This is a genomic window from Pseudomonas sp. AM8, from assembly GCF_036346475.1.
Classification (GTDB): Bacteria; Pseudomonadota; Gammaproteobacteria; order Pseudomonadales; family Pseudomonadaceae; genus Aquipseudomonas; species Aquipseudomonas marginalis.
Map to the genome: position 1 here is coordinate 56,459 of NZ_JAOTNX010000006.1, position 55,932 is coordinate 112,390.

General features: G+C 61.2%; 55 protein-coding genes (2 of these 55 only partly in view). 25 read left to right on the plus strand and 30 right to left on the minus strand.

What is annotated here, in order from left to right:
- The 3 genes in view from V3W40_RS15930 to coxB are tightly spaced (at most 58 nt apart) and all read right to left on the minus strand, a layout consistent with a single transcriptional unit that may run on beyond the window.
- Positions 1-517, minus strand: the 5' portion of a protein-coding gene (locus V3W40_RS15930; RefSeq protein WP_065926844.1) for a cytochrome c oxidase assembly protein. 35 nt of this gene lie to the left of the window's left edge; only the first 517 of its 552 coding nucleotides appear in the window; its start codon is at positions 515-517; its stop codon lies beyond the left edge, outside the window.
- 21 nt (positions 518-538) lie between these two features.
- On the minus strand, positions 539-2,128 hold the full coding sequence (ctaD, locus tag V3W40_RS15935) for a cytochrome c oxidase subunit I (RefSeq protein WP_024072609.1): 1,590 nt from the start codon (positions 2,126-2,128) through the stop codon (positions 539-541).
- Between the two features lie 58 nt (positions 2,129-2,186).
- Positions 2,187-3,314: a cytochrome c oxidase subunit II gene (gene coxB, locus V3W40_RS15940; protein ID WP_065926843.1), complete on the minus strand. Its 1,128-nt coding sequence runs from the start codon at positions 3,312-3,314 to the stop codon at positions 2,187-2,189.
- A 367-nt stretch (positions 3,315-3,681) separates the two neighbouring features.
- Here coxB and V3W40_RS15945 point away from each other — a divergent pair, with 367 nt between their 5' ends.
- Positions 3,682-4,329: a hypothetical protein gene (locus V3W40_RS15945; RefSeq protein WP_065926842.1), complete on the plus strand. Its 648-nt coding sequence runs from the start codon at positions 3,682-3,684 to the stop codon at positions 4,327-4,329.
- A gap of 68 nt (positions 4,330-4,397) precedes the next feature.
- Here the strand turns inward: V3W40_RS15945 and V3W40_RS15950 are convergent, their stop codons facing one another.
- From V3W40_RS15950 to V3W40_RS15975, 6 genes are all read right to left on the minus strand, one after another.
- A complete protein-coding gene (locus V3W40_RS15950) occupies positions 4,398-5,945 on the minus strand; it encodes a SulP family inorganic anion transporter (RefSeq protein ID WP_330215314.1) in 1,548 nt (515 codons plus the stop codon).
- 84 nt (positions 5,946-6,029) lie between these two features.
- A complete protein-coding gene (locus V3W40_RS15955; protein WP_027608119.1) occupies positions 6,030-6,761 on the minus strand; it encodes a carbonic anhydrase in 732 nt (243 codons plus the stop codon).
- A gap of 226 nt (positions 6,762-6,987) precedes the next feature.
- On the minus strand, positions 6,988-8,046 hold the full coding sequence (locus V3W40_RS15960; protein ID WP_065926840.1) for a PA0069 family radical SAM protein: 1,059 nt from the start codon (positions 8,044-8,046) through the stop codon (positions 6,988-6,990).
- Between the two features lie 70 nt (positions 8,047-8,116).
- On the minus strand, positions 8,117-9,415 hold the full coding sequence (locus tag V3W40_RS15965; protein WP_027608121.1) for a cytochrome c: 1,299 nt from the start codon (positions 9,413-9,415) through the stop codon (positions 8,117-8,119).
- Between the two features lie 12 nt (positions 9,416-9,427).
- Positions 9,428-11,212, minus strand: a complete 1,785-nt coding sequence (locus tag V3W40_RS15970; protein ID WP_065946460.1) for a GMC family oxidoreductase — start codon at positions 11,210-11,212, stop codon at positions 9,428-9,430.
- 2 nt (positions 11,213-11,214) lie between these two features.
- A complete protein-coding gene (locus V3W40_RS15975) occupies positions 11,215-11,967 on the minus strand; it encodes a gluconate 2-dehydrogenase subunit 3 family protein (protein WP_027608123.1) in 753 nt (250 codons plus the stop codon).
- Positions 11,968-12,241: 274 nt separating this feature from the next.
- Here V3W40_RS15975 and V3W40_RS15980 point away from each other — a divergent pair, with 274 nt between their 5' ends.
- Positions 12,242-12,898, plus strand: coding sequence for a phosphatase domain-containing protein (locus tag V3W40_RS15980; RefSeq protein WP_330215315.1), 657 nt, complete (start codon positions 12,242-12,244; stop codon positions 12,896-12,898).
- Between the two features lie 115 nt (positions 12,899-13,013).
- Here V3W40_RS15980 and V3W40_RS15985 read toward each other — a convergent pair whose 3' ends face one another.
- On the minus strand, positions 13,014-13,286 hold the full coding sequence (locus V3W40_RS15985; RefSeq protein WP_027608125.1) for a YheV family putative zinc ribbon protein: 273 nt from the start codon (positions 13,284-13,286) through the stop codon (positions 13,014-13,016).
- Positions 13,283-15,334 carry an oligopeptidase A gene (gene prlC / locus V3W40_RS15990; RefSeq protein ID WP_065926837.1) on the minus strand — a complete coding sequence of 684 codons (2,052 nt, stop codon included), beginning with the start codon at positions 15,332-15,334 and terminating at the stop codon, positions 13,283-13,285. Before prlC ends, V3W40_RS15985 begins: the two co-directional genes overlap by 4 nt.
- Before the next feature lie 102 nt (positions 15,335-15,436).
- Between prlC and V3W40_RS15995 the strand changes: the two genes are divergently transcribed.
- Positions 15,437-15,979 (plus strand): gamma carbonic anhydrase family protein, encoded by a 543-nt coding sequence (locus V3W40_RS15995; RefSeq protein WP_027608127.1) that lies wholly within the window; start codon positions 15,437-15,439, stop codon positions 15,977-15,979.
- On the plus strand, positions 15,976-16,635 hold the full coding sequence (locus V3W40_RS16000) for an HAD family hydrolase (RefSeq protein WP_137211764.1): 660 nt from the start codon (positions 15,976-15,978) through the stop codon (positions 16,633-16,635). The genes V3W40_RS15995 and V3W40_RS16000 overlap by 4 nt, the downstream gene beginning before the upstream one ends.
- Positions 16,636-16,695: 60 nt before the next feature.
- On the opposite strand, the gene V3W40_RS16005 is transcribed toward V3W40_RS16000, so the two are convergent.
- The gene (locus tag V3W40_RS16005; RefSeq protein WP_065946458.1) at positions 16,696-17,739 is read right to left on the minus strand and encodes an aminopeptidase; all 1,044 of its coding nucleotides are present in this window, start codon (positions 17,737-17,739) and stop codon (positions 16,696-16,698) included.
- Positions 17,740-17,849: 110 nt separating this feature from the next.
- Here V3W40_RS16005 and V3W40_RS16010 point away from each other — a divergent pair, with 110 nt between their 5' ends.
- A complete protein-coding gene (locus V3W40_RS16010; protein ID WP_065926833.1) occupies positions 17,850-18,272 on the plus strand; it encodes a PA0061/PA0062 family lipoprotein in 423 nt (140 codons plus the stop codon).
- Here the strand turns inward: V3W40_RS16010 and V3W40_RS16015 are convergent, their stop codons facing one another.
- Together V3W40_RS16015 and V3W40_RS16020 are read right to left on the minus strand one after the other, a co-directional pair.
- Positions 18,273-18,512 carry a DUF1161 domain-containing protein gene (locus V3W40_RS16015; protein WP_017734725.1) on the minus strand — a complete coding sequence of 80 codons (240 nt, stop codon included), beginning with the start codon at positions 18,510-18,512 and terminating at the stop codon, positions 18,273-18,275.
- A gap of 145 nt (positions 18,513-18,657) precedes the next feature.
- On the minus strand, positions 18,658-19,089 hold the full coding sequence (locus V3W40_RS16020; RefSeq protein WP_065926832.1) for an OsmC family protein: 432 nt from the start codon (positions 19,087-19,089) through the stop codon (positions 18,658-18,660).
- A 215-nt stretch (positions 19,090-19,304) separates the two neighbouring features.
- On the opposite strand from V3W40_RS16020, the gene V3W40_RS16025 reads away from it, so the two are divergent.
- Entirely contained in the window at positions 19,305-20,306 is a 1,002-nt protein-coding gene (locus V3W40_RS16025; RefSeq protein ID WP_330215316.1) for an LLM class flavin-dependent oxidoreductase, read from the plus strand.
- A 60-nt stretch (positions 20,307-20,366) separates the two neighbouring features.
- Here the strand turns inward: V3W40_RS16025 and V3W40_RS16030 are convergent, their stop codons facing one another.
- Entirely contained in the window at positions 20,367-20,591 is a 225-nt protein-coding gene (locus tag V3W40_RS16030) for a DUF1161 domain-containing protein (protein WP_005783407.1), read from the minus strand.
- 115 nt (positions 20,592-20,706) lie between these two features.
- Positions 20,707-20,922, minus strand: a complete 216-nt coding sequence (locus tag V3W40_RS16035) for a dodecin (RefSeq protein ID WP_027608132.1) — start codon at positions 20,920-20,922, stop codon at positions 20,707-20,709.
- Positions 20,923-21,078: 156 nt separating this feature from the next.
- Between V3W40_RS16035 and V3W40_RS16040 the strand changes: the two genes are divergently transcribed.
- Entirely contained in the window at positions 21,079-21,405 is a 327-nt protein-coding gene (locus V3W40_RS16040) for a DUF883 family protein (protein ID WP_003170746.1), read from the plus strand.
- 8 nt (positions 21,406-21,413) lie between these two features.
- Here the strand turns inward: V3W40_RS16040 and V3W40_RS16045 are convergent, their stop codons facing one another.
- Positions 21,414-22,310 carry a LysR family transcriptional regulator gene (locus V3W40_RS16045; protein WP_065926831.1) on the minus strand — a complete coding sequence of 299 codons (897 nt, stop codon included), beginning with the start codon at positions 22,308-22,310 and terminating at the stop codon, positions 21,414-21,416.
- A 111-nt stretch (positions 22,311-22,421) separates the two neighbouring features.
- Here V3W40_RS16045 and trpB point away from each other — a divergent pair, with 111 nt between their 5' ends.
- The 4 genes from trpB to V3W40_RS16065 all read left to right on the plus strand — a co-directional run bounded on the left by trpB (position 22,422) and on the right by V3W40_RS16065 (position 26,849).
- Positions 22,422-23,648, plus strand: a complete 1,227-nt coding sequence (gene trpB, locus V3W40_RS16050) for a tryptophan synthase subunit beta (RefSeq protein ID WP_027608134.1) — start codon at positions 22,422-22,424, stop codon at positions 23,646-23,648.
- Entirely contained in the window at positions 23,649-24,458 is an 810-nt protein-coding gene (gene trpA / locus V3W40_RS16055) for a tryptophan synthase subunit alpha (RefSeq protein WP_065926830.1), read from the plus strand.
- 135 nt (positions 24,459-24,593) lie between these two features.
- Entirely contained in the window at positions 24,594-25,034 is a 441-nt protein-coding gene (locus V3W40_RS16060) for an anti-virulence regulator CigR family protein (RefSeq protein ID WP_027608136.1), read from the plus strand.
- Between the two features lie 162 nt (positions 25,035-25,196).
- The gene (locus tag V3W40_RS16065; protein ID WP_330215317.1) at positions 25,197-26,849 is read left to right on the plus strand and encodes an FAD-dependent oxidoreductase; all 1,653 of its coding nucleotides are present in this window, start codon (positions 25,197-25,199) and stop codon (positions 26,847-26,849) included.
- A 36-nt stretch (positions 26,850-26,885) separates the two neighbouring features.
- Here the strand turns inward: V3W40_RS16065 and V3W40_RS16070 are convergent, their stop codons facing one another.
- The 6 genes from V3W40_RS16070 to V3W40_RS16095 all read right to left on the minus strand — a co-directional run bounded on the left by V3W40_RS16070 (position 26,886) and on the right by V3W40_RS16095 (position 32,581).
- A complete protein-coding gene (locus tag V3W40_RS16070; RefSeq protein WP_330215318.1) occupies positions 26,886-28,196 on the minus strand; it encodes an MFS transporter in 1,311 nt (436 codons plus the stop codon).
- Positions 28,197-28,311: 115 nt separating this feature from the next.
- On the minus strand, positions 28,312-29,460 hold the full coding sequence (gene dgoD, locus V3W40_RS16075) for a galactonate dehydratase (protein WP_003170741.1): 1,149 nt from the start codon (positions 29,458-29,460) through the stop codon (positions 28,312-28,314).
- Between the two features lie 47 nt (positions 29,461-29,507).
- A complete protein-coding gene (locus V3W40_RS16080; RefSeq protein WP_053127387.1) occupies positions 29,508-30,128 on the minus strand; it encodes a 2-dehydro-3-deoxy-6-phosphogalactonate aldolase in 621 nt (206 codons plus the stop codon).
- A 1-nt stretch (position 30,129) separates the two neighbouring features.
- Positions 30,130-31,095 (minus strand): 2-dehydro-3-deoxygalactonokinase, encoded by a 966-nt coding sequence (locus V3W40_RS16085; protein WP_065926828.1) that lies wholly within the window; start codon positions 31,093-31,095, stop codon positions 30,130-30,132.
- 177 nt (positions 31,096-31,272) lie between these two features.
- Positions 31,273-31,599, minus strand: coding sequence for a DOPA 4,5-dioxygenase family protein (locus V3W40_RS16090; RefSeq protein WP_027608141.1), 327 nt, complete (start codon positions 31,597-31,599; stop codon positions 31,273-31,275).
- A gap of 31 nt (positions 31,600-31,630) precedes the next feature.
- Entirely contained in the window at positions 31,631-32,581 is a 951-nt protein-coding gene (locus tag V3W40_RS16095; RefSeq protein WP_137211759.1) for a choline sulfate utilization transcriptional regulator, read from the minus strand.
- Between the two features lie 103 nt (positions 32,582-32,684).
- On the opposite strand from V3W40_RS16095, the gene betC reads away from it, so the two are divergent.
- The 3 genes from betC to V3W40_RS16110 all read left to right on the plus strand — a co-directional run bounded on the left by betC (position 32,685) and on the right by V3W40_RS16110 (position 36,858).
- Positions 32,685-34,199: a choline-sulfatase gene (gene betC / locus V3W40_RS16100; protein WP_330215319.1), complete on the plus strand. Its 1,515-nt coding sequence runs from the start codon at positions 32,685-32,687 to the stop codon at positions 34,197-34,199.
- A gap of 16 nt (positions 34,200-34,215) precedes the next feature.
- Positions 34,216-35,130: a choline ABC transporter substrate-binding protein gene (choX, locus tag V3W40_RS16105; RefSeq protein WP_065926825.1), complete on the plus strand. Its 915-nt coding sequence runs from the start codon at positions 34,216-34,218 to the stop codon at positions 35,128-35,130.
- Positions 35,131-35,289: 159 nt separating this feature from the next.
- On the plus strand, positions 35,290-36,858 hold the full coding sequence (locus tag V3W40_RS16110; protein WP_065926824.1) for a SulP family inorganic anion transporter: 1,569 nt from the start codon (positions 35,290-35,292) through the stop codon (positions 36,856-36,858).
- On the opposite strand, the gene aroE is transcribed toward V3W40_RS16110, so the two are convergent.
- Positions 36,859-37,680, minus strand: coding sequence for a shikimate dehydrogenase (aroE, locus tag V3W40_RS16115; protein WP_065946452.1), 822 nt, complete (start codon positions 37,678-37,680; stop codon positions 36,859-36,861).
- A complete protein-coding gene (gene hemF / locus V3W40_RS16120) occupies positions 37,680-38,612 on the minus strand; it encodes an oxygen-dependent coproporphyrinogen oxidase (protein ID WP_065926822.1) in 933 nt (310 codons plus the stop codon). Before hemF ends, aroE begins: the two co-directional genes overlap by 1 nt.
- Positions 38,613-38,800: 188 nt before the next feature.
- On the opposite strand from hemF, the gene V3W40_RS16125 reads away from it, so the two are divergent.
- Complete coding sequence (locus V3W40_RS16125) at positions 38,801-39,778, plus strand: quinone oxidoreductase family protein (RefSeq protein WP_065926821.1); 978 nt, start codon at positions 38,801-38,803, stop codon at positions 39,776-39,778.
- A 59-nt stretch (positions 39,779-39,837) separates the two neighbouring features.
- On the opposite strand, the gene V3W40_RS16130 is transcribed toward V3W40_RS16125, so the two are convergent.
- Together V3W40_RS16130 and dprA are read right to left on the minus strand one after the other, a co-directional pair.
- Positions 39,838-40,395 carry an L-threonylcarbamoyladenylate synthase gene (locus V3W40_RS16130; protein WP_330215320.1) on the minus strand — a complete coding sequence of 186 codons (558 nt, stop codon included), beginning with the start codon at positions 40,393-40,395 and terminating at the stop codon, positions 39,838-39,840.
- A gap of 75 nt (positions 40,396-40,470) precedes the next feature.
- Positions 40,471-41,574, minus strand: a complete 1,104-nt coding sequence (gene dprA, locus V3W40_RS16135; RefSeq protein ID WP_137211755.1) for a DNA-processing protein DprA — start codon at positions 41,572-41,574, stop codon at positions 40,471-40,473.
- Positions 41,575-41,828: 254 nt separating this feature from the next.
- On the opposite strand from dprA, the gene def reads away from it, so the two are divergent.
- From def to V3W40_RS16160, 5 genes are all read left to right on the plus strand, one after another.
- Positions 41,829-42,335 carry a peptide deformylase gene (gene def / locus V3W40_RS16140; RefSeq protein WP_005783383.1) on the plus strand — a complete coding sequence of 169 codons (507 nt, stop codon included), beginning with the start codon at positions 41,829-41,831 and terminating at the stop codon, positions 42,333-42,335.
- A 69-nt stretch (positions 42,336-42,404) separates the two neighbouring features.
- Positions 42,405-43,358, plus strand: coding sequence for a methionyl-tRNA formyltransferase (gene fmt / locus V3W40_RS16145; RefSeq protein WP_330215321.1), 954 nt, complete (start codon positions 42,405-42,407; stop codon positions 43,356-43,358).
- Positions 43,355-44,665 carry a 16S rRNA (cytosine(967)-C(5))-methyltransferase RsmB gene (gene rsmB, locus V3W40_RS16150; protein WP_065946449.1) on the plus strand — a complete coding sequence of 437 codons (1,311 nt, stop codon included), beginning with the start codon at positions 43,355-43,357 and terminating at the stop codon, positions 44,663-44,665. Before fmt ends, rsmB begins: the two co-directional genes overlap by 4 nt.
- Positions 44,666-44,687: 22 nt before the next feature.
- Positions 44,688-46,061, plus strand: coding sequence for a Trk system potassium transporter TrkA (gene trkA, locus V3W40_RS16155; RefSeq protein ID WP_027608153.1), 1,374 nt, complete (start codon positions 44,688-44,690; stop codon positions 46,059-46,061).
- A gap of 18 nt (positions 46,062-46,079) precedes the next feature.
- Positions 46,080-46,391 carry a tetratricopeptide repeat protein gene (locus V3W40_RS16160; protein WP_065926817.1) on the plus strand — a complete coding sequence of 104 codons (312 nt, stop codon included), beginning with the start codon at positions 46,080-46,082 and terminating at the stop codon, positions 46,389-46,391.
- 116 nt (positions 46,392-46,507) lie between these two features.
- Here the strand turns inward: V3W40_RS16160 and V3W40_RS16165 are convergent, their stop codons facing one another.
- Positions 46,508-47,395 carry a lysophospholipid acyltransferase gene (locus V3W40_RS16165; RefSeq protein WP_330215322.1) on the minus strand — a complete coding sequence of 296 codons (888 nt, stop codon included), beginning with the start codon at positions 47,393-47,395 and terminating at the stop codon, positions 46,508-46,510.
- A gap of 40 nt (positions 47,396-47,435) precedes the next feature.
- A complete protein-coding gene (locus V3W40_RS16170) occupies positions 47,436-47,993 on the minus strand; it encodes a DNA-3-methyladenine glycosylase I (RefSeq protein ID WP_092488128.1) in 558 nt (185 codons plus the stop codon).
- 81 nt (positions 47,994-48,074) lie between these two features.
- Between V3W40_RS16170 and glyQ the strand changes: the two genes are divergently transcribed.
- The 4 genes from glyQ (at position 48,075) to V3W40_RS16190 (ending at position 52,471) form a co-directional block, all read left to right on the plus strand.
- Complete coding sequence (glyQ, locus tag V3W40_RS16175; RefSeq protein WP_003187265.1) at positions 48,075-49,028, plus strand: glycine--tRNA ligase subunit alpha; 954 nt, start codon at positions 48,075-48,077, stop codon at positions 49,026-49,028.
- A complete protein-coding gene (glyS, locus tag V3W40_RS16180) occupies positions 49,025-51,079 on the plus strand; it encodes a glycine--tRNA ligase subunit beta (RefSeq protein ID WP_141156367.1) in 2,055 nt (684 codons plus the stop codon). The genes glyQ and glyS overlap by 4 nt, the downstream gene beginning before the upstream one ends.
- 2 nt (positions 51,080-51,081) lie before the next feature.
- Positions 51,082-51,618, plus strand: coding sequence for a D-glycero-beta-D-manno-heptose 1,7-bisphosphate 7-phosphatase (gene gmhB, locus V3W40_RS16185; protein WP_162494271.1), 537 nt, complete (start codon positions 51,082-51,084; stop codon positions 51,616-51,618).
- Positions 51,619-51,700: 82 nt separating this feature from the next.
- Entirely contained in the window at positions 51,701-52,471 is a 771-nt protein-coding gene (locus V3W40_RS16190) for a lysophospholipid acyltransferase family protein (protein ID WP_065926814.1), read from the plus strand.
- A gap of 179 nt (positions 52,472-52,650) precedes the next feature.
- On the opposite strand, the gene V3W40_RS16195 is transcribed toward V3W40_RS16190, so the two are convergent.
- Positions 52,651-54,933, minus strand: coding sequence for a CHASE2 domain-containing protein (locus tag V3W40_RS16195; protein WP_330215323.1), 2,283 nt, complete (start codon positions 54,931-54,933; stop codon positions 52,651-52,653).
- Positions 54,934-55,381: 448 nt separating this feature from the next.
- Between V3W40_RS16195 and V3W40_RS16200 the strand changes: the two genes are divergently transcribed.
- Positions 55,382-55,932: the 5' portion of a response regulator transcription factor gene (locus V3W40_RS16200; RefSeq protein WP_027608161.1), read on the plus strand. Its footprint extends 175 nt past the window's final position; 551 of the gene's 726 nt are visible here — the first part of the coding sequence; it begins with the start codon at positions 55,382-55,384; its stop codon lies beyond the right edge, outside the window.

Below are 55,932 nucleotides of genomic sequence, written 5' to 3' on the forward strand. Positions count from 1 at the left end.
GCGCAGTGATATCAAACAGCGTGTACGCCAGGGTCAAATGCTTCACATCCTTGGGCATGTCACGGTCGACAATAAAACGCACTGGCATCTCGATGCGTTGGCCTGGCTGCAGCACTTGCTGGGTGAAGCAAAAGCATTCGGTCTTGTGGAAATACATCGCCGCTTCGGCGGGGGAAATGCTCGGCACCGCCTGGGCGGTCATCGGCTTGTCAGTGGGGTTGTAGGCCACGAACAGCATCTCGGTGACGGCACCGGGGTTGACCACCACCTCGTCAGCCTTGGAATGAAACTCCCAGACCATGTCGATGGCATTGGTGGACAGGAACTGCACCCGTACCTGGCGCGTGAGGTCGACGACCTGCTCGCCTTCGTACTGCCCGGCCGTCTTGCCGTTGATGCCGAACGCCTTGCACATCACGTCGTAGATCGGCACCAGGGCAAAGCCGAAGGCGAACATCGCTACCACCAGGATCAGCAGGCGGGTAACCAGGCGCTTGAGGGGCACGGAGTCAGCCATGACCACCTCCGCTTACCCTGTTCATTTGACCTCCGGTGGCGTGGTGAAGGTGTGGTACGGCGCGGGCGAGGGCACGCTCCACTCCAGGCCTTCGGCGCCATCCCACGGCTTGGCCGGCGCGGGCGGGCCGCCACGGATGCACTTGATCACGATAAACAGGAAGAAGATCTGCGTGGCGCCAAACATGAACGCGCCAATCGACGAGACCATATTGAAGTCGGCGAACTGCAGGTTGTAGTCCGGCACCCGACGCGGCATACCGGCCAGTCCCACGAAGTGCATCGGGAAGAACGCCATGTTCATGCCCACGAAAGACAACCAGAAATGCAGCTTGCCCAGGGTTTCGTCGTACATGTGGCCGGTCCATTTCGGCAGCCAGTAGTAGGCCGAGGCGAAGATGCCGAAGATCGCACCAGGCACCAGTACGTAATGGAAGTGCGCCACCACGAAGTAGGTGTCGTGATACTGGAAGTCCGCCGGGGCAATCGCCAGCATCAATCCGGAGAAGCCGCCGATGGTGAACAGGATCACGAAGGCCACGGCAAACAGCATCGGCGTCTCGAAGGTCAGGGAGCCTTGCCACATGGTGCTGACCCAGTTGAACACCTTCACGCCTGTGGGCACCGCAATCAGCAACGTGGCGTACATGAAGAACAACTCGCCGACCAACGGAATGCCCACCACGAACATATGGTGCGCCCACACGATAAACGAGAGGAACGCGATGCTCGCCGTGGCGTAGACCATCGACGTATAGCCGAACAACGGCTTGCGCGAGAAGGTCGGGATAATCGAACTGACGGCGCCAAACGCCGGCAGGATCATGATGTACACCTCGGGGTGGCCGAAGAACCAGAACACATGCTGGAACAGCACCGGATCACCGCCACCGGCCGCGCTGAAGAAGCTGGTGCCGAAGTGGATGTCCATCAACATCATGGTCACGCAGCCGGCCAGCACCGGCATCACCGCGATCAGCAGGAATGCAGTGATCAGCCAGGTCCAGACGAACAGCGGCATTTTCATCAAGGTCATGCCGGGCGCACGCAGGTTGAGGATGGTGGCAACCACGTTGATCGCACCCATGATCGAGCTGATGCCCATCAAGTGGATGGCGAAGATGAAGAACGTCACGCTTTCCGGTGCGTAGGTGGTGGAGAGCGGGGCGTAGAACGTCCAGCCGAAATTCGGCCCGCCACCGGGCGTGAACAGGGTCGAGACCAGCAGCAGGAACGCCGCCGGCAGCAGCCAGAAGCTGAAGTTGTTCATGCGCGGCAAGGCCATGTCCGGCGCGCCGATCATCAGCGGAATCATCCAGTTGGCCAGGCCGACAAACGCCGGCATTACCGCCCCGAACACCATGATCAGGCCGTGCATGGTGGTCATCTGGTTGAAAAACGCCGGCTCGACGATCTGCAGGCCAGGCTGGAACAGCTCGGCACGGATCACCATGGCGAACGAGCCGCCGAGCAGGAACATGGTGAACGCGAACCACAGGTACATCGTGCCGATGTCCTTATGGTTGGTGGTCAGCACCCAGCGCATCAAGCCTTTGGCGGGGCCGTGGGCATGGTCACCGGCGTGGCCATGGTCATCGATCACAGCGCTCATGGCCGTTCTCCTGCAAGCGAGTGGGCGGGGCGGTTCGGGGCATACGCAATGAATGAAGTCATTTGCTTTCCGCCTGCTTGATGGCCAGCACGTCTTTAGGCGTGACCATGTCGCCTTTGTTGTTACCCCAGGCGTTGCGCTCGTAGGTCACCACGGCGGCGATATCCACTTCCGAGAGCTGCTTGCCGAATGCGGCCATCGCCGTACCGGGCTTGCCGTGGTAGACGAGGCTCAGGTGACCTTCCTTGGGCCCGGTGGCGATTTTCGAACCCTTGAGGGCCGGGAACATCGGTGGCAAGCCCTGGCCTTCGGCCTGGTGACAGGCCACGCAGGTGGTGTGATAGACCTTGTCACCACGGGCCACCAGCTCTTCAAGTGTCCACTCCTTGGAGGTCAGTTCCTTGAGCTTGGCGGCCTCTGCCTTACGCTCGCCGAGCCAGGTGTCGTAGTCGGCCTTGGACTTGACCTCGACCACGATGGGCATGAAACCGTGGTCCTTGCCGCACAGTTCGGCGCACTGGCCACGGTAGATGCCGGGCTTCTCGACGCGGGTCCAGGCCTCGTTGACGAACCCCGGGATGGCGTCACGCTTGACCGCAAAGGCCGGCACCCACCAGGAGTGGATCACGTCGGCGGCGGTCACCAGGAAGCGCACCTTGGCGCCCACCGGCAGCACCAGCGGCTGGTCGACTTCCAGCAGGTAATGTTCGCCCTTGGTGGCCTGGTTATGGATCTGCTCGGCGGGCGTGGCCAGGTTGCTGAAGAACTCCACGTCCTGGCCCAGGTATTTGTAATGCCACTTCCACTGATAGCCGGTGACCTGGATATCGATATCCGACTCGGTGCTGTCGTAGATATTGATCAGGGTCTTGGTCGCCGGAATGGCCATCGCGACCAGGATCAGCAAGGGCACCACGGTCCAGAGGATTTCCACGGTGGTGCTTTCGTGGAATTTGGCCGCAACCTGGCCCGTAGAGCGGCGATGAAGGATCATCGACCAGAACATCGCGCCAAAAACGACAATGCCGATCACTACACAGATCCAGAAAATGGTCATGTGCAGGTCGAACACAGCGTGACTGACTTCAGTTGCCCCTGGCGCCATATTCGTTGTCCAGGCGGCGTGCGCCTGGCCGAATACCGACCACAACAGGAGGCCCATCCAAACATGTGGATGTCGCGTCATTGCGGGTTCCCCTTATCGTTCTTGTTATCCCGCCGGTTTGCACCTGCGTCGAAGGGAGCGGCTTCCATACTGCTTACAACCGCTTAGCCTTACCTGCTTATGCAGTCTGGCGTCATCAGCTAATCGCGTACAAACCCGAGTATAGACACGCTCTGCAACCCCGCAATGTGTAGGGGCAAATGAGCAAAAATGAGTGGCCAGGCCTAATAAAACCGGCTGCGGAATCGTTTATCCGACCAACGATGGCAATTCGATATAACGCCTGTGCATAACCATGAAATAATTATGACAAATGCGTCTTAGGCGCTCGTATAAACGAGCTACCTTATGCTGTCCCTATTCCTACGCCTGCTTCACTGGAGCCTTCATGAACACCGCCGCATTGCGCGAGCAGATTTCCCGTGCCCATCAACACGAATCCAGCACTGGCCAGTTGGCCAAGCAGCTGGAAGAGCAATTGCCGCACCTGCATTCGGCCATTTCCCTGGCTGATGGCGATCGCAACATTGTCATGACCCGTTTCGTCACGGCCTACATCGATCTCGTGCCGGACCTGCTGGACGCCGCCAACGACGTGGCCCGCGAGGCCGGCATCGAAAGCCAGATCAAGCCAGTGCTGAAAATCGCCGAGCATTTCTTCCTGCAGCCCCCCGCGATCCTGGCCGGCCATGAAGGGCTCGACGGTCTGCTGGACGAGGCTTACCTGGCCCATCGCCTGGTGGAAGAGGTCAACGATTTGTATATCAAACACTTTGGCCGGCCACTGATTCCAGCAGATACCACCGTGGCCAACGTGATTGCCCATCAGTTGATCGGTGAAGCATTCGCCAACCAGCTGGATGAAGCCGTTCATCATGCGGTGGATGAAATGCTCAACGAAGACAGCTTTGCACTGGAGTCTGTCGAAGCGTATCGCGAACAGCTGAAAAGCCCGGCAACGGAAGCCGCGTGGAAGCGCTGGCCGTGCCTGTCCCGCCAGCTGGGGGTTGAGTTGGCGTTGGATCAGCCGGCTTAAATCCTAAATGACACAGAGAATGAATGTGGGAGGGGGCAAGCCCCCTCCCACATGTTGATCCCACTCCCTCAGCCGACTGAGGGCGCCGAGCCGATCCCTGTCGTCATCCTGACCCGGCCTTCGAGCCTGCGCTTCAACCCACGCGCCTCGATCACCAGCCTCGAGCCCTTGGCCGCATTCGCCCGGTCCCATTCCTCCAGCAACTCCAGGCAGGAATGGTCGATATAACTCAGGTTACTCAGCGGTACGTGCACAGTCGTGCCCGGAGGCACCGTCGCCAGCACCCGGGTCAACGCCGGCACTTTCAGGAAAGTCGCCGCACCGGTCAAACGCAGCTCCATTTCCCCCTCCGGGGGCAGGTCGATCAGACTGACTTTCAGGCGCGAGGCCTTGAGCGCCAGCTTGACCAGTGTGAGCCCGAAGCCCACCAGCACACCGGTCAGCAGGTCGGTGAAAATGATCGCCAACGCCGTGGCCGCGTAGGTAAACATCGGCATACGCCCATAACGACCGAGGGCCTTGAAGGCCTTGATGTCCACCAGCTTGATCCCGGTGTACACCAACACACCCGCCAGGCTTGCCACAGGAATGCTTTGCAGCACGCTCGACAGCAACAGTACGAACCCCAACAGCCATACGCCATGGAACATGGCTGACAACCGCGTGGTGGCACCGGCCTGCACGTTGGCCGAGCTGCGCACGATCACACCGGTCATCGGCAGGGCACCCACCAGGCCGCACAACATGTTGCCCACGCCTTGGGCGGACAATTCCTTATCGAAATCGGAACGCTGGCCGCTGTGCATGCGGTCGACCGCTGCCGCAGAGAGCAAGGTTTCGGCACTGGCGATAAACGCCACCGCAAACGCAGCGATCAACAACTGAGGGTCAGCCAGGTTCAACAGGTCGCTGGGACGCAGCCAATCGATGGCGTCGGCGAGGTTCTCCGGGACTTCCACACGCTTGACCTGCAACGCCAGCACCAGGCTGGCCACCGTTGCCAGGCCCACGCCCAACAGGGCTCCGGGCACGAAACGCAGGGTTTGCGGACGGAATTTATCCCACAGGTACATCACCAGCATCGTCGACAAACCGAGCAAGCCGGCCTGCCAACCCAGGCCGCCGCCCAAGGTAGGAATCGCCTCCGCCAGCGCGGCGGGGAAGCCCGTCAGGTTATCCAGCCCTGAGGGCTTGGGCGCACCGTCGAGCATCACATGGATCTGCGATAGCACAATCAATACGCCGATCCCCGCCAGCATCCCGTACACCACCGCCGGCGCCGTGACGCGGAACCAGCAACCCAGGCGCAGGCGCCCGGCCACCAGCTGCAGGAAGCCGGCCAGCAGCAGGATCGGCCCGAGCATCAGCATCCCATGCTGGCGCACCAGCTCGAACACCAAGACCGCCAGACCCGCTGCCGGGCCGCTGACCTGCAGCGGCGAGCCCGCCAACCAGCCCACCACCAGGCCACCGATAATCCCGGTGATCAGGCCCTTGGCCGGCGGCATGCCGGACGCGATGGCGATCCCCATGCACAGGGGCAGGGCGACCAGAAACACAACCACGGAGGCGAGCAGCTCCCGTGGCAATACAGCTTTCAATTGAGCAGCACGCATGATGGCTCTCCCGAGGTATTCGCCGGGCGCGGCAAAGCCTGGCTGCATCCATGGCAGCCACCGCTTTACCCGGCAGGGAAGTGTTTAGAAGCGCGCTTTAGGCGTCGCGGAAGGAATCGGCCCTTCGCCGCTTAACGGTCGGAATGCCGACTGATCAGCATCGTAGGCTCGAATTTCACTGGTCTCGATGTTGTAGATCCAGCCGTGAATAAACAGCTGACCGTTGGCCATGCGCGACGCCACCGAAGGATGGGTACGCAAATGCTGCAGTTGGGCGATGACGTTTTCTTCGGTGAGCACTTTCATGCTCTCGCCTTCGTTGGCACAGTCGCAATTGTCCTCGACCATGGACTTGGCGACTTCGGCGTGCCGCAGCCAGGCCCTTACCGTTGGCATCTTCTCCAGGCTGGCGGGGTTGAGGACCGCGCGCATGGCGCCACAATCGGAGTGCCCGCACACGATGATGTGCTGCACGCCCAGGGCCAGTACCGCGTATTCGATGGCAGTGGAGACACCGCCGTTCATCTGCCCATAAGGCGGCACGACGTTACCGACGTTGCGGGTCACGAACAGGTCGCCGGGAGAGCTTTGGGTAATCAGCTCAGGCACGATGCGCGAGTCGGCGCAGGTAATGAACATCGCCCGCGGGCTCTGGGCCGTGGCGAGTTTCTTGAAGAGTTCTTCCTGCTGAGGGAAGACGTCGTGATGGAAATGCAAGAAGCCGTCAACGATATGTTTTAGCGCTGCATCGGCAGACTCTGCCACCTGAGGGGCTGAAGCCGACGCAGCCAACGGCTGTTTATCCTTGTCACTCATGATTCATCCTCTTGATTAATGCAGGGGAGTTTTCAGGTCAGTTCGACGCCAGGCCAGTGAAATAGTTGTAAAAGCCACAAACCAGGCTGCCGACTCATCAGTCACTCGCTGAACAAGGTAACCACCGAAACTTAACTCAAACTGAATGAACCGCTCTAGATCGCGGGTTTCAGTGATGTCAAAACGCGACTATTCCTACAGGAATGGTGCATTCTGCCTTTTCAGTCTACAACAATGCCATCTGTCTGCCCGGTGGGCAGAACGCCGTGCAATCCAGATTGAAGCCTTCTCTGCGATCGAGCCCCAGGCGTTTGATCGCCTTGCTGAAGCGCTGGGCCAGCAGGTCGGCAAACGGCCCCTCGCCCCGCATGCGGACGCCGAACCGACTGTCGTAGACCTCACCACCGCGCACCTGGCGCACCAGGCTCATCACATGGGCCGCACGCTGCGGGTAATGCGCCGCCAGCCACTCCTCGAACAGCGGCGCCACCTCCAGCGGCAGGCGCAACATCATGTACGCCGCACTCTGCGCACCGGCGGCATGGGCTTCGGTAAGCAGGCTTTCCAACTCGCTGTCGTTGATCATCGGGATCATCGGCGAGCACAGCACGCCCACCGGGATGCCCGCCTCGCGCATCACCCGTATGGCCCGCAACCGTGCCTTGGGCGCGGCGGTGCGCGGCTCCAGGATGCGCTTGAGCTCATCATCCAGGCTGGTGAGACTGATCATCACCGCCACAAGGCGTTGCCTGGCCAGCTCCGCCAGCAGGTCCAGGTCGCGCAGGATCAACGAGCCCTTGGTGATGATGGTGACCGGGTGCCGATAGCGCAGCAGCACTTCGAGGGTTTGCCGGGTGATCCTGTACTCACGCTCGATAGGCTGGTACGGGTCGGTGTTGGAACCCAGGTTGATCGGTGCACACACATAGCCCGGCTTCGACAACTGCTGTTCCAGCACGTCGGCCGCATTGCTCTTGGCGATCAGCCTGGTTTCGAAATCCAGCCCCGGTGACATGTCCCAATAGGCATGACTGGGCCGTGCATAACAGTAAATGCAGCCATGTTCGCAGCCACGATAGGGATTGATGGAGCGGTCGAACGGCAGGTCCGGAGAGTTGTTGCGGGTGATGATGGTCTTGGCCGTTTCGATGCGCACTTCGGTGCCCTGGGTCGGCGGCACTTCCTGGTACCAGCCGTCGTCCTCCGCCACGCTGACGGTGGGCGCAAAGCGGTTATGCAGGTTGGTGGCCGTGCCCCGACCACGGGGCGGCAGCGGAGTAGACATGAAAGCGCCTCGATACTGTTTTTATATACAGTATCGAGGCGCGAGGTTCCTGACCAGTGCCGTCTGGCGGTCAGTGCTTTTGTGTGACCTGCCCCAGGTCATCGCCCGAGGTGGTGCGCATGTCGTTCTTGCGCAGGTCGGCCACGTCACTGGCTTTCACTGCGGCACCCTGGTTACCCCAACTGCCACGGATGAAACTGACCACATCCGCCACTTCCTGGTCCGACAGGCGCCAGGCGAACGCCGGCATGGTAAAGGTCGACGGCGCCGTGTGAGTGGCCGGCAACGTGCCGCCGTTCAACACGATGTTGATCAACGACGTGGCGTCCGCAGTCTGCACCACCGGGTTGCCCGCCAACGCCGGGAACACCCGCGTGTAACCATGGCCATCGGTACGGTGGCAGGCCGCGCAGTTGTCGATGTACACCGAGGCGCCGGGCTTGCTGTCATCGCCCTTCCACAGCGCCTCGGCCACCTGCTTGTCATACTGGTGCGGCTGGTCCTGCGGGTCCACCGCCGGCAGGCTCTTGAGGTAACGGGCGATAGCGGTCAGGTCGTCCTGGGACATGTACTGCATGCTATGCACGACCACGTCGCTCATACCGCCAAATACCGCGCTGCGATCACTGCGACCGGTCTTGAGGAATTGCACCAGCTGCGCCTCGCTCCAACTGCCGAGGCCGTCCTTGTGGTCACCGCGCAGGCTCTTGGCGATCCAGCCTTCCAGTGGCGCGCTGCCGGACAGGAAGGCCTTGCCGTCAGTCGCGCTCAGGGCTTTTTCCTGCATGGTCAGGGCGCGTGGTGTATGGCACGCGCCACAGTGGCCAAGGCCTTCCACCAGGTAGGCGCCACGGCTGATCACCGGGTCGGCGTCAGCCACGACAGGCTTATCCACCACCTCAGGGGCAAACATCCAGCGCCACGCCGCCAGCGGCCAACGCATGCTCAACGGCCACGGAATGTCGCTGTCCTTGTTCACCTGGGCGACCGGTTCCACGCCCTTCATGAAGTACGCATACAACGCCTGCATATCGCTTTCGCTGACACGCGCATAGGACGGGTAGGGCATCGCCGGGTAAAGCGTACTACCACTCTTGGCGACACCGTGACGCACGGCCTTGTCGAAGTCCTCGAAGCTGTAGTCGCCCAGGCCGGTCTTGTCCGGGGTGATGTTGGTGGAATAGATCACACCGATGGGGGTTTCCATCGGCAGGCCACCGGCGAACGGTTTGCCGCCCTTGGCGGTGTGGCAGGCCACGCAGTCGCCGGCGCGGGCCAGGTATTCGCCCTGCTTGATCAGGTCGGTTTCGGCGGCACTGATCGAGCAGCTGCTGAGCAGGGCAAACGTCGCGATAACAAATGCTTTCATGGTCATCGCTCCTTATGCCTGAACCAGCGGGCCGGGGTTTTTCAGGTACTGCTCGCGGATCGCCCGGGCCGACCAGTAGGTCAATGCCGCCACCAGGCCTGTAGGGTTGTAGCCCAAGCCCTGTGGGAAAGCGGATGCGCCGGGAACAAACACGTTGTGCACATCCCAGCACTGCAAGTAGCGGTTCAGCGCACTGGTCTTCGGGTCGGTCCCCATGATCGCGCCACCGTTGAGGTGGGTGGTCTGGTAGGACGCGGTGTTGAAGTGCTCACCGACTTTTTTGCCCAGCACGGCTATCGCCTTGGGGTTCATCGCTTCGGCGACCTTGCCCATTTTCTCAACCATGAAGCGGTTCATCTTGATGTCGTTTTCCTGCCAGTCGAACGTCATGCGCAGCAACGGCAGGCCGTAGGCATCACGGTAGACAGGGTCCAGATCCAGGTAGTTACCCCGGTAGGATTGATGGGCACCGTGAGCATCCATCGACACCTGGTGGGTGTAGTAATCGGCGGTGGCGCGCTTCCAGGCACTGCCCCAGGCCGGAGTGCCGGGCGGGTTGGACGTACCGGCAATCGGCCGGCTGCCGGCCTGGTTGACCCACATCGGCGAACCGCCCACAAAGCCATGGGGCCCGTGATCGAAGTTGTCGGCGTTGAAGTCATCGATGGCCACGCCATTGCCGCCGGCACCGATAAAGTTGTTGGTATGGGTGTCCTTGTCGAAGAACGCCTTGATGGTGGCCATGTTCTGGTAGGCAAAGTTCCTGCCCACCACACCCTCATTGGTCATCGGGTCGTAAGGCTTGCCGATGCCCGACAGCAGCATAAGCCGCACGTTGTGGAACTGGAACGCGCCGAGGATCACCAGGTCTGCCGGTTGTTCACACTCTCGGCCCTGGGCGTCGATGTAGGTCACGCCGGTGGCCTTGCTCTTGGTGCTGTCCAGATTGACCTTGAGCACGTGGGAGTTGGGCCGCAGCTCGAAATTCGGCACCTGGCGCAGCGCCGGCAGGATGTTCACGTTCGGCGAGGCCTTGGAGTACATGTAGCACACGTAGCCGCTGCAAAAACCGCAGAAGTTGCACGGGCCCATCTGCGCGCCGTAGGGGTTGGTGTAAGGTCCCGAGGTATTGGCTGACGGCAGGTTGTAGGGCTTGTACCCGACGCTGGCGGCGGCTTTCTGAAACAGCTGTGCGGAGACTGTGTTCTTTTGCGCTTCCAACGGAAACGGGTTGGAACGGTCCGGCGCATAGGGGTTGCCGCCACGACCTTCGCCCACCACCTGGCCTTTCACGGTCCAGGCCTGGCCTGAGGTGCCGAAGACTTTTTCCGCATAGTCGAAAAACGGCTCCAGCTCTTCGTAGCTCACGCCGAAGTCCTGGATGGTCATGTCCTTGGGAATGAAATGCTTGCCGTAGCGTTCCTCGTAATGGCTGCGCATGCGCAGTTCAATCGGATCGACACGGAAATGCACGCCCGACCAGTGCAAGCCCGCACCGCCCACGCCGTTACCCGGCAAAAACGCGCCGAGCTGACGGTTAGGCAAGGCAACGTCATTCACGCTATGGCGAATCGTCACCGTCTCCTTGGAGATGTCCTGGAAGAGTTTTTTACGCACGCTGTAGGTCAGTTCGTCGATGACCTGGGGATAGTTGCCGTCCGGGTAAGTGTCCTGCATCGGGCCGCGCTCCAGCGCTACCACGTTCAGCCCGGCTTCCGTCAGCTCCTTGGCCATGATCGCGCCGGTCCAGCCGAAGCCGACAATCACCGCATCCACTTTCTTCATGATGGTCGCCACGTTTATGCCCTCTCGCCGCGGATGGATACTGCCGGGAAGGGGTACTGCTCGTTGCGTTCCACCCAGTCCATGAAATCGGCGCGGGCGCCGGGGAAGCCAATCATGGTCCAGCCGACCATGCCTTTGTTGCCACCATGGATCGGGTCGCAGAAGAAGCCTTCCTTGGTGTTTTGCAGCAGCAGGTTGAAGAACATCTTCGGCGGCACCGCGTCAAAATGTGCCGTAACCTCACTGCCGCCCGCCTCCAGGCGCCGCAACATATCGTCTCGGGTAGCGCTGTCTTGCGCAGCAAAAACTTTGCCGTTGAACGCCTTCGACCAGGCATCCGTCGCGGCAATACCCAGGCGATAGATGTCCTTGGGCACCAACTTGCTCTGCCAGCCCATCTCCGGTGGCGCATCGGCATTAAACGGGCCTTGCATGAACCACAGGGCACCGCTGGCGTAAGGCGTGTTCATCTGCCGGTCGATGTACTCCGGCGCGCCAGCTTCCAGGGCGCCGGGGCCTTGGGCATCGGCCGGGATCAGACGCTCGACGGCAGCGTTGATAAACGCCCATTCCTCGGCAGTGAAATAGCTTGGCTCGTAGGCTTTTTCGCTGGCCGCAGGCTTGGCTGGCGCAGCCTCGACCGGCGCAGGCGTCGCCATCAGCATCGAACCGCCAAGGCCGGTGCTGGCAACCGTGACCACCGGGATCAAGGTCAAGGATTTGCGTAGAAAGTCACGCCGGGGGTTGTCTTGATCTTGATCAGACATGGTGGCACCTCATCATGTGGTCACGGGGTTATCAGCCGCTTCTAGGGAGTGGCTTGGCGTTGTCGGGCGGCGATCTGGATCCAGGTGATCCAGGGAGATAGAGCGCAGCGCGCAAACAATAGTTACAAATGATAGCAGCCTAAGCATCGAGAGAATCGCTTCAGCGACTAAAGATTGAGGATTCACGATTCTTTGACGCACACCTCACACCTCCTTGACCCGCCGTGACCGACTCTGGGCGCCATCAACCACTCCCTATAGGGTGACGTCGCCCATGTACAAGCATCATTGGTTGCCGGCCCTGGGTCTGGCGTTCATGGCACTGTTCACCACAGCTTTTGCGCGGGCCGATGACGCTACGTCCCTGCGTTCTCCAGAATGGGCGCAGCCAGTGGGCGACCGCTACAACCTGCATCAAATGACGCCCACGCTCTATCGCAGCGCATTGCCGGATAGCAATGCAGCGCCGTTGCTGGAACAGCTCAAGATCGGCACCGTGATCAACTTCCTTCCCGAGTCCGATAGCAACTGGCTGAAGGCGCCAGGCATCCGTCAGGTTCAGTTGAGTTATCGCACCAACCATGTGGATGACTCTGACGTGCTGGCGGCACTCAGGGCGATCAAGGAAGCGGAAGCTGACGGCCCGGTGCTGATGCATTGCAAGCACGGCTCTGACCGCACCGGCCTGATGGCGGCGATGTATCGCGTGGTGATCCAGGGATGGAGCAAGGAGGATGCGCTGAACGAGATGACCCTGGGCGGTTTCGGCACCAGTAACGGCTTCAAGGACGGCGTTCGCTACATGATGAGGGCCGATATCGACAAGTTGCGCACAGCCTTGGCGAATGGCGATTGCAGCACCAGCGCGTTTGCCTTGTGTTCAATGAATGGCTGGCTCAATACATCAAGCCAGAAGGAGAAACCATTGTAGGAGCGAGGGTGCTCGCGAAGAACGTTAACGATGACGCAGGCCTTCTGGAGGAACGCGGCGCTCTCTGATTCTTCGCGAGCAAGCTCGCTCCTACAGGGGGGGTTGTGCGGTTTCTTCAGTCTTTCTTCAGCTTGGGATTAGGGAAGAACTGCACCGCCTGCACCTTCGGGTCCGGCGCTTTCAACGCCGATGTATTGACCCGCGTGCCCAATTCCTTGGGCACCGACAGACCTTGATCATTCAGCGTATCGGTGTACCCGCAGGCCACGCACTCACGATGCGGCACGCTGTCCTCGGTCCACATCTTCAACTTGTCCGGTTCGCTGCACGCCGGGCAGACCGCCCCGGCGATAAATTGCTTTTTGGTAATCACAGGCCCTTCACTCATGCTGCTGCGTCCTCACTCAGGCCGCTGTGGCGCAAGAGTGCGTCAATCGACGGGGCACGTCCGCGGAAGTCGACGAACAGCACCATCGGCGCCTGGGAGCCGCCGCGCGCCAGGATCGCCTCACGGAATGCACGGCCGGTCTCTGCGTTGAGCACGCCGTCTTCTTCGAATTTGGAGAAGGCATCCGCCGACAGCACTTCGGCCCATTTGTAGCTGTAGTAGCCCGCGGCATAACCGCCAGCGAAGATGTGCGCAAAGCTGTTGGGGAAACGGTTGTAGGCCGGAGGACGCATCACCGACACCTCATCGCGCACGCCTTCGAGCACCTGGGCCACGCTGCGGCCATCGCCATGGGTGGCATGCAATTCGAAATCGAACAGCGAGAACTCCAACTGGCGCACCATCATCAGGCCGGACTGGAAGTTCTTCGCCGCGAGCATTTTTTCCAGCAGGTCCTGGGGCAGTGGCTCGCCGCTTTCATAATGACCGGAGATCAGCGCCAGGCCTTCGGGCTCCCAGCACCAGTTCTCCATGAACTGGCTTGGCAACTCCACCGCATCCCACGCCACGCCATTGATACCGGAGACGCCGGCATGCTCGACGCGGGTCAGCAGGTGATGCAGGCCATGGCCGAATTCGTGGAACAGGGTGGTCACTTCATCGTGGGTCAGCAGGGCAGGCTTACCGCTGTCGGCCGGGGTGAAGTTGCACACCAGGTTCGCCACCGGGCTTTGCAGCACACCGTCGATGGTGCGACGACGGTCGCGCGCGCCGTCCATCCAGGCACCGCCACGCTTGTTGGCGCGGGCGTACAGGTCGAAGAAAAAACGCCCGACGTGCTGGCCGTTTTCCTTGATTTCAAACAGGCGAACATCCGGGTGCCAGGTGTCGAAGCCTTTTTGCTCGGCAATCTCGATGCCGTACAAACGCTGCACGATGGCGAACAGGCCGCCCAGCACCTTGTCGATCGGGAAGTAGGCGCGCAGGGCTTCCTGGGACACGCTGTAGCGCTGCTCACGCAGCTTTTCGCCGTAGAAACCGCTGTCCCAGCTTTGCAGGTCGGCGCAGCCTTGTTCGGCGGCGTAGGCCTTGAGCTGTTGCAGGTCCTGGGCAGCGAACGGCTTGCTGCGCTTGGCCAGGTCCCGCAGGAAGCTCAGCACCTGGTCGCTGGACTCGGCCATCTTGGTGGCCAGGCTCAGCTCGGAGAACGAGGCGTAACCCAAAAGCTTGGCCAGTTCCTGACGCAGGTCGAGGATCTGTTCCATCACCGGGCCGTTATCGTTCTGACCGGCATTCGGGCCCTGGTCTGACGCACGGGTGCAGTAGGCCGCGTAGATTTCTTCGCGCAGGGCGCGGTCCTGGGCGTAGGTCATGACCGCGTAGTAGCTTGGAAACTCCAGTGTGATCAGCCAACCGTCGAGGCCTTTGGCCTGCGCGGCAGCGGCCATCTGCGCCTTGGCCGAATCGGTCAGGCCGGCGAGGGTGGCTTCCTCGGTGACGTGCTTGGTCCACGCCTGGGTGGCGTCCAGCAGTTGGTTGGAGAATTTGCTGCCCAGCTCGGAAAGCTTGCTCTGCACTTCGGCATAACGTTTTTGCTGCTCAGGCGGCAAGTCGATACCCGAGAGGCGGAAGTCGCGCAGGGAGTGTTCAAGAATAGTTTTTTGCGCCACGTCGAAACCGGCGGCTTCCGGGCTGTTGGCCAGGGCTTCGAAGGCTTGGAACAGCGCGCGGTTCTGGCCCATCTCGGTGGAGTAGGCACTCAACGCCGGCAGGCACGCCTCGTAGGCTTCGCGCAGCTCGGCGCTGTTGCACACGGCGTTGAGGTGACTGACCGGGCTCCAGGCGGCGCCCAGGCGATCATTCAATTCGTCCATGGCCAGCACCAGGCCGGCCCATGTCGGATTTTTACCCTGGCTTTGCAGGATGCCTTCGATGGCAACACGGTTGTCGGCGAGGATCTGTTCGATGGCCGGTTGCACGTGCTCGGCACGGATCGCCGAGAACGGCGGCAGGTCGTAGGACTGCAGAAGAGGATTGTTCGCGCTCACGGTTGGCACCTTGGCTGAAGAAACATGTAAGAACAAAGATGGGGCCATCTTAATTACAATCAACGCCCACCGCAGCTATCAGCACATAAGAGAGAGGCTATCGTGACCCTTCGCACCTATCAGAACCACACGCCAACCCTGGGCGCCGGGGCTTTTGTCGATATTTCGGCGGTGGTGATCGGCGATGTCGAAATCGGCACCGACAGCTCGGTCTGGCCGCTGACCGTGATTCGCGGCGACATGCACCGCATCCGTATCGGCGCGCGCACCAGCGTGCAGGACGGCTGCGTGCTGCACATTACCCATGCCGGACCGTTCAATCCTGACGGTTTCCCGCTGCTGATCGGCGATGACGTGACCATCGCCCACAAGGTCATGCTGCATGGCTGCACGGTGGGCAACCGGATTTTGATCGGCATGGGCAGCATCGTGATGGACGGCGCCGTGGTAGAAGACGACGTCATCATCGGCGCCGGCAGCCTGGTGCCACCGGGCAAGAAACTCGACAGTGGTTTTTTGTATGTGGGCAGCCCGGTTAAACAAATCCGCCCGCTGACTGACAAGGAACGCGCCTTTTTCACCTACAGCGCCGCCAACTACGTGAAGCTCAAAGACCTGCACCTGGCTGAAGGATTCGACCAATGACCCTCCCTTACCAAACCGTCCTGTTCGACCTGGATGGCACCCTCACCGACCCACGCGAGGGCATCACCCGCTCGATCCAGTACGCCCTTGGCAAACTGGGCATCGACGAACCCGACCTGACCCAACTCGAACACTTCATCGGCCCGCCGTTGCTGCAAGCCTTCATGCAGTTCTACGACTTCGATGAGGCCAAGGCCTGGGAGGCGGTGAATTTCTACCGCGAGCGCTTCAAGGTCACCGGGCTGTATGAAAACCGCGTATTCGAGGGCGTGATGCCGCTGCTCGAAGACCTGGACAAACAGGGCCGCCAGTTGTACGTCGCCACATCCAAGCCCTGGGTGTTTGCCCGCGAGATCGCGCGGCATTTCGATTTTGCCAGGCACTTCAAAGTGATCTACGGCAGTGAACTGGACGGGACACGCACCAACAAGGTTGAGTTGATTGCGCATGTGCTCCGCGAAGAAGACCTGGATCCGGCCACTACCTTGATGATCGGTGATCGTAAGCACGACCTGATCGGGGCGCGCAGCAATGGCGTGGATTCGGCGGCTGTCGGTTATGGGTTTGGCAGTTTCGAAGAGTTGAACGCCGAAGCGCCGACCTGGCATTTCGAGACGTTGGCGCAGATGCATCAGGCGTTTTTGATGCGGCCCTGAGGCCGCCATCGGGGGCAAGCCTCCTCCCACATTGGGAGCGGCTTGCCCGACGATGAGGCTCTACCGATCAGTACCTTCCAACCGCCTCAACGCAGCCTTGCGCTGCCCCACCGGCAACTCGCCCATCTTCTCCACTGCGGCGTAAAACTTGCGCCAATCCCCGCCTTCCTGCCTGAACAACGCCGCAAACGCCGGCACCCACCGGTCATACAGCCCGAACGGCAACAACCGCGCATTGTTCATCGGCAGGTTCATCCAGGCGTCATAACGCTTGTCCCCGCCCCATTGGCTATCGCGCATCTGCCGGTACTCACGGCGCAACGCCTCGAATTCGGCCGCCTTGGCCTGGCGCATCGCCTCGACGGACAGCGGTTGCACGTAGAGTTTTTCCAGGCGCTTACGTGTATCGAGGATCAACTGGGTAAATTGGTCCCGCTGCTGCCGCGTCGAGCTGCCAAGCGGCGCCAGGCCCTGGGCCGCGCGCCACTGGCGGGTGCCTTCCTGCTCGACGAAGCTGGCAAACGACTCGTTGAATTCGGTGTCATCCTTCACGTAGAACCGCTGGTGCGCCAGCTCATGGAAAATCAGCGTGGCCAGGCGTTCGTCGCCCCAGTTCATCATCGAATTCATGATCGGGTCGTTGAACCAACCCAGGGTGGAATAGGCTTCGACGCCACCTATCGATACGTCCATGCCTTGCTGGCGCAACAACGCCGCCTCACCCCGTGCCGCGCCCTGGCTGTAATAGCCGCGATAGGCCACGCAACCGGCAATGGGGAAGCAATGGGTTTGAGGCGCCAGGGAAAATTCCTGCGTGGCGAAGACATTCCAGACCACATAAGGTCGGCCGATATCGGCATACAGCCGGTAACTTTGGTTGTCAGGCAGATTCAGGTGTTCGCTGGCGAAGGTTCGAGCTTTCTGTGCTTGAGCCAGATGATCACGCAGCCCCTGCGGCCGCGACGGATCGGCGATGACCTCGGCAACCGGCTCCCGGGCTCGCAACAGCTGCCACTGACCACCTGCCAATTGGCTGTAGTAACTGACGCTGGAACAGCCACTGAGCAGCACGACTATCAACCCTGGAAGAAAACGCCTGACCATGCCCCGACCGCTCCTGGGTGATGTGTTCGCCAGACTATCGCGCCTGAAGGGGATTTTTCCACGGCGTGGCGTGTTTATACTCAAAGCTCTCCTTGCGTTGAGTACCTGCCATGCGCCAGCTCCTGCTTCCCGTCGTCGCCCTGTTGCTCAGCGCCTGCGCTTCGACCCCCCTGCCGCCGGTCGATCCGCATCAGGCCTGGGTCGATTTCGCTACGCCAACGCCGGGAGCCAAGCTGGTGATGGCGCAGCGCCTGGATGGTAAGAACCTGCCGGACGGACGCTACTTCCAGGTTTCACCGGGCAGTCACGAGTTGATGGTGCGCTTTGATTTCGAGGTGCCGACCGGCGGCAGCCTCAATGGCTTTGGGCAAACGGCCGACCGCACCTGTTTCATCACTCTGCAGTACGACCATTTCGAGGCTGGCCAACGTTATCGCCTGGAAGGGCGCTCATTGGCCTTCACGCCGAATATCCGGCTGTATAACGCCGCTCGCCAATTGCTGGCGGAAGAACGCAGCGTCAACTGTCTCTGATCAATCGTTGTTCTTCTGATAGATGATGGCTTTGGTACCGTTCTCACAGCTGCCGACGACCATGGCGACGTCGTGCTTGTCAGCCTCTTCCTTGCTGACAATTTCCAAGGTGTAGGACGGAACCGCGTTCGCCTGGATCTTGACCTCAATCTCTTTCCTGAGCTCTTCGCAGTCTTTTGGTGCGGCCACAGCCGATGTGGCCAACACACCGCAAATGATCGCCAAAGCAAAACGTTTCATGTGTGAAGCTCCCTGAATGCATGCGCACGGGTGTGCGCCTAAGGCTGCATAGGCTATAGGACCACATTCGGGAAACACGAGTTCTGATTTAACGCAGAACAAAATGTGGGAGGGGGCTGGCCCCTCCCACACTGGACCTGCAGTGTCAGTTGACCAGCGTGGCATCCAGGCTGATCTTCGCATTCAGCACCTTGGACACCGGGCACCCTTCCTTGGCCTTCTTGCTCAATTCATCGAACTGCGCCTGGCTGGCACCTGGAATCTTGGCCTTGAGCACCAAGTGCACGGCGGTGATCGCGAAGCCGCCATCGACCTGGTCCAGGGTCACTTCGGCCTGGGTGTCGATGCTGTCAGCCTTGAGCCCGGCGTCGCCGAGAATCATGGAAAAAGCCATGGAGAAACAGCCGGCGTGGGCCGCGCCAATCAGTTCTTCAGGATTGGTACCCTTGCCGCCTTCGAAACGGGCCTTAAAGCCGTAGGGCGCTTCGCGCAGCACGCCGGTTTCGGTGGAAATGGAGCCCAGGCCAGTCTTCAGATCACCTTCCCAATGCGCGGATGCCTTTTTAACGATACTCATAGCTTTCTCCTCGAACGGTGGTTTTGCGTCGGTAAGGTTCTGAGGATAGACGCGCCGGCAAAGTTCAGTTGTAAGAGAAACCTAGCAATTAAGTAGGAAATTTCATTGCTGCTATTGAATCTCGGGTATATGCCCTCATTGCATAGGGCATGCACATGAAGCGGCAGGTTTTGGTTCGTCTAAGAAGCCTGCGCCCCCATTGGAGAAGCAGGCTTATGAAATCGCTGTCCGACGTAAAGTTCTCGACCCTCGACCTGGTGCCGGTGCGCGCCAACGGCAGCCCGGCGCAGTCGTTGCGCAATTCCCTGGATTTGGCCCAGCATGTGGAAAAGTTCGGCTACAACCGTTTCTGGGTGGCGGAACACCACAATATGGATGGCATCGCCAGCTCGGCCACCTCGGTATTGCTGGGTTATTTGGCCGGCGGTACCTCGACGATTCGCGTCGGCTCCGGCGGCGTGATGCTGCCCAACCATGCACCGCTGGTGATCGCCGAGCAGTTCGGCACCCTGGAAAGCCTCTACCCCGGACGTATCGACCTGGGCCTGGGCCGCGCACCCGGCTCCGACCAGATGACCGCTCGCGCCCTGCGCCGTGAACGCTCCGGCAGCGCGGATGACTTCCCGGAAGACGTGGCCGAGCTGATGGCCTACCTCGGCCCACGCACACCGGACCAACGGGTGATTGCGGTGCCCGGCACCGACACCAACGTACCGGTATGGCTGCTGGGTTCCAGCCTGTTCAGCGCGCAACTGGCGGGCGAACGCGGTTTGCCCTACGCCTTCGCCTCCCATTTCGCACCGCGTTTGATGCACGAGGCGATTCGCGTGTACCGCAACCACTTCAAGCCCTCGGCCGTGCTGGACAAGCCTTACGTGATGCTCGGCATTCCATTGGTTGCCGCCGACACCGATGAGCAGGCCGACTACCTGGCCACCTCGGTGTACCAGCGCATCCTTGCCTTGATGCGCGGGCAAAGCCTGGTGCAGCGCCCACCGGTGAAAACCATGGACGGCCTGTGGCTGCCCCATGAAAAAGACGCCGTCGGCAGTTTCCTCGGACTGGCAATGGTGGGCAGCCCGGCGAAGATCCGTGCCAAGCTGGAAGTACTGATCGAACAGACCGGCGCCGACGAATTGATCTTCACCTGCGACCTGTACGAGCACGCCGATCGGATTCATTCCTACGAGCTGCTGGCGCAGTTGATGAAGGGCTAAACCCCCAGGCGAAAAAAAACCGACGCACCTGTGCGTCGGTTTCAAGCCTGCCACACGGGATTAACCGCGCTTGTAGACGATTTCCTTGGTACCACCCTCACAGGTGCCAACCACTTTAGCGTCGGTCGAGGCGCCTTTATCCACGACTTCCAGCGAATAACCCGAAGCGCCCTTGGCGTCGATTTTCGCTGCAATTTCACTTTTCAGCTCTTCACAAGGCTTGCCCGCCGCCAGGGCTGTGCCCGCAATGCTCAACAAACCTACCGCTAACAGGAACTTCTTCATCCGTCACTTTCCTTGCGCTGATTGAAACGAGCGTGCCGACGCTGCAGGCATCGGCACCCATTGTTTGTAGCGCAGGTTATGGCAATCGGCCAGCCGGCAAGTTCAACCGACGCGATCAACTACTGGCAATTCGAAACCCCACCTTGAGCGTGACCTGATAGTGGGCGACCTTGCCGTCCTTGATATGACCACGGGTCTCCGTCACCTCAAACCACTCCAAGTGCTTGATGCTCTTGTTGGCTTCGGCCAGGGCATTGTTGATTGCGTCTTCGATGCTGGTGGTGGATGAACCTACCAATTCGACTTTCTTGTAGGTGTGATGATCAGACATGGTGTTTCTCCTGAGGGTCGTCAATAAAGCCTAGCAGTCATTGTTCATACTGCTTCTGGCGACCGTTCCTACCCGAAAGTTCAGATTTACTGCACTTTCTGAAAACGCTGGAGTCGGTATCTACACACGCCACTCAATCACTTCAGGAGAATTCACATGGCCAACACTTCTTTACGCAAAGCGTCGCTGGAAAGCATGGAAGCCGAGATTTCGAGCCTGCTCAAGTCCCTTGAGAGCCTCAAGGACGATGCGTCGGATGAGTCGCGCAAAACCCTGAAGGCCCTGAAAAGCAATGCCGAGAATGCCCTCAAGCATTCCCGTCACCTGATCAGCGATGCCTACGAAGAAAGCAAAGTCAAAATCCGCGAAACCGGTGTTGCCACCCGGGACTACGCACAAGAGCACCCATGGACCACCGCCGGCGTCGCCGTTGGCGCACTGGGCCTGCTGGCGGCTTACCTGCTGTGCAAACGCGGTGACTGATTGACCGGCTACACCGGCTGGCGCGCCAGCTCAGCCTTGAGCCAGTGCGCCAATTGACCCGCGCGCCCGTCTGCGGCGCGCTTGGGTAGCCACAACGCCAGGTGCGCCGGGGTTTCACTGAAACCCCACGGCGCCACCAGGCGACCCGCGCGCAGGTCCTCTGCTACCAGCGGTTCTGGCGCAATCGCCACACCCAACCCTGCAACCGCCGCCTCCAGCAAATAATACAAATGCTCAAAACCCTGGCCGTGTTTCAACGCGCCGGGCTCGATGCCGTGCTGTTGCGCCCAACTGGGCCAGGCTTGCGGACGGGACGTGGTGTGCAATAAAGCTTCGCCACACAAGGCGTGCGGCGGCGCCTGGCGCAGGCGCTGGTAGCCGGCAAAACGCGGGCTCATCACCGGGCCGATACGCTCGCTCGCCAGTTCATATACCTGCATATCCGCCGGCCACGGCGGTTCGGCGAAGACCAGCAGGGCATCGAGACCGGGGCGTCGGGGGTCAAGGTCGCCGTCGCCCGCCGACAGGTGCAGGCGCAGGTCCGGCAGGTCGGCATTCAAGCGTCCCAGGCGCGGGATCAACCAACGCGCCAGCAGACTGCCTGAGCAGCCGAGCACGAAAGGTGCGTCGGCGCTGGCCTGGGTGAGTTCGGCGCACACGTCCCGCAAGCGCTCGAACGCCTCCGCGCTGGCATCTCGCAACCGCACACCTGCATCTGTGAGTTTAAGGCCGCGCCCGTCCTTGATGAACAGGCTGACACCTAAATGCTCCTCCAGCACTTTCAACTGGCGGCTGACCGCACCGTGGGTCACGTGCAATTGCTCGGCAGCCTGGCTGACGCTGTTGAGGCGGGCAGTGGCTTCAAATGCGCGCAGGGCATTGAGGGGCGGGAGGTCGCGGCTCATCTGTGAGTTTTCCTGACAGGTTGCAGCGATCTTATCGGTTTTCAGCGCCGGATGTGAGGGGTAGAGTGGCCGTCATTGCTTCCCATACAGAATTCCTACCTGGAGCGTCCCATGACTCAGTCCCAGACCGATCTGCGCAACGGCCCTGACGCCAACGGCCTGTTTGGCGCGTTTGGCGGCCGCTACGTCGCCGAAACCCTGATGCCGTTGATCCTCGACCTGGCCCGCGAATACGAAGCGGCCAAGATCGATCCGGCGTTCAACGAAGAGTTGGCCTACTTCCAGCGCGACTACGTCGGCCGCCCCAGCCCGCTGTATTTCGCCGAGCGCCTGACCGAGTTCTGCGGCGGCGCCAAGATCTACCTCAAGCGCGAAGAGCTGAACCACACCGGCGCGCACAAGATCAACAACTGCATCGGCCAGATCCTGCTGGCGCGGCGCATGGGCAAGAAACGCATCATCGCCGAGACCGGCGCCGGTATGCACGGTGTGGCGACCGCCACCGTGGCCGCGCGTTTCGGCCTGCAGTGCGTGATCTACATGGGCACCACCGACATCGAGCGCCAACAGGCCAACGTGTTCCGCATGAAGCTTTTGGGCGCTGAAGTGATCCCGGTGGTCGCCGGCACCGGCACCCTCAAGGACGCCATGAACGAAGCCCTGCGCGACTGGGTGACCAACGTCGACGACACCTTCTACCTGATCGGCACCGTGGCCGGTCCGCACCCGTACCCGGCGATGGTGCGCGACTTCCAGGCCGTGATCGGCAAGGAAACCCGCACCCAGCTGCAAGCCCAGGAAGGCCGCCTGCCGGACAGCCTGGTGGCATGCATCGGCGGTGGCTCCAACGCCATGGGCCTGTTCCACCCATTCCTGGACGACACCAGCGTCGAGATCATCGGCGTTGAAGCCGCCGGCCACGGCATCGAGACCGGCAAGCACGCCGCCAGCCTCAACGGTGGCGTACCGGGCGTGCTGCACGGCAACCGTACCTTCCTGCTGCAGGACGACGACGGCCAGATCATCGACGCCCACTCGATTTCCGCCGGCCTCGACTACCCCGGCATCGGCCCGGAACACGCCTGGTTGCACGATATCGGCCGCGTCCAGTACACCTCGGTGACCGACGATGAAGCCTTGGACGCGTTCCACAAATGCTGCCGCCTGGAAGGGATCATTCCTGCCCTGGAAAGCGCCCATGCCCTGGCCGAAGTGTTCAAGCGCGCACCGACCCTGCCGAAGGATCACCTGATGGTGGTCAACCTGTCCGGCCGTGGCGATAAAGACATGCAGACCGTGATGCACCACATGGAACAGTCTCAGCAGGAGAAACACTGAATGAGCCGCCTGCAAACCCGCTTTGCGCAACTCAAGGAACAAAACCGCGCCGCCCTGGTGACCTTCGTCACGGCCGGTGACCCGGGTTATGACACCTCGCTGGCGATCCTCAAGGGCTTGCCCGCTGCGGGCGCCGATGTGATCGAGTTGGGCATGCCCTTCACCGACCCGATGGCCGACGGCCCGGCCATCCAACTGGCCAACATCCGCGCACTGGAAGCCAAGCAGAACCTGCTGAAAACCCTGCAGATGGTGCGAGAGTTCCGCAAGGACAACAACGACACCCCGCTGGTGTTGATGGGCTACTTCAACCCGATCCACAAATACGGCGTGCCTAAGTTCATCGCTGACGCCAAAGAGGCCGGCGTCGACGGCCTGATCGTGGTCGACATGCCGCCCGAGCATAACGGCGAGCTGTGCGACCCGGCCCAGGCTGCGGGTATCGACTTTATTCGCCTGACCACGCCGACCACCGATGACGTGCGCCTGCCGACCGTGCTCAACGGCAGTTCCGGGTTCGTGTACTACGTATCCGTGGCCGGTGTGACAGGCGCCGGCGCCGCGACCTTGGAACACGTCGAGGAAGCCGTGACCCGCCTGCGTCGGCATACCGACCTGCCGATCAGCATCGGTTTTGGTATCCGCACACCGGAACAGGCGGCCGCCATCGCGCGCCTGGCCGATGGCGTGGTGGTGGGCTCGGCCCTGATCGATCACATCGCCAATGCCAGTAACGATCAACAAGCAATCGATGGCGTATTGAGCCTGTGCGCGGCGCTGTCGGAAGGTGTGCGCAACGCCCGTAAGTAAGCGCCATGTAGCGAGAGGTAAAGTTCCTGATACAGAGGAATCAACGCGCGCAATCACGGCCTAAACAGCAAGACCAAGGGATTTCGAACCGCGTTCGAGATCCCTTTTTTGTTTGTGTGCCCTGAGGAATACCCGATGAAAATGCCTAAATCCGTGATTGCAGGCCTTGGTGTGCTGGTGCTTGGCGCCAGCGCCCTGGTGCAAGCCGCCCCGCCTGACCAGCGGGGTGACGACCGTGGCGGCCCGCAAGGCCAGCACGAGCAACGGGGGGACGACCATCGCGGCCCGCAGGACAACCGTCGCGGCGGCCCACCCCAGGACTTCGGCCCGGTACGCCAGATCATTCACGATAACCACGGCCAGTTCTCCCGTGGCGCACCGCCGCCGCCGAATGTGCGCCTGGTGCGCGGCCAACCCCTGCCGCGCGGCTACTACGGCGAGCGCCTGGACAACCGTGCGCTGGCGCGCCTGCCGGTGTACCCGGGTTATGAGTGGCGCCGTTCGGGGCCGGATGTGGTGTTGATCGCGGTGGGTACCGGTATCGTCTATGAAATTCTGGACGGCGTGCTGAACTGATCCGGGCTTTTTCCATATAGGCTAGGCTTGAGGGGGAACACACCCCCTCAACACACTTCGTGCCTATTGCCGTCTAACCACCTCTGCAAGTCACGCCTTCTTGCGTTGCCGGTCGTTAAGTTAGCTGCATCAGAAGTCATTATCGTCTCCCAGGAGTCCATCATGGCATTTGATCTCATCACCCCCTCGGACCGTCGTCATTCCACGTTGCAAAAGGGTTTCAACCTGCGCTGGCCATTGGGCAACGTCCAGGGCGAGTCTTCACCCAACGGCGCCAGCCAGATCTACCTCTGCCACACCCCACAAGACATCATCGACGCAGCCGCCCAGGCCCTGGCTGTGCCCAACGGCCGCATCACCGTGCGCAGCGGCGGGCATTGCTATGAAGGATTGGTCTCTAACAAGATGCCGGATGCGCCAGGCGAGGTGTTGTCGATCCTGGACATCGGCCAGATGAACCAATTGGCCTATGACCCCAACGGGCAAATCGGCTCCGTGCTGGTGCCCGACTCGCACCATCGCTACGCATTCCGCCTGGAGCCCGGCTGCCAGAACTGGGACACCAGCGTCGCGCTGTACAAATTGGCAGGTAAGGCGCTGCCCAGCGGATCCTGCTATTCGGTGGGACTGGGCGGGCATATCTGCGGCGGCGGCTATGGGTTGTTGTCGCGTAAATACGGGCTGGTCTGCGACTGGCTGGACGGCGTCGACCTGCTGGTCGCCAATGGACCCGGCCCGGGCCTTGAACCTGTCCATGTGTCCCGTAACAGCCTCGACACCGATGAGCTGGACCTGTTCGCCGCCTGTTGCGGCGCCGGTGGCGGGCAGTTCGGCATCATCACCAGTTACTATTTCAAGACGCTGCCGCCAGCCCCGGAGGAAGTGCTCTGGCTGCCATTGGAATGGGACTGGTCAGACCTCACACGCGCCGCCCTCGAACGTCTGCTGCATGCCTATCAAAACTGGTTCGTGGACCATCAGGCCGACCCGAAAACCTGGGGCCTGGCCACCAAACTGGAGATGCGCCACCTCAATACCGGCAACGTGACCCTGGGCATTCATTACGTCGACAAGGACGGGAAGCTCGATGACCTGGCGCCTTTCGACGACTTTGTCAGCAGCATGCAGGCCGCGGTGGGCGTCAGTGCGACAGAGTCGCTCCTGCCGTTCCACGTCGTGCATCAGCCACGTGGCGGGCAAAAGGGCCGCCGGATCGATTCCCTGCAGAGTGCCCATGAGGCCGCCAGGCGTTTGGACTGGTTGTACGCCACCCAATCGCTCAACGGTTCCGGCGACAATCAGCGCGGGCGGTATAAATCGGCGTATCAGAAAGGCGGGTTTACACAGCGCGTGCTGGACGCGATCTGGACGACGCTGACCTTGCCGGACCCCGGGCAATACCTGACCCAGAGCCTGATCCAGATCCAGTCGTTCGGCGGGCGCATCAACCAGATGGACGGCCCGATCCTGGCGCAGACGTCAGCCGCGCAACGCTCCTCGTACCTCAAATGGCAACCGCAGTGTTACTGGCACGCCGACGATGACGCCATCGACCGCGCCCATGCCGACTGGATCCGCAGCCTCTATTACGCTGCATTCACCAACGGTGTTCCCAATGACCCTGAGTTCGAGGGCTGCTACATCAACTACCCCGACCTGGACATGACCCACCTCGGTGGCAATCCCGCGAACCCCAGGAACCCTCTGTGGTATGGAATTTTCTTCCCCAACACGATCATCGAGAACCGCCTGCGCCGAACCAAGCAACGCTGGGATCCATTGAATGTGTTCCGTAACGAAATGTCGGTGCCCTGAGCCCGGCCAACGGGCGGCCCGCAGGCCGCCCACTGCTTACAGCTCGATCCGCTCGACCTTGCCCACCAGCAGCACATAGGAGAGAGCGCCCAACAGCGCCAGCACGGCGATGTAGGTGATCGCCGGCGCAAACGAATCGCCGCTGGCCAGGAAACCGATGACGATCGGCGTGGCAATCGCCGCCAGGTTGCCGATGAAGTTGAACACCCCGCCGGTCAGTCCCAGCAGACGCGCCGGGGCAAGGGTCGAGACCAGGGACCAGGTGATCGAGGCCAGGCCATTACCGAAGAACGCCAGGGCCAGGAAGGCGATGACCAACGGTGTCGATTCGACGAAGTTGGCGCCAATGATCGCCGTCGAGATCAACAGGCCGCTGATGATCGGCAACTTGCGGGCAAACCCCACCGAAGCGCCACGGCGGATCAGCCAGTCGGAAAACAACCCCGAACACAGCACGCCGACGAAAGCCGCGAGGAAGGGCAGTGACGCGAGCATGCCGGACTTGATGAAGTCCATGCCGCGGTATTTCACCAGGTAGGTCGGGAACCAGGTCAGGAAGAACCACAACGTGGAGTTCAGGCAGAACTGCCCCAGGTAGATACCCCACAACTTGCGCTTGCTCAGGACGATGCCCAGGTCGACCCAGCTGAAGGGCGCCTTGCTCTTGCTCGCTTGTGCGCTCAAGTCCACCAGCCCGCCACCTTCGCGGATCAATTCGATTTCAGCGGCGTTGACGCCTTTGAAATCACGGGGCTCGCGATACAGGGCATACCAGATTGCCGCCCACAGAATGCCCACGCCACCGGTCACGACAAATACCATGTGCCAGCCGTAATGGTGCTGCAACCAGGCCAGGACCGGCGTCAGGAACGCCAGCCCGACAAACTGCCCGGAGGTGTAGAAACCAATGGCCGTGGCGCGCTCACGCTCGGGGAACCAGCTGGTGACCACGCGACTGTTGATGGGGTAAGCCGGTGCTTCCAGGGCACCCACCGCCATGCGCAGCACAAACAGCGCAATGAAGCTGGCGGCAAAACCGAGCATCACGGTGGCGATAGACCACAGCAACAGGGCGGCGGTGTAGAGGAAACGCGGCGGCACCCGGTCCACCAGCCAGCCGCCGGGGATCTGCATGGCGGCGTACGTCCAGCCGAACGCGGAGAAAATCAGCCCGACATGTACCGGGTCGATACCCAGTTCGCTGGTCAGCGCCGGGGCGGCAATCGACAGGTTGCTGCGGTCGAGGTAGTTGATCACGACGGTGATAAACAGCAGCACCATGATGAAGTAGCGCTTTCGGGTAGGCGTGACTAAAGAAGCCTGCCCGCTCAAGGATTCAGGTTGCATGGTAGGTGCCTCTTCTTATATTTGTTGAGGAAGGGACTTCTGCAGAAACCGGATCAACATGTGGGAGGAGGCAAGCCCCCTCCCACATGTTTGACCGTGTTCTTTCAGGCAGACATCACCACTCGGCAAAGCTGCCGTCGGCGTGGCGCCAGATCGGGTTGCGCCAGCGGTGGCCGATGGCTGCGCGTTCGATCACGTATTCCTCATTGATCTCGATGCCCAGGCCCGGCCCGTTGGGGATTTTCACAAAGCCCTGGTCATAGTCGAACACGCCCGGGTCGCGCACGTAGTCGAGCAGGTCGTTGCTCTCGTTGTAGTGAATGCCCAGGCTTTGCTCCTGGATAAACGCGTTGTAGCAAACCGCATCCAGTTGCAGGCACGCCGCCAAGGCAATCGGGCCCAGCGGGCAGTGCAGGGCCAGGGCCACGTCGTAGGCTTCGGCCATGTTGGCGATCTTGCGGGTTTCGGTGATACCGCCCGCGTGGGAAGCGTCCGGCTGGATGATGTCGACGTAGCCTTCGCTGAGCACACGCTTGAAGTCCCAGCGCGAGAACAGACGCTCGCCCAGGGCAATCGGGGTGCTGGTCAGCGGCGCCAGTTCCTTGAGGGCTTCGTAGTTTTCGCTGAGCACCGGCTCTTCGATAAACATCAGTTTGTACGGGTCCAGTTCTTTCATCAGCACCTTGGCCATGGGCTTGTGCACACGGCCATGGAAGTCGACGCCGATGCCGACGTTAGGGCCGACCGCATCGCGCACGGCCGCGACGTTGGCCAGGGCCAGGTCGACTTTTTCGAAGCTGTCGACAAACTGCAACTCTTCGGTGCCGTTCATTTTCACCGCAGTAAAGCCACGGGCCACGGCCTCTTTGGCGGCGCGGGCGGTGTCGGCAGGGCGGTCGCCACCGATCCAGGAGTACACGCGGATCTTGTCGCGTACCTGGCCACCCAACAGGTCGCTGACCGATACGCCCAGGGCCTTGCCCTTGATGTCCCAAAGCGCCTGGTCGATGCCGGCGAGGGCGCTCATGTGCACGGCGCCGCCACGGTAGAAGCCGCCGCGGTAGAGCACGGTCCAGATATCTTCGATATTGCGTGGGTCCTTGCCGATCAGGTAATCGGACAGTTCCTCGACCGCCGCAGCCACGGTGTGAGCGCGGCCTTCGACTACGGGCTCACCCCAGCCGGTCACGCCCTGGTCGGTCTCGACCTTGAGGAAGCACCAGCGCGGCGGGACGATAAAGGTCGTCAGTTTGGTGATTTTCATCTGTTATCTCTCTTATAGATGCAGCGCCAGCGGCGCGGAACTTGATCTCAGCTCAGGGCTTTCCAGGCGGCGACATAAGCCTGGGCGCGGCTCGCTACCTGATCCACTGTCATACCCGGTTTGAACAACCCGGAACCCAGCCCGAACCCCTTGGCGCCGGCGTCGATAAACACCTGCATGTTGTCCGGGGTAATGCCGCCCACCGGCAGCAGCAACGTGCCTGCCGGCAATACCGCCAGCCACGCCTTGATCACAGAAGGGCCCATTTGCTCGGCCGGGAACAGCTTCAAGACGTCGGCGCCTTCATCCAGCGCGGCGAACGCCTCGGTGGGCGTGGCCACCCCCGGCGACAGGTACAGGCCAGCGGCCTTGGCGGCGCGCAGGACCTTGGCATCGCTGTGGGGCATGACGATCACTTGGCCACCAGCGGCCTTCACCTGCTCGACCTGCGCAGGCGTCAACACCGTCCCGGCGCCGATCAGGCAATCGGCGGGCAGGCTGTCGCGCAGGGTGCGGATGCTGGTGTAAGGGTCCGGCGAGTTGAGCGGGACTTCGATCACGCGAAAACCGGCGTCGTACAGCACCTGGCCGACCGCCTGGGCTTCGTCCGGGCGCACACCGCGCAGGATCGCGATCAAACCGTTTTGTGCCAGTGCTTGCTTGAGCATGTCAGGCCTCCGTTGCAGGTTGAGTGAGCCCGGCGGCCACTGCCAGTTGCCACAGGCCGCGCTCGGTCGCTTCCTGCGCCAGGCTGACGTGGGCGAAACCGCAGAGGGCGAGGGCGCGTTGGTAGCGCACGCAAAGCGGGCCAGCGCCCACCAGGATGATGGGGATGTGCCGTGCACTGGCTGGCAAGCCGGCCAGTTCATGGCCGATCAGCAGGCCGGACAGGTAATCGGGCTGCTGCTCAGGGGTGAGTTCGGCGGTCAGGCCCAGGGTGCGCGCACTGAACAAGGTCGACAGCACGCCGCGCTGGCCATCGTTCGACAGCGCCACTTGAACGCCGCGGTCAAAAGCCTCGGCCTGGAACTGCGCGGATACCTTTTGCGTACGCCCCAGCAGGCTGTGCTTGCTCAGCACCGCGAACAGTTCACCGGTCATGAAGGTATCGAAGTGGGTGATGCAACCTTCCACCACCTCGACCCATTTGGAATGGCTGCCGGGCAGGCCGATCAACATTTCACCGTTGGCCGACAGGCTTTGCAGCACACCCAGCACCTGGGTTTCTTCACCGCGCATCACATTGGGCAAACCGACCTGCTCGATCACGCCGGGCACGATACGCACATCGACGCCGCGCAGGCTGCGCACCGTGTGCAACGCCTGGCCCAGGCTGGCGACGTCGACCGGCGTATTGCGATATGCCGCCTCGCTCCAGCCCTGGGCGCTGCCGACCATGCCGCAGGCGATCACTGGAAGATGGGGTTGGGCGTCGAGCCAGTCGCCGCATGCCGCATCGAACGCCAACTCGAAGCCATCGCTGCAGTGCACACCGCCGATGTCCCGGGGCTCACTGGGCAAATGCATGATGCCCGACGCCAGCGAGCGCTGTTCCAGCACGACGCCTGCGGGCCCGAGTTTATAAGCACGAAGGGAGCTGGTCCCCCAATCGAGCGCGATCAATTGCGCCTGCATCGCTTCACCTGAAATGAGTGGGTGCTGAAAAAAGCAGATGGGCGAATATAAACCTATGGCCGGCAATATCTCAATATATAAATAACAGTCCCATATATTGAGACAAGACAAGATAAATCCTACAACTTCCTCGCCTTTTACTGCGGGAAGGGGCGGTTTTTATCTGATAAGGGGAGGTTAAAAAACCGACAGGTCCAGCTCGCGCATCGCACCCATCCAGATCGCGTGATCGGTGTGATCCTTCAGCTCATCGCCGGTTTCGGGGTGCAGGAACACCACCAGCCCATTGCGATGCAGCGCCAGCCACGGCAGCACCACGCCAATGTATTCGGCATCGAACGCCAGCTGGCAGCTCCAGTCCGGGTGCGGGCCTACGGGCCGTTCATGCACACGGCCCATGCGCAGCGGGAACAGTTTCGCGCCGTCTTCACATAGGGTGCGCGCCTGGTCGATGGTGCTGGCGTCAAAGTAGATATGGGCATGGTAGCCCTTGATACGTTGCATGACGGACTCCGGATCCAATGTGCGGCAAATCCTAGACCGCAATCGATGGCAGGGCCAGTCCGGTCAGGGACTGCGCGCTGCTGGCCTGTTCTGCCTGCAACCAGTCGACGAAACGTTCGACCAACTGCCCACGCCGCTTGCGCTGGGGCTGCACCACGTAATAGCCAAAGCGCGAAATCACCGTGTTGCCGATCGGTCGGCACAACCAGTTCTGTTCCAGCAGGTTATCCACCAAATGGCGCCAGCCGATCGCCACCCCTTGGCCGGCAATCGCTGCCTGGATCAATAAGGTGTAGTTGTCGAATCGCAGCTGGCCGGGCGTGGGTGCGGCGGTGATACCCAGCTCGCGGAATACACCACTCCAGTCGAACCACTGGCTGTTGTTTTCCTGGCGCAGGTGCAGCAACGGGTAGTCGGGCAAGGTGTGCACAGTCAAAGGCCTGGCCTGCTCCTTGAGCCATTGCGGGCTGCACACCGGGAACACTTCCTCGTTGAACAGCCAAAGGCTGTCGCCCTGCTTGAAGCGGCCATCGCCAAACAGCACTGCCACATCGATGTCACTGCGCAGTGTCGCGTGGTTGCGCTCGCTGGTCACCAGGCTCACGTCCACCTGCGGGTTGGCGGCGTGGAAGCGATGCAGGCGCGGCATCAGCCAATAGGCGGCGAACGCAAAGTCTGTGGCCACTTGCAGCACTTCGTGCTGGTCCTGCTGGGTAATCACACTGAGGCCCTGGTTGATGTTCTGCAAACCGCCTTGCACATGCTCGAACAGCAGGGCGCCGGCGTCGGTCAGTTCGATGCCCCGATAGATGCGGTCAAACAGGCGGATCGTCAGTTGTTCTTCAAGGCGCTTGATCTGCTGGCTGATCGCCGGCTGAGTGGTACCCAGCTCCATCGCAGCGGCGGTAAAGCTGCGATGGCGCGCGGCCGCCTCGAATGCGCGTAGCAGGTCGAGGGACAGGTCTCCAAGGGCTTCATACATAAGCTGCGCTTATCCTAGACATTGCTCGTCATGGGCTTTACCCCATTTTACATGGGCTGCATGCTCATTCGCATAAACACTGCCTATGGAATGCCGAAGACCCATGAAGCGCAAGAACATTCTTTTCATCATGGCCGATCAAATGGCCGCGCCGATGCTGCCGTTCTACGGACCTTCCTCCATCAAGCTGCCGAATTTGGGCCGCCTCGCCGCACAGGGCGTGGTGTTCGACGCGGCCTATTGCAACAGCCCGCTGTGTGCCCCCTCCCGCTTCACCCTGGTCAGCGGCCAATTGCCGAGCAAGATCGGCGCCTACGACAACGCGGCGGATTTTCCCGCCGATGTGCCGACCTATGCCCACTACCTGCGGCGCCTGGGTTATCGCACCGCGCTGTCGGGCAAGATGCACTTCTGCGGCCCCGACCAACTGCATGGCTATGAAGAACGCCTGACCAGCGACATCTACCCCGCCGACTATGGCTGGGCAGTGAATTGGGATGAGCCGGACGTACGCCCCACCTGGTACCACAACATGTCCTCGGTGCTGCAAGCCGGCCCGTGCGTGCGTACCAACCAGCTGGATTTCGACGAAGAGGTGGTGTTCAAGGCCCAGCAGTACCTGTTCGACCACATCCGCGAAGACGGTGACCAGCCGTTCTGCTTGACCGTGTCGATGACCCATCCCCACGACCCGTACACCATTCCCAAGCCGTTCTGGGACCTGTACGACGACAACGACATCCCTTTACCTGCAACGCCGAACCAGGAAGATCTCGACCCGCATTCCCAGCGTCTGCTCAAGGTCTATGACCTGTGGGACAAGCCGCTGCCTGTGGATAAGATTCGCGACGCCCGCCGCGCCTACTTCGGCGCGTGCAGCTACATCGACAGCAATGTCGGCAAGCTGCTGCAGACCCTGGAAGACACCGGCCTGGCCGACGACACCATCATCATTTTCTCCGGCGACCACGGCGACATGCTCGGTGAACGCGGCCTCTGGTACAAAATGCACTGGTTTGAAATGGCCGCCCGCGTGCCGCTGCTGGTCAGTGCGCCGGGGCAATTTGCGCCGGGCCGCGTAACCCAGGCAGTGTCCACCGCCGACCTGCTGCCGACCCTGGTGGAACTGGCCGGCGGCGAGCTGGACCCGCGCCTGCCCCTGGACGGCCGCTCGCTGGTCCCGCACTTGCAGGGGCAGGGCGGGCATGACGAAGTCTTTGGCGAATACATGGCCGAAGGCACCATCAGCCCATTGATGATGATTCGCCGTGGCGCCTACAAATTCATCTACAGCGAAGACGACCCTTGTCTACTGTTCGATGTGCACAACGACCCGCACGAGCGGGAAGACCTCAGCCAGTCACCGGAACACCGGCCACTGTTCGAGGCGTTTTTGAATGAGGCGCGGGCCAAGTGGGACATCCCGGCGATCCACCAGCAGGTGCTCGCCAGCCAACGCCGTCGTCGCCTGGTATTCGAGGCGCTGACCCAAGGCAAGCTGAAGAGCTGGGATCACCAGCCACTGGTGGACGCCAGTCAGCAATACATGCGCAACCATATCGACCTCGACGACCTGGAGCGCAAGGCACGTTATCCACAACCCTGCCAAAACCAATAAATACAGAGGGAAGGCCATGCAAAAGTTAACTGCAGTAGTGGGCATGTTGGTGCTAAGTAGTGCCAATGCGTATGCGGACACCCGCTGTGAGACCGTGAAGATGGCCGATCCAGGCTGGAGCGACATTGCCGCCACCAACGCCATTACCGGTTTCCTGCTGAACGGCATGGGCTACAAGGCCAAGGTCGACACCCTGGCGGTGCCGATCACCTTCGGCGGGCTCAAGGACGGCCAGGTGGATGTGTTCCTGGGTAACTGGATGCCGGCGCAGCAGGGCTTCTACGACAAGTTCGTGGCCAACGGCGATGTGGTGCAGTTGGCGAAGAACCTCGACGGCACCGAGTTCACTCTCGCCGTGCCGGATTATGTGTGGGATGCCGGGGTGCATGACTTTGCCGACTTGAACAAATTCGCCGACAAGTTCGACAAGAAGATCTACGGCATCGGCTCGGGCGCGCCGGCGAATATCTCGCTGCAGGAGATCATCAAGAAGAATGACTTCGACCTTGGCCAGTGGAAGCTGATCGAGTCCAGCGAGCAGGCAATGCTGGCGGAAGTGTCACGGGCGGTGAAGAAGCAGAAATTCGTCACCTTCCTCGGCTGGACACCGCACCCGATGAACGTGCAACTGAAAATGCACTATCTCAAAGGCGGCGAGAAATACTTCGGTGACACCGGCAGTGTGTATACCTTGACCCGCAAAGGGTATGCGCAGGCCTGCCCTAACGTTGGCAAACTGTTGACCAACCTGAGTTTCACCCAGGAGATGGAGAACAGCATCATGGCTGAGGTGGCCAACAACAAGGTCAGCAATGCCGACGCGGCGAAGGCGTGGATCAAGGCGAACCCGGCTGTATTGGACAAATGGCTCGACGGTGTGAAAACCGTGGATGGCAAGGACGCGTTGCCGGCAGTAAAGGCCAAACTCTAGGGCCTTGCGCTATTCCAATGTGGGAGGGGGCTTGCTCCCGATAGCGGAGTGCCAGTCAGAGAGATTTAGACGGGTCCACCTATATCGGGAGCAAGCCCCCTCCCACAAGGACCAGTGTGTACTGATACCCTGAGTCAAACCTTTTCAGCCGAGTTATAAATGCCCCGGCCCAACCGCCATACACTCTTCCCCTTCCTCCGCTGGCTCCCGCGTCAAACCCGCGCCAGCGTCGGCCGGGACGCGCTGGTCGGCCTCAGCGGTGCCGTGCTCGCGCTGCCCCAGTCGATTGCCTACGCGCTGATCGCCGGTCTCCCACCGGAGTACGGTCTGTATGCCGCCATCATCCCGGTGTTGATCGCCTGCCTGTGGGGTTCATCCTGGCACCTGATCTGTGGCCCCACGGCAGCGATTTCCATCGTGCTGTACGCCAGCGTCAGCCCGTTGGCCGTGCCGGGGTCTCAGGACTACATCACCCTGATCCTGTTGCTGACATTCCTCGCCGGGGTATTCCAGTGGCTGCTGGGCATGCTGCGTTTTGGCGCGCTGGTGAACTTCGTCTCGCATTCGGTGGTGCTGGGTTTCACCCTCGGTGCCGCCGTGGTGATCGCCCTCGGGCAGCTGCCCAATCTGCTTGGCCTGGATTTACCGAGCCAGGCCACAGCGATCAATAGCCTGCTGGCGCTGATCGACCACGCTGGCGAGTGGGACCACGCCTCCCTCGCCCTTGGACTCGGTACTTTGCTGGTGGGCGCGTTGCTCAAATACCTTGTGCCTCGCTGGCCAACGCTACTGATCGCACTGACCCTGGGTAGCCTGGCAACGTGGCTATGGCCGGCGATGTTCGGGCATGTGGCGCTCGTCAGTTCGTTTATCGGCAAGCTGCCACCGTTCAGCCCGCTGCCGCTGGATCCGGACATGATCCTGCGCCTGCTGCCCAGCGCCGTTGCGGTGGGCATGCTGGGGCTGGTGACCAGCCTGTCGATTGCCCGTTCGCTGTCGGCCCGTTCGCAACAATTGCTCGATGCCAACCAGGAAGTTCGCGCCCAGGGTTTATCCAATATCGTTGGCGGATTTTTCTCCGGGTATCTGTCGGCAGGGTCGTTCACCCGCTCCGGCCTCAGCTATGAGTCGGGCGCCTGTTCGCCGTTGGCCGGGGTGTTTTCCGCAGTATGGGTGGCATTGTTTGCGCTGTTTGGCGCCGCATTGATCGCACATATTCCGATCCCGAGCATGGCCGCCAGCATCTTGCTGATTTCCTGGGGCCTGGTGGATCGTCGGGGTATTCGTGCGTTGTTCCGCGTGAGCCGCGCAGAGTTCGTAGTGATGAGCCTGACCTGTGTCGCCACCTTGTTGCTGGAGTTGCAAACGGCGATTTATGCGGGGGTGTTGGCGTCGTTGTTTTTCTACCTTAAGCGCACGTCGCAGCCACGGGTACAGCAATGGCGTGATGGGGAAGAGGATGTGTTGCGCGTCGGTGGGTCGATCTTCTTTGGCGCCAGCCATTACCTGCAAGTACGCCTGCAAAGCTTGCAGGGTGAACGGGTGGTGATCGAGGCGCAGCAGATCAACTTTATCGACTATTCCGGGGTGGAGATGCTGCACCAGGAGGCGCGTCGTTTAAGCGGGCTGGGCCGTAGCCTGACATTGCGCCGCGCCAGGCCGCAGGTGGTGGACGAGTTGAAAAAACTGGAGGGGGCCGATAAATGCCCCATCCAGTTTGAAGATTGATTACTGCGCCAACTGCCGGCGCAGTTCAGCCAACACCGGCGCCGAATCCGGACGAACACCACGCCACAGAAAGAACGCTTCGGCCGCCTGCTCCACCAGCATGCCCAGGCCATCCATCGCCACGGCTGCGCCTTGCTCACTGGCCCAACGGCAGAACGCAGTCGGTTCCTTGGCGTACATCATGTCGTAGCAAAACGTCTTGCCCGGTTCGATCAGGCTGCCGGCAATCGGCGGTACATCGCCTGACAGGCTGGCGGACGTGGCATTGATGATCACGTCCACCGGCTCACGCAGCCAGTCGAAACCACTGGCGGACACCGGGCCCAGGTCGTCGAACAGCTCGGCGAGCAATTCGGCTTTTTCCACGGTGCGGTTGGCGATGATCAACGAAGCGGGACGTTCAGCCAGCAACGGCTCCAACGCGCCCCTTACCGCGCCACCCGCGCCCAGCAACAGGATGCGTCTGCCTTGCAGATTCAAGCCGGCGTTTACCGCCAGGTCACGCACCAGGCCGGCGCCGTCGGTGTTGTCGCCGAGCAACGTGCCGTCAGCGAGTTTGCTCAAGGTGTTCACCGCCCCGGCGCGCTGGGCGCGTTCGGTGAGGCTGTTGGCCAGGCGATAGGCGTCTTCCTTGAACGGCACGGTGACGTTGGCACCTCGGCCCTGTTGGAAAAACTCACGGGCACAGCCGGTGAAATCCTCCAGGGGCGCGAGCAAGGTGCTGTAGTCCAGTTGTTCGCCAGTCTGCTCGGCGAACATACGGTGAATCAGCGGCGACTTGCTGTGGCCGATGGGGTTGCCGAACACCACATAACGATCCATCAAACAGCCGCCTTGGGCGCGGCGATGCCCAGCCAATCGCGGTCTTGCAGGAAGTAGTCGGTTAGGCGTGCTTCTTCGCTGCCGGCCTCGGCTTTCCAGTCGTAGCTCCAGCGCACCTGGGGCGGCAGCGACATCAGGATCGACTCGGTACGCCCGCCCGATTGCAGGCCGAACAGGGTGCCACGGTCGTAGACCAGGTTGAATTCAACGTAGCGGCCGCGACGGAATTCCTGGAACTGGCGTTGCTGTTCGGTATACGCGCTGGCTTTGCGACGTTGCACGATCGGCAGGTAGGCGTCGATGTAGGCGTCGCCGATGGCGCGGATGAAGGCGAAGCAGGTGTCGAAGTCCCACTCGTTCAAGTCGTCGAAGAACAGGCCGCCGATACCACGGGGCTCGTTGCGGTGCTTGATGTGGAAGTAGGTATCGCACCAGGCCTTGTAGCGCGAGTAAACGTCCGGGCCAAACGGCGCGCAGGCCTGCTCGGCCACGCGGTGCCAGTGAATGCAGTCTTCTTCGTTGCCGTAGTAGGGCGTGAGGTCGAAGCCGCCACCGAACCACCACACCGGCTCTTCGCCTTCTTTTTCGGCGATGAAAAAACGCACGTTGGCGTGGGACGTCGGCACGTGTGGGTTGTGCGGATGAATCACCAGCGAGACGCCCAGGGCTTCAAACCCGCGACCGGCCAGCTCGGGGCGATGCGCACTGGCTGACGGTGGGAGGCCGCTGCCGAACACGTGGGAAAAGTTAACGCCGCCCTTTTCGATGACCGAGCCGTTCTCGATCACACGGGTGCGACCGCCGCCGCCGGCAGGCCGGGTCCAGGCGTCTTCGATAAAGCGAGTGTCCGTCTCGAAGGTTTCCAGGGCGCTGCAAATGCGGTCTTGCAGGTCGAGCAGGTAGGCTTTGACAGCCTCGGTGCGAGTAGTCATGACATCACCTTGAATCGGGCAAAGCTACGCGAAGCCACAGGGCGTCGGCGGCAAAAGGGCGCACAGGATACCACTGCGCTTAGATAGCACTGCAGATAGCACTGCACTTAGGAGCGCCACAGTTGACGAAGATCAAGCTTAGGAGTCCGATAGGGGGCTACGCGAATTCGACCTCAGGAGAAGTGCAGATGGCCAAACGTATCCAGTTCAGCGCCCATGGAGGCCCCGACGTACTTGAATATGTGGACTACACACCGGCAGAGCCGGGCCCGCAGCAGGTTCGAGTGCGTAACGAGGCGATTGGCCTGAATTTCATCGATACCTATTTCCGCAGTGGCCTTTACGCGCCGCCGGCCCTGCCATCGGGGCTGGGCGCAGAAGGCGCCGGGGTGGTTGATGCGGTGGGCAGCGAAGTCACGCAATTTAAAGTCGGCGATCGCGTGGCCTACGGCAGCGGCCCACTCGGGGCCTACAGCGAATTGCACGTGCTGCCTGCCGCCAACCTGGTACACCTGCCGGACGACATCAGCTTCGAACAAGCCGCCGGCGCCATGCTCAAGGGCCTGACCGTGCAATACCTGCTGCGCCAGACCTATGAGCTCAAAGGTGGCGAGACCATCCTGTTCCACGCCGCCGCCGGTGGCGTGGGCTCCCTGGCCTGCCAATGGGCCAAGGCACTGGGCGTGAAGCTCATCGGTACCGTGAGCTCGCCAGAAAAAGCCGCCCTGGCCAAATCTCTCGGCGCGTGGGAAACCATCGACTACAGCAAGGAAAATGTCGCACAGCGCGTGCTGGAATTGACAGACGGCAAAAAGGTGCCTGTGGTCTACGACGGCGTCGGCAAAGACACCTGGCTGACCTCATTGGACAGCGTGGCGCCACGTGGCCTGGTGGTGAGCTTTGGCAACGCGTCGGGCGCGGTGGATGGGGTGAACCTGGGGATACTCGCGGCCAAAGGCTCGCTGTACGTGACACGGCCGACCCTGGCGACCTACGCCAACAATCCGGCGAACTTGCAGGTGATGGCGGATGATCTGTTTTCGATGATCAAGAGCGGCAAGGTGCGCATTGATATCAACCAGCGGTATTCGCTGGCGGACGCGGCGAAGGCACAGACGGAGTTGTCGGGGCGGCGTACCACTGGGTCGACCATTCTGTTGCCTTGAGGGCCTCTTCGGGGGCGGTGCAACGATTCCACTTGCCCCCCGATAGGCGCGACGCGGTCTCAGGAAGGCCGCACCACCTCACCCGTTGCCAAATCGCGAATCAGGCTCGGGTTCTTGCGCCCACCCAGGGCACCACCCAGAACCAGATCCACCTGCCCGCGAAAGTACTGCTCCACACGAATCCGCGTGCGCGCCGCCGGGCGGCCCTGGGGGTTGGCTGAGGTGGAAATCAACGGTCCCACCAGCGCGCACAAGTCCCGTACCAGCGGATGATCGCTCACCCGTAGCGCCACCGTGTCGTGCACACCGATGACCCATTCCGGCAACAAATCCTGATGCGGCACCAGCCACGTATTCGGTCCGGGCCAGGTGCTGGCCATGCGTTCGATCCAGGTATCCGGGAAGTCTTCGAACAGAAAGTCGAATTGGCGAATATTGTCTGCCACCAGGATCAGGCCCTTGTCCACCGAACGGTTCTTGATCGCCAGCAGCCGATCCACCGCCTCTTCGTTCCATGGATCGCAACCCAGGCCCCAGACCGCTTCGGTTGGATAGGCAATCACCGCACCTGCGCGAATTTCTCGTGCGGCTTCCAGCACACGCCACCTGTTGACCATTGTTTACTCTCCGGACTAAAGCTCTGGGCAGTTTACCGATCTTCTTTACAAAACCTAGTTCCAAAAAGCTGGCCGCTACAAAAGCTGGCCACGCGCAAGCCAGCGCCCGCTTTCGCAGATCACCAGGCCTTCAAGTTCCAACTCCGTGAGGGTCGCCAACACCTGGGCCAACGGCCGCCCACTGACCAGCGCCAGGGCTTCGCTGGTATGGGGCGCCGCGTGCAACAGCGCCACCAACGGATGTATCACAGGCATCGGCGCCGGGCGCGACAATGCCTGCCAACCACGCAAGCCTTCGAGGATGTGTTCAATGGTTTCCACCAGCATCGCACCATCACGGATCAACTGGTGACACCCCTTGGCCCCGGGATGATGGATGGAGCCCGGGATTGCATACACCTCGCGCCCTTGCTCGGCCGCGAGCTTGGCAGTGATCAGCGAGCCGCTGGCCATGCTGGCCTCCACCACCAGCACGCCCAGGGACAGGCCGCTGATGATGCGGTTGCGCCGGGGGAAGTTACCGGCCTGGGGCGCGGCGTCCAGCGGAAACTCGGAAACCACTGCGCTGCCTTGGGCAATCATCGCCGCCGCAAGCCGTCGATGGCGCTGTGGATAAAGATTTTCCAGGCCCGTGCCGAGTACGCCGATTGTATGACCCCCCACATCCAAAGCGGCTTGATGGGCCGCACCGTCGATTCCCAGCGCAAGGCCACTGGTGATGACAAAACCGGCGCTCGCCAGGCTGCGGGAAAATGCGGCGGCCGTGTCCATGCCGGGGCGGGATGCACGGCGGCTGCCGACCATCGCCAGTTGCGGTTTTTCCAGGATCCCGGGGTCGCCGGCGACAAATAAAAGCGGCGGGGCATCATCTATCTGGGCGAGCAGTGCCGGGTACTCAGGTTGGTCCCACATCAGCAAATGCTGGTCCGGACGTTCCAACCAGGCCAACGCCTCACTGGCGCCGTCGCGGATCTCATGGCTACGGCGGGCATCGGCGCTGATGGGTGACAACCCCAAGGAGCGCCACGCGCTGGCCGGGGCACCGATGGCCTTTGAAGCGCTGCCGAACGCTTCGATCAACAACCTAAAACGCTTCGGGCCTACCTCCGGCAGCCTGTGCAGGCGTAGGCGGGCTTCCAGTTCTGAAGGGGAAATTTCATTGCAGTTTTTCGAAAGCATCTGATCATCCTTGACCGGAACAAGCTGTGGATAACTCTGTTGGTAACTTATTTAGCAGGCTATTTATTACGGTCGAGGGGCAGTCTCGAAATGGGGGGATAAGTAGCGATTTCCTCATGGGGTGAATCTCCTTTATTATGTGCGTTCGCGTGAAATGCCAGGGCCTTCGCGGCTTTCGGGCGTTTCACACCGGCCGTATGGGTCCATTCCCACTGCCGATTTGCCTTTACCTCACATGTGCAGCAATTACGCTTATGGCTATTTTGAACATCCTCGAATTCCCCGACTCGCGCCTGCGCACAATCGCCAAGCCGGTGGCCGTAGTGGACGACAAGGTTCGTCAGCTGGTCGATGACATGTTTGAAACAATGTATGAAGCGCCTGGTATCGGCCTCGCCGCCACCCAGGTCAACGTGCATCTGCGCGTCGTGGTCATGGACCTGTCGGAAGATCGCAGCGAACCGCGGGTGTATATCAACCCCGAGTTCGAACCGTTGACCGACGAGATGGGCGAATACCAGGAAGGCTGCCTCTCGGTACCGGAGTTCTACGAGAACGTCGAGCGCCCGCTGCGCGTGAAGATCAAGGCCCTCGACCGCGACGGCAAACCGTTCGAACTGATTGCCGAAGGCCTGCTGGCCGTGTGCATCCAGCACGAATGCGACCACCTCAATGGCAAGCTGTTTGTCGATTACCTGTCCACGCTCAAACGCGACCGGATCAAGAAGAAGCTGGAAAAAAAGCATCGCCAGCAAGCTTGATGCCCTCCTTCCAAAGGCTTGCTGCGGCAAGCCTTTTTCTTTTGTGACTGCTTTTAACCGAGACCTCCCATGACCGAGCCATTGCGCATTGTTTTTGCCGGCACGCCTGAATTTGCCGCCGAACACCTCAAGGCCCTGCTTGCCAGCCCTTATGACATCGTCGCGGTGTACACCCAGCCGGATCGCCCGGCCGGTCGCGGGCAAAAACTGATGCCGAGCCCGGTCAAGCAGTTGGCGCTTGAGCACAACATCCCCGTGCTGCAACCGCCGACCCTGCGCAACGCCGAGGCCCAGGCTGAACTGGCGGCGCTGCAACCGGACTTGCTGGTGGTGGTGGCCTACGGTTTGATCCTGCCCCAGGTCGTGCTGGATATTCCACGCCTGGGCTGTATCAACAGCCACGCCTCACTGCTGCCACGCTGGCGCGGTGCGGCGCCGATCCAGCGTGCCGTGGAGGCAGGCGACAGCGAAAGCGGCGTGACGGTGATGCGCATGGAGGCGGGTTTGGACACCGGCCCGATGCTGCTCAAGGTCACCACTCCGATCACGGCCCAAGACACCGGTGGCAGCCTGCACGACCGCCTCGCCGAGATGGGCCCGCCCGCCGTGATCCAGGCCATTGCCGGTCTCGCTGCCGGAACCCTGCAAGGTGAGGTGCAGGACGACAGCCTGGCCACCTACGCCCACAAGCTGAACAAGGACGAAGCCCGCATCGACTGGAGCCGCCCGGCTGTGGAGCTGGAACGCCTGGTGCGTGCCTTCAACCCGTGGCCGATCTGCCACAGCACCCTCAATGGCGAGGCCTTGAAAGTGTTGGCCGCGACCTTGGTCGACAGCAAAGGCACACCCGGTGAAATCATCGGTGCCAGCAAGGAGGGGCTGCTGGTCGCTTGCGGCGAACAGGCGCTGTGCCTGACCCGTCTGCAATTGCCCGGTGGCAAGGCGCTTAGTTTCAGCGATTTGTACAACAGTCGCCGTGAGAAATTTTCCCTGGGCACGATCCTCGGGGTGGCAACCCAATGAACCCACGTCTGGCCGCCGCCAAGGCCCTGGCCGCCGTACTCAACGGCAAGGCTTCGCTGAACAGTTCGCTGCCCACGCAGTTGGACAAGGTCGAAGACCGCGATCGTGGTTTCACCCAGGACCTGGCCTTCGGCACCGCCCGCTGGCAACCACGGTTGTCGGCGCTGGCAGCCAAGCTGCTGCAAAAACCGTTCAAGGCGGCCGATGCTGATGTCGAGGCGCTGCTGCTGGTCGGTCTCTATCAGCTGCTCTACACCCGCGTGCCGGCCCACGCCGCCATCGGTGAAACCGTCGGTTGCGCCGACAAGCTGAAAAAAACCTGGGCCAAGGCCCTGCTCAATGCGGTACTGCGCCGCGCCCAGCGCGAAAGCGAAGCGCTGCTGGCCGAGTTGGAACATGACCCGGTGGTGCGCACCGCTCACCCGCGCTGGCTGCAAAAATCCCTGAAGGCCTTCTGGCCCGAGCAATGGGAAGCCATTTGCGCGGCCAACAACGCGCACCCACCGATGATCCTGCGGGTCAACCGCCGCCATCACCGCCGTGATGCGTATCTGCACTTGCTGACGAGCGCAGGTATTAACGCTACGCCCTGCGTGTACAGCAGCGACGGCATTGTGCTGGAAGCGGCCACCGACGTGCGCAGCCTGCCGGGCTTTGCCGAAGGGTGGATCAGTGTGCAGGATGAAGCCGCGCAACTGGCCGCCGACCTGCTCGACCTGGCTCCCGGTCAGCGTGTACTGGACGCCTGCTGTGCTCCAGGCGGTAAGACGTGTCACATCCTCGAAGTTGAAAAGGACCTGGCCGGTGTAGTGGCGGTCGATCTGGAAGCCAAGCGTCTGGTGCGTGTACGGGAGAATCTCGCACGCCTGGGCCTCAGCGCCGAGCTGATCGCTGCCGACGGCCGCGACACCGCCACCTGGTGGGACGGCAAACCGTTCCAACGCATCCTGCTTGACGCGCCGTGTTCCGCCACCGGTGTGATCCGCCGTCACCCGGACATCAAGCTCACCCGCCAACCCGACGACATCACCGCCCTGGCGGTGCTGCAAGGCGAACTGCTCGACGCACTGTGGCCGACCCTCGAAGTCGGCGGCATCCTGCTTTACGCCACCTGCTCCACCTTGCCCACCGAAAACACCGAGGTGATCGAAGCCTTTCTCGCCCGCACCAGCGGCGCGCGGGAACTGGACCTCGCCACGGCAGCTGGTATCAAGCAGCCCCATGGCCGCCAGTTACTCGCGCAGGAAGGCGGGCATGATGGTTTCTACTACGCCAAACTGATCAAGATCGCCGCCGCGCGCGGCTGAACGGGTTTAAGGGAGTGACCGGATGAAAATCATCATCCTTGGAGCAGGGCAGGTTGGCGGCACACTGGCCGAACATTTGGCCAGTGAAGCCAATGACATCACCGTGGTCGACACCGATGCCGAGCGCCTGCGCAACCTGGGCGACCGCCTGGATATCCGCACCGTACAAGGCCGGGCGTCGTTTCCCACCGTGCTGCGTCAGGCGGGTGCCGACGACGCCGACATGCTGGTCGCGGTCACCAACAGCGACGAGACCAATATGGTCGCCTGCCAGGTCGCCCACACCCTGTTCCACACCCCGACCAAGATCGCCCGGGTGCGTGAAGCCGCCTACCTGACCCGCGCCGGCCTGTTCGATAACGACGCCATCCCCGTGGACGTTCTGATCAGCCCGGAACAGGTCGTCACCCACTACATCAAGCGCCTGATCGAAATCCCGGGCGCCTTGCAGGTGATCGACTTCGCCGGCGGCAAGGCGCAACTGGTGGCGGTGAAGGCCTACTACGGTGGACCGCTGGTGGGTCAGCAATTGCGTCAACTGCGTGAACACATGCCGAATGTGGAAACCCGCGTAGCCGCGATTTTCCGACGTGACCGGCCGATCCTGCCCCAGGGCGATACGGTGATCGAGGCCGATGACGAAGTATTCTTCATCGCTGCCAAAGCGAATATTCGTGCCGTCATGAGTGAAATGCGTCGGCTCGATGAGAGCTACAAACGCATCGTCATCGCCGGCGGCGGGCAGATTGGCGAGCGCCTGGCCGAAGCGATCGAGAGTCGCTACCAGGTGAAAATCATCGAGATGAGCCCGGCACGCTGCCGGCATTTGTCCGACACCCTGGACAGCACGGTCGTACTGCAAGGCAGTGCCTCGGACCGCGACCTGCTGATGGAAGAAAACATCGCCGACGCGGATATCTTCCTGGCCCTGACCAACGATGACGAGGCCAACATCATGTCGTCCTTGCTGGCCAAGCGGCTGGGGGCCAAGAAGGTCATGACCATCATCAACAACCCGGCCTATGTCGACCTGATCCAGGGCGGCGATATCGACATCGCCATCAGCCCGCAACTGGCCACCATCGGCACCTTGCTTGCCCACGTGCGCCGTGGCGATATCGTCAGCGTGCACTCCCTGCGCCGGGGCGCGGCGGAGGCCATCGAAGCGATTGCCCACGGTGATTCGAAGTCGAGCAAAGTGATCGGCAAGGCCATCCGCGATATAGGCCTGCCGCCGGGCACCACCATTGGCGCAATCATTCGTGATGAGGAAGTGATCATCGCCCACGACGACACAGTGATCGCCACGGGTGACCACGTGATCCTGTTCCTGGTGGATAAAAAACATATCCGCGATGTGGAGAAGCTGTTCCACGTGGGATTGAGCTTTTTCTGATCAACCGGAGTGACTGACATGCTCGAATCCCTGGAAAAAATGCTCGCCAAGGGTGTGGATAATTCCCTGCTGCGCTTTGGGTTGGGCAAGGGTTATCTGGACCTGAAGGACAATGCCAAGGCGGCGGAGCATTTGCACAAATGCGTCGAGTTCGATCCGAAGTATTCGGCGGCGTGGAAGTTGTTGGGCAAGGCGCAGCTGGGGCAGGGTGATAACGCCGCGGCGCGACAGGCGTGGGAGAAGGGCATCGAAGCGGCCCAGGCCCATGGCGACAAGCAGGCCGAGAAAGAAATGACGGTGTTCCTGAAGAAACTCGACCGCCAAAGCTAAGCAGATCGAAAATGTGGGAGGGGGCTTGCTCCCGATAGCAGTGTGTCAGCCAATGCATAGTTGACTGAACCACCGCTATCGGGGCAATCCCCCTCCCACATTTAGTCAGCAGTGGGTCAGTACCACCGCTCTTCACCCGGCGGGCGTTTCTTGAAGCGCTTCATGCTCCACATGTACTGGCTCGGGTAGGCGCCGACATAACGCTCCACCACTTTGCTCATCGCCGCGCAGGAGGTGGCGGTGTCGGTGCTGTACATGTCTTCCGGCGCCGCTTCCAGGATCACTTTGTAGCCCGAACCGTCCGGCAGCCGCAGCGCATGCAGGAACACCCCCACGGCCTTGTGGCCGGCGAGCATGTTCGGCACGAACTTGCTGGTGAGCGCCTGGGTGGCGAAGAACGGCACGAAGATCCCGGCGGACTCCGCGGGCTCCGGGTCGGCCGGAATACCCACCTGGCCGCCTTTGCGCACTTCCTTGATCACACTGAGGATGCCTTCCTTGGTGGACGCCGCCACGCGGTTACCCAGTTGTACGCGCTGCTTGCGCAGCAATTCATCCACCGCCTTGAGCTTGGGCGGACGGTAAAAAATGATCGGTTTGCACTGGCTGCAATAGAAGTGGTTCAACACCTCCCAGTTGCCCAGGTGGCTGGTGATGCCGACCACACCTTTGCCCGAGGCCAGGGCTTCGTGCAGCACCTCGAGGCCTTCGACTTCACGCACCAGGTCGATGGAGCGCTGGGCCGGCCAGATCCAGGCGCAGGCGCTTTCGGTCAGGGACTTGCCGATGTCCTTCAGGCTCTGACCAACCAGGCGCTCGCGCGCGTCGGGGTCCATGTCCGGGAAGCATTTAGAGAGGTTGATCCGCACCGTGTCACGGGAGCGGTTAGGGGTTTTCCACATGATCCAGCCGATGGCCGTGCCGACCGCTTGAACCGCGCGCCAGGGCAATAGGGCAAACAACCGAAGAGCGCCTACCAGCAAGGCGCCTTTAAACTTTTCCACAGGTCACTCCTGATCGTGTGTGGTGCGCAAAGCCGCCATTCTAACCGGCGTTGACCAAGTCCGCGTAACGGTCGCAGTCCTGGGTATGGTCCATGACCATGCCCGAGGCCTGCATGAACGCGTAACAGATGGTCGGGCCGACAAAGGTGAAGCCGGCTTTCTTGAGTGCTTTGCTCATGGCTTCAGCCTCCGGCGTAATCGCCGGCACTTCGCTGCGGTCCTTGAAATGGTTGACCTTGGGCACGCCGCCGACAAACGACCAGAGCCACCCCACCGGATCTTCAAGCGCCAGCCAGGCTGCGGCGTTGCGCCGGGTGGCGTTGAGCTTGAGGCGGTTACGCACAATGCCAGGGTCAAGCATCAGCGCTTCGATCTCGGCATCGGTCAGCTGTGCCAGACGCCGGGCATCAAAACCAAACAAGACCTTTCGATAATGCTCGCGTTTGCGTAAAACGGTGATCCAGGACAGGCCCGCCTGGAACCCTTCGAGCAAAAGCAACTCGAACAAACCCTGCGCATCGCGCAGCGGCGTTCCCCACTCCTGATCGTGATAAGCCATGTACAGCGGATCTTCAGAACACCAAAAGCAGCGTGGCATAAGGCTCCAGGGGATGGTGGCGCGGCCGAATCGGGTATACTCCCGCTCTTTAAATCGCAGCCCAAGTAACAGGTGAATTTCGTGAGCCAGCCTACGCCAGCCGTGCGTACCTTCCAAGACTTGATCCTCGCCCTCCAGCAATACTGGGCCGAGCAAGGTTGTGTGGTACTTCAGCCCTACGATATGGAAGTAGGCGCCGGCACTTTCCACACCGCTACATTCCTGCGGGCCATCGGCCCGGAAACCTGGAACGCCGCTTATGTGCAGCCCAGTCGTCGCCCGACTGACGGCCGCTACGGCGAAAACCCGAACCGTCTGCAGCACTACTATCAGTTCCAGGTAGTCCTGAAGCCGAACCCGGACAACTTCCAGGAACTGTACCTGGGCTCGCTCAAGCACGTGGGCCTCGACCCGCTGGTGCACGACATCCGTTTCGTCGAAGACAACTGGGAGTCGCCCACCCTCGGCGCCTGGGGCCTGGGCTGGGAAGTCTGGCTCAATGGCATGGAAGTCACCCAGTTCACCTACTTCCAACAGGCCGGTGGCATCGAGTGCTACCCGGTGACCGGCGAGATCACCTACGGCCTCGAGCGCCTGGCCATGTACCTGCAGGGCGTGGATTCGGTCTACGACCTGGTGTGGGCTGACGGCCCGTTCGGCAAAGTGACCTATGGCGATGTGTTCCACCAGAACGAAGTGGAGCAATCGACCTACAACTTCGAACACGCCAACGTCGACAAGCTGTTCGAACTGTTCGACTTCTATGAAAGCGAAGCCAAGCGCCTGATCGAACTCGACCAGCCGCTGCCGTTGCCGAGCTATGAAATGGTGTTGAAGGCCTCCCATACCTTCAACCTGCTGGACGCCCGCCGTGCCATCTCGGTAACCGCGCGCCAGCAATACATCCTGCGTGTACGCACCCTGGCGCGTTCCGTCGCCCAAGCCTACCTGCTGGCTCGCGCCAAGCTGGGCTTCCCGATGGCCACCCCGGACCTGCGTGATGAAGTGTTGGCTAAGCTGGAGGCTGCACAATGAGTGCTCAAGATTTCCTGGTTGAACTGGGCACCGAAGAGCTGCCACCCAAGGCACTCAATACCCTGGCCGATGCGTTCCTGGCCGGTATCGAAAAAGGCCTGCAGAGCGCCGGCCTGAAGTTTGAAGCGAAGAAAGTCTACGCCGCGCCGCGCCGCCTGGCCGTGTTGCTGACCGCGCTGGAAACCCAGCAGCCGGACCGCAGCATCAACCTCGACGGCCCGCCACGCCAGGCGGCTTTCGACGCCGAAGGCAACCCGACCCAAGCCGCACTGGGCTTCGCCAAGAAGTGCGGTGTGGAGCTGAGCGAGATCGACCAGAGCGGTCCGAAACTGCGTTTCAGCCAGGTCATCACAGGCAAGCCCACCGCCAGCCTGTTGCCGACCATCGTCGAAGACTCCCTGAACGACCTGCCGATTCCCAAGCGCATGCGCTGGGGCGCGCGCAAGGAAGAGTTCGTACGCCCGACCCAGTGGCTGGTGATGCTGCTCGGTGACCAGGTCATCGATTGCACCATCCTCGCCCAGAAAGCTGGCCGTGATTCCCGTGGCCATCGCTTCCACCATCCACAAGCGGTGCGCATCACTTCGCCGGCTAACTATGCCGCCGATCTGCGTGCTGCCTACGTGCTGGCCGATGCCAACGAGCGTCGCGAGCTGATCAGCAAGCGCACCGAAGAACTCGCCCGCCTGCAGGAAGGCACCGCCATCGTGCCGCCAAGCCTGCTCGACGAAGTGACCGCGCTGGTTGAATGGCCGGTGCCGCTGGTGTGCTCGTTCGAAGAACGTTTCCTCGATGTGCCGCAGGAAGCGCTGATCACCACCATGCAGGACAACCAGAAGTATTTCTGCCTGCTGGACGTGGACGGCAAGTTGCTGCCGCGCTTTATCACCGTGGCCAACATCGAAAGCAAGGACCCGCAGCAGATCATCGCCGGTAACGAGAAGGTCGTGCGTCCGCGCCTGACTGACGCCGAGTTCTTCTTCAAGCAAGACAAGAAGCAAAAGCTGGAAGACTTCAACCTGCGCCTGCAGAACGTGGTGTTCCAGGAAAAACTCGGCAGCGTCTACGACAAGGCCGTGCGCGTTTCCAAGCTGGCGGCCTACATTGCCCCACGCATCGGCGGTGATGCCGCCTGGGCTGCGCGTGCAGGCTTGCTGTCCAAGTGCGACCTGGCCACCGAAATGGTCGGCGAGTTCCCGGAGATGCAGGGCGTTGCCGGTTACTACTACGCCCTCAACGATGGCGAGGCGGACGATGTCGCGCTGGCGCTGAACGAGCAGTACATGCCGCGCGGTGCCGGCGCCGAGCTGCCGACCACCCTGACCGGTGCGGCCGTGGCCATCGCCGACAAGCTGGATACCCTCGTCGGTATCTTCGGTATCGGCATGCTGCCTACTGGTAGCAAAGACCCGTATGCCCTGCGTCGCGCGGCCCTCGGCGTGCTGCGTATCCTGATCGACAAGAAGCTCGACCTCGACCTGACCCAGGCCGTGGTGTTCGCGGTCGGCCAGTTCGGTGGCAAGGTCAAGCAAGCCGGCCTGGCCGAGCAAGTGCTGGAGTTCGTGTTCGACCGCCTGCGTGCGCGTTATGAAGACGAAGGCGTGGACGTTTCCGTCTACCTGTCGGTACGTGCCCTGCAACCGGGTTCGGCACTGGACTTCGATCAACGCGTACAAGCCGTACAGGCGTTCCGCAAGCTGCCCGAAGCCGATGCCCTGGCCGCCGTGAACAAGCGTGTGTCGAACCTGCTGAGCAAGGCCGAAGGCCTGGGCAACGCCGATGTCGACCCAGGCCTGTTCGCCGACGCCAAGGAGTTCTCGCTGAATTCTGCCATTGCCAAGGCAGAGAACGCGGTGAAGCCGCTGATCGCCGAACGCAATTACGCCGAAGCCCTGGCGCGCCTGGCGACCTTGCGTGAGCCGGTGGATGCGTTCTTCGAAGCGGTGATGATCAATGCCGAAGATGCCGGCGTGCGGAAAAACCGCTACGCCATGCTGGCGCGTCTGCGTGGCTTGTTCGTCAACATCGCTGACATTTCGACGCTGAGCTGACCATGTTGAAACTGCTGATTCTCGATCGGGACGGGGTGATCAACTACGACTCCGACGCTTACATCAAGTCGGTGGCGGAATGGATTCCACTGCCCGGTTCGATCGAGGCCATCGCGCAGTTGAGCAAAGCCGGCTGGACGGTGGCCATCGCCACCAACCAGTCCGGCATCGCCCGCGGCTATTACGACATCGCCACCCTGGACGCCATGCACGCGCGCTTGCGCACGCTGGTGGCGGAGCAGGGCGGTGAGGTGGGGCTGGTGGTGTATTGCCCTCACGGGCCGGATGAGGGATGCGATTGCCGCAAACCCAAGCCTGGCATGTTGAAAATCATTGCAGAACATTACAAGGTGCCCTTGGCTGGGATATGGTTCGTCGGGGACAGCCTCGGTGACCTGGAGGCGGCCAAAGCCGTCGACTCTCAGCCAGTTTTGGTAAAGACCGGGAAAGGCGAAAAGACCCAGGCGAAAAACCTGCCGGTAGGCACCTTGATTTTTGACGATCTGGCGGCGGTTGCCGCAGAACTTATCAACAACTAGCCGCCCTCGACTTCCTGACCAAGGACTGTTCGGGAGTGCGCTTTTAACAGGCGGGCCATGTCCCGCAACGGTAAATGCCGCCATGTCGATTTTGCAGGCCATCAGAACCTTTTTCTTTTACCTGCTGCTGGGCACCAGTTCGTTTCTCTGGTGCACCCTGAGCTTTTTTATTGCGCCGTTCCTGCCGTTCAAGGCGCGCTATCGCTTTATCAACGTCTATTGGTGCCGCTGCGCGTTGTGGCTGACCAAGGTGTTCCTGAACATTCGCTTCGAGATCAAGGGCGCTGAAAACGTACCGGACCAGCCGTGTGTGATTCTGTCGAACCACCAGAGCACCTGGGAGACCTTCTTCCTCTCGGCTTACTTCTCGCCATTGAGCCAGGTGCTCAAGCGCGAGCTGTTGTACGTGCCGTTCTTCGGCTGGGCCATGGCCATGTTGCGCCCGATCGCCATCGACCGTGACAACCCCAAGGCGGCGCTCAAGCACGTCGCCAAGAAGGGCGATGAACTGCTCAAGGATGGCGTGTGGGTGCTGATCTTCCCGGAAGGTACGCGGGTACCCTTTGGGACAGTAGGCAAGTTCTCTCGCGGCGGTACCGCATTGGCAGTCAACGCCAACCTGCCGGTGCTGCCGATTGCGCATAACGCTGGCAAGTTCTGGCCGAAGGCGGGCTGGGCAAAACGCGCGGGCACCATCACTGTGGTGATAGGCGAGCCAATGTACGCAGAAGGGGAAGGCCCACGCGCCATTGCCGCGCTGAATGACCGTGCCCAGGCATGGAATGAAGCGCAGCAGCGGGCCATGGGTTCCCTGCCGCCGGAGCCGATTGTGGTGGAGACGCCGGTGGTATGAGCGTCTGTGGATAACCTGTGTACGCTTTGTTGGCGAATTGGCTTTTTTTGTTCCTAATAAGTTGATTTAGTTAGATATTTCCAAATCCATCAAAACCGCAAAAAACGTGCATAAGTTTTTTCCGCATTAAAAAACCGGTCCTTGAGACCGGTTTTTTATGCACAGCACAAAGGTACGTTTTAGCCGTCGTCCAGCAAGGGCAGCTGCAGGCTGAAAGAGGTGCCTTTGCCCACGGTGCTTTCACACTCGATACGGCCCCCATGACGCTCCACCACCGCCTTGACCATGCTCAGTCCCAACCCCAGCCCTTCGCTGCCTTGGGCCGAGTCAAAGCGTTTGTACTGGCTGAACAGTTCAGGCAAATCCTCGGCGGCTATCCCTGGGCCCTGGTCGCTGATGCGGCATTCCAGCCAGCCTTGCGCGCTGCTGTGTCGCAGCCGGACAGTGGTACCGGACGGGGAATATTTGATCGCGTTCTCCAGCACATTGAACAATGCGCGGGTGAGCAGCGATTGATCGGCTGACACCATCCCTTCGTCGGCCTCGTCCAGATCGTGGACCAGGTGAATCCCCTTGAGCTGGGCGATCACGGCCACTTGATCAAAGGCATCCATTACCAGCATGGCGAACAGCGTAGGCTCGAACTGGTAGCCATCGGCCTCAGCCCTCGCCAGTTGCACAAATGATTCGGTCAGGCTCAAGGCGCGGCGTACTTGTTGCTCTATCTGGGCAAATATCGGCGACTCACTGCCGTGCACATCCAACAGGGCGAGGATCGCCGAGTGGGGTGCACGCAAGTCGTGAGAGAGGAAACGCAGCATGGTTTCCCGATGCTGCTGGGCCTCGCGTTCCTTGCTCAGATCAGTAAGGCTCAACAGCCAGCCAAGCGCGACATCCCCTTCGGCCGGCAGCAAGGGGGCAAGTTCCATGCGCAGGCTGCGTTGATGGATATCACGAAACTCAACGAGTTCCAGTGTCGAGAGGGGGGGGCGTACGCCATTGTGCAGCGGTGGATAACCCAGGTCGGCCAGTTGCTCCAGAAGGTTATGGTTGATCAAGTCATTGCCGAACACTTCCCGGGCGATGCGGTTGGCCAACAGGACATTACCCTGGGTGTCTGTGATCAACGTCGCCACCGGCAGGCATTCCAACCCATCGGCCATAAACCGTCGGGTGTCCCGCGTACGACTGACGGCTTGCTCCAAGGCAAAGATACGGCCCTGCAATACATCACCCTTATTGGCGGGTGCACGGCGGCGCTCGGGCAAGACCTTGGGTTCGTTATCCAGGCGCGCCAATTCCCAGCCGAAGTAGGCTAGGATCACACTCAAACGACGCCAGTTCCAGATCAGATAGCTGAGCAGCAAACCGATCAAGCAGGCCGCAGGCGACCACCAGTAGCCCAGGCGCAACAAGGCCGCTGAACCCACCAAGGCCATGCACATGCACCCCAGGGTCATCCACAGCGCATAGCGTGGGCGGTAGAGCAGCAGGCCCAGCAACATCGCCACCAGGGACGTTGCGATCAGTGCGGCCAGCCAGCCGGGCAAGTCCACGATACTTCGACCTTGCAGCAACCCATTGAGCACATTGGCCTGGATCTCCACACCCGCGGTCGTACCAGCCATAGGCGAGAGCGGGGTGACAAAGCGATCGCCCATGCCCGACGCTGTCGCCCCCACCAGAATCAGACGGCCCCGCAACCGCTCGGGAGGGACCTCACCACGTAATACGCTGACATAAGACACGCTCGGGAAATGGGTGTCGGCAGCAATAAACGGGATACGGACCGCATGCTCCCGGTGCCAATCCTGGGTGATCGATGGCAGAGGTTCCCCGGGCATCTCGGCCGATTGCCCGCTCATCGCGAAAGCCAGCCACGCTAACTGAAGCGCCGTGGCACCGGCTGGCCCCTCCCGCATATACAGCCTGCGGACCACGCCATCGCTATCCGCCTCCACATTGATATGCCCGACACCCTTGGCACATTTGAGCAGTGACAGCATTTGTGCCCCAGACTGGCTGTAGCTGGCCGAATCGTCACGAGCCAAGGGCAACAATACGTTGCCGGCGTTGCACACCGCGTCGGCCAGGCGCTTGTCATTGACCGGGTTACCGGGCTCGCTGAAGATCACATCAAACAGGATACCGGCCGGCTGCGCCGCGCTCAGGCGATCGATCAGGTCGGCGTGCACACTACGCGGCCAGGGCCACTGGCCGAGTTTCTTCAGGCTAGGGTCATCGATGGTCACCAGCAGGATGCGCGGATCCACCGGCAGGGGCGCCAGACGTCGAAGGCTGTCGTATAGCGGGTTGTTCAAGGCCAGGCCAGGACTCATCGAGAGGTAGGCAGTGATTGGCAACAGCAGCAAACCGATCCATAACCACTCACGTACCAGACCGTGGAACAGGCGCTGGGCATGGGTGGGTTGGCGCTTTTCGGCCTTTCCCCAGAGCATCATGGATCAACGCGCCTGAGTTGTTGGCGTGCGATAGAAGATGGCATAGACCCCCGATTCCTCCTCAGGCGTTGCATGGCGTAAGCCGACACACGTACGTGATAGAGCGACGCGTTGAGCCCAGTGAAGCTCATTTTCGACGCGGTGGAAAAAATTTCCTGCTGGATGTTCATAACGGCGGGGATTCCAAAGGGCATCCACTATCGGGGCACAGGAGTTTACGACAGCGCACGCGTCGGCTGATCCTTTTCCTTAACGCCTGGAGCCGGTATCTTTCCCACATCGGTATGGAAGACTTTCAATGGCGTATTCGCTTATTGATCCCAGCGTACCGAGAGATCCAAGGGGTCGACGAACCTGAGCACAATTCTTCAGATTCATTGACCGGCATCTGCGCAGTACGTGCCCCTCAATACGACTGCCGTACTCTTCAAGAAGAAAGGACCCCCCCATGCGTGTCGCAATACTGGATGACGAACCCGCTGAATTGCGACGGGTGGAACAGACACTGCGACAAATCCCCAGCACCGCCGAACAACCCTGGACACTGCATTGCTTCGAGCGCGGCGAAGACCTGCTGCGTCAGTTGCGTCGGGAGACCTTCGACCTGCTGATACTCGACTGGCAACTGCCCGACATCACCGGTATTGCCTTACTGCGCTGGACCCGTGAACACATGGAGTCGCCACCGGCAGTCATCATGCTCACCAGCCGTGATGCCGAAAGCGATATCGTCAGCGCATTGAACAGCGGGGCCGACGACTACGTCAGCAAACCCTTTCGTCCTAACGAACTGAAGGCACGAGTGACAGCCGTTCTACGTCGGCATGGCCTGCAGAGATCGGCAACCCCTGAAGTGCAGAGTTTCAACGACCTGACCTTCGACGATGCAGAGTTGACCGTCACACGCGCAGGCAAACCGATCAACCTTACCGAGCGCGAATACCGCCTGGCGAGCTGCTTGTTCGCCAATCTGGCTCGGCCGCTGTCGCGTGAGTATCT

What these genes read in the sequence shown, in the direction of transcription:
- coxB (WP_065926843.1), bottom strand. Translation starts at nt 3,314, where the DNA reads ATGACGCGACATCCACATGTTTGGATGGGCCTCCTGTTGTGGTCGGTA.
- trpA (WP_065926830.1), top strand. Translation starts at nt 23,649, where the DNA reads ATGAGCCGCCTGCAAACCCGCTTTGCGCAACTCAAGGAACAAAACCGC.
- V3W40_RS16195 (WP_330215323.1), bottom strand. Translation starts at nt 54,933, where the DNA reads ATGATGCTCTGGGGAAAGGCCGAAAAGCGCCAACCCACCCATGCCCAG.
- V3W40_RS15960 (WP_065926840.1), bottom strand. Translation starts at nt 8,046, where the DNA reads ATGTCTACTCCGCTGCCGCCCCGTGGTCGGGGCACGGCCACCAACCTG.
- V3W40_RS15985 (WP_027608125.1), bottom strand. Translation starts at nt 13,286, where the DNA reads ATGAGTGAAGGGCCTGTGATTACCAAAAAGCAATTTATCGCCGGGGCG.
- V3W40_RS15980 (WP_330215315.1), top strand. Translation starts at nt 12,242, where the DNA reads ATGTACAAGCATCATTGGTTGCCGGCCCTGGGTCTGGCGTTCATGGCA.
- V3W40_RS16090 (WP_027608141.1), bottom strand. Translation starts at nt 31,599, where the DNA reads ATGCAACGTATCAAGGGCTACCATGCCCATATCTACTTTGACGCCAGC.
- V3W40_RS16035 (WP_027608132.1), bottom strand. Translation starts at nt 20,922, where the DNA reads ATGTCTGATCATCACACCTACAAGAAAGTCGAATTGGTAGGTTCATCC.
- V3W40_RS16070 (WP_330215318.1), bottom strand. Translation starts at nt 28,196, where the DNA reads ATGCAACCTGAATCCTTGAGCGGGCAGGCTTCTTTAGTCACGCCTACC.
- V3W40_RS16010 (WP_065926833.1), top strand. Translation starts at nt 17,850, where the DNA reads ATGCGCCAGCTCCTGCTTCCCGTCGTCGCCCTGTTGCTCAGCGCCTGC.
- glyS (WP_141156367.1), top strand. Translation starts at nt 49,025, where the DNA reads ATGAGTGCTCAAGATTTCCTGGTTGAACTGGGCACCGAAGAGCTGCCA.
- def (WP_005783383.1), top strand. Translation starts at nt 41,829, where the DNA reads ATGGCTATTTTGAACATCCTCGAATTCCCCGACTCGCGCCTGCGCACA.
- V3W40_RS16015 (WP_017734725.1), bottom strand. Translation starts at nt 18,512, where the DNA reads ATGAAACGTTTTGCTTTGGCGATCATTTGCGGTGTGTTGGCCACATCG.
- V3W40_RS16045 (WP_065926831.1), bottom strand. Translation starts at nt 22,310, where the DNA reads ATGAGCCGCGACCTCCCGCCCCTCAATGCCCTGCGCGCATTTGAAGCC.
- V3W40_RS16060 (WP_027608136.1), top strand. Translation starts at nt 24,594, where the DNA reads ATGAAAATGCCTAAATCCGTGATTGCAGGCCTTGGTGTGCTGGTGCTT.
- V3W40_RS16080 (WP_053127387.1), bottom strand. Translation starts at nt 30,128, where the DNA reads ATGCTCAAGCAAGCACTGGCACAAAACGGTTTGATCGCGATCCTGCGC.
- V3W40_RS16190 (WP_065926814.1), top strand. Translation starts at nt 51,701, where the DNA reads ATGTCGATTTTGCAGGCCATCAGAACCTTTTTCTTTTACCTGCTGCTG.
- hemF (WP_065926822.1), bottom strand. Translation starts at nt 38,612, where the DNA reads ATGACTACTCGCACCGAGGCTGTCAAAGCCTACCTGCTCGACCTGCAA.
- choX (WP_065926825.1), top strand. Translation starts at nt 34,216, where the DNA reads ATGCAAAAGTTAACTGCAGTAGTGGGCATGTTGGTGCTAAGTAGTGCC.
- rsmB (WP_065946449.1), top strand. Translation starts at nt 43,355, where the DNA reads ATGAACCCACGTCTGGCCGCCGCCAAGGCCCTGGCCGCCGTACTCAAC.
- V3W40_RS15965 (WP_027608121.1), bottom strand. Translation starts at nt 9,415, where the DNA reads ATGAAAGCATTTGTTATCGCGACGTTTGCCCTGCTCAGCAGCTGCTCG.
- ctaD (WP_024072609.1), bottom strand. Translation starts at nt 2,128, where the DNA reads ATGAGCGCTGTGATCGATGACCATGGCCACGCCGGTGACCATGCCCAC.
- V3W40_RS16130 (WP_330215320.1), bottom strand. Translation starts at nt 40,395, where the DNA reads ATGGTCAACAGGTGGCGTGTGCTGGAAGCCGCACGAGAAATTCGCGCA.
- betC (WP_330215319.1), top strand. Translation starts at nt 32,685, where the DNA reads ATGAAGCGCAAGAACATTCTTTTCATCATGGCCGATCAAATGGCCGCG.
- V3W40_RS16000 (WP_137211764.1), top strand. Translation starts at nt 15,976, where the DNA reads ATGACCCTCCCTTACCAAACCGTCCTGTTCGACCTGGATGGCACCCTC.
- gmhB (WP_162494271.1), top strand. Translation starts at nt 51,082, where the DNA reads ATGTTGAAACTGCTGATTCTCGATCGGGACGGGGTGATCAACTACGAC.
- dgoD (WP_003170741.1), bottom strand. Translation starts at nt 29,460, where the DNA reads ATGAAAATCACCAAACTGACGACCTTTATCGTCCCGCCGCGCTGGTGC.
- fmt (WP_330215321.1), top strand. Translation starts at nt 42,405, where the DNA reads ATGACCGAGCCATTGCGCATTGTTTTTGCCGGCACGCCTGAATTTGCC.
- V3W40_RS16085 (WP_065926828.1), bottom strand. Translation starts at nt 31,095, where the DNA reads ATGCAGGCGCAATTGATCGCGCTCGATTGGGGGACCAGCTCCCTTCGT.
- V3W40_RS16025 (WP_330215316.1), top strand. Translation starts at nt 19,305, where the DNA reads ATGAAATCGCTGTCCGACGTAAAGTTCTCGACCCTCGACCTGGTGCCG.
- V3W40_RS15945 (WP_065926842.1), top strand. Translation starts at nt 3,682, where the DNA reads ATGAACACCGCCGCATTGCGCGAGCAGATTTCCCGTGCCCATCAACAC.
- V3W40_RS16020 (WP_065926832.1), bottom strand. Translation starts at nt 19,089, where the DNA reads ATGAGTATCGTTAAAAAGGCATCCGCGCATTGGGAAGGTGATCTGAAG.
- V3W40_RS15975 (WP_027608123.1), bottom strand. Translation starts at nt 11,967, where the DNA reads ATGTCTGATCAAGATCAAGACAACCCCCGGCGTGACTTTCTACGCAAA.
- dprA (WP_137211755.1), bottom strand. Translation starts at nt 41,574, where the DNA reads ATGCTTTCGAAAAACTGCAATGAAATTTCCCCTTCAGAACTGGAAGCC.
- trpB (WP_027608134.1), top strand. Translation starts at nt 22,422, where the DNA reads ATGACTCAGTCCCAGACCGATCTGCGCAACGGCCCTGACGCCAACGGC.
- V3W40_RS16095 (WP_137211759.1), bottom strand. Translation starts at nt 32,581, where the DNA reads ATGTATGAAGCCCTTGGAGACCTGTCCCTCGACCTGCTACGCGCATTC.
- V3W40_RS16125 (WP_065926821.1), top strand. Translation starts at nt 38,801, where the DNA reads ATGGCCAAACGTATCCAGTTCAGCGCCCATGGAGGCCCCGACGTACTT.
- trkA (WP_027608153.1), top strand. Translation starts at nt 44,688, where the DNA reads ATGAAAATCATCATCCTTGGAGCAGGGCAGGTTGGCGGCACACTGGCC.
- V3W40_RS15950 (WP_330215314.1), bottom strand. Translation starts at nt 5,945, where the DNA reads ATGCGTGCTGCTCAATTGAAAGCTGTATTGCCACGGGAGCTGCTCGCC.
- aroE (WP_065946452.1), bottom strand. Translation starts at nt 37,680, where the DNA reads ATGGATCGTTATGTGGTGTTCGGCAACCCCATCGGCCACAGCAAGTCG.
- V3W40_RS16110 (WP_065926824.1), top strand. Translation starts at nt 35,290, where the DNA reads ATGCCCCGGCCCAACCGCCATACACTCTTCCCCTTCCTCCGCTGGCTC.
- V3W40_RS16005 (WP_065946458.1), bottom strand. Translation starts at nt 17,739, where the DNA reads ATGGTCAGGCGTTTTCTTCCAGGGTTGATAGTCGTGCTGCTCAGTGGC.
- V3W40_RS16030 (WP_005783407.1), bottom strand. Translation starts at nt 20,591, where the DNA reads ATGAAGAAGTTCCTGTTAGCGGTAGGTTTGTTGAGCATTGCGGGCACA.
- V3W40_RS15955 (WP_027608119.1), bottom strand. Translation starts at nt 6,761, where the DNA reads ATGAGTGACAAGGATAAACAGCCGTTGGCTGCGTCGGCTTCAGCCCCT.
- V3W40_RS16170 (WP_092488128.1), bottom strand. Translation starts at nt 47,993, where the DNA reads ATGCCACGCTGCTTTTGGTGTTCTGAAGATCCGCTGTACATGGCTTAT.
- V3W40_RS16040 (WP_003170746.1), top strand. Translation starts at nt 21,079, where the DNA reads ATGGCCAACACTTCTTTACGCAAAGCGTCGCTGGAAAGCATGGAAGCC.
- V3W40_RS16065 (WP_330215317.1), top strand. Translation starts at nt 25,197, where the DNA reads ATGGCATTTGATCTCATCACCCCCTCGGACCGTCGTCATTCCACGTTG.
- V3W40_RS16160 (WP_065926817.1), top strand. Translation starts at nt 46,080, where the DNA reads ATGCTCGAATCCCTGGAAAAAATGCTCGCCAAGGGTGTGGATAATTCC.